The sequence below is a fragment of the Pseudoalteromonas sp. S327 genome (assembly GCF_005886415.1).
Classification (GTDB): Bacteria; Pseudomonadota; Gammaproteobacteria; order Enterobacterales; family Alteromonadaceae; genus Pseudoalteromonas; species Pseudoalteromonas atlantica.
The window spans coordinates 1-57,276 of sequence record NZ_PNDP01000050.1 but is presented as its reverse complement, the minus strand read 5'-3'; the positions used below and the strand labels follow the sequence as shown (position 1 = coordinate 57,276).

Genomic DNA, 57,276 nt, shown 5'->3' with positions numbered 1-57,276 from the left:
AATTAACATGTTCCTATACGATTCAGTAGAATTTGAAGGTAAAGCATTAACAGAAGTAGGTTTACGTGCAGGCTACGAGTGGGCTGAAGGTGACTACGAGTACCAAGTATCTGCATTTGTTCGTAACTTATTTGATGAGCAACAAGCAATTGGTGCGGTAGACTTCAATAACAATACGGGTATTGTTAATGAAGAGCGCTACATTGGTGCAGAATTTAAAGTTAACTTCTTCTAAAGATAACCTTAAATTTTATTAATTTTTAAAAGCCTGCCTTGTGCAGGCTTTTATGTTTTTATAAAGCTGGTAAAGTAGCGTTAATTAACTTTGATGAGATAGAAAAATGGCTGGATTTTGGAACTACCGTGTAATTTTTTGTGAAGCAACGAAAGATGAAGCAGCGCAATATCAAATACACGAAGTAGAATATAACTTAAATGGCAAAGTAACTAATTGGTCAGAAACAGGCGCAGCACCTTTTGGTACAACGCTAGATGAGTTAGCAGCTGATGCCGATCGTTTAAAAACGGCGCTAGAAAAACCAGTACTTAAGGTTGTGCGCAAAGCCCGAGGCTACGAATTGGTTGATGTTGAAACCGGTGAAGAAGCATTTGCTGAGCCACCTGCTGGCTTAACAGCATAATTATTATAAAGGCGCCTAGGCGCCTTTTTTAACGTCAAAATTTAAGGAATGAGGATGAGCTTAAACGCAGTATTGTTTGATATGGATGGCACGCTAGTTGACTCTGAAAGCATGCACTTTGAGTGCTGGAGCCAGCTGCTTGCACCCTACAATGTAAGTTATAACGAAGTGGAGTTTTGTCAGCGCTTTTCAGGGCGGCCAACGCTAGAAGCAGCAATTGATATTAAAAATGAGCATAATTTAGCCGTCAGTGCACAGTTTTTAGCAGATGAAAAATATCGATTATTTGGTGAATACGTAAAAACTAATTTACCGCCTGTTATGCCTTTTACTGAGCAAACCTTACACGCTGTTAAAAACAGTGGGCTAAAAATGGCGTTAGTAACCGGTAGTGCTCGCAGCGAAGCCATGCCTATTTTAAAAGGGCTAGGTTTTTATGAGTTATTTGATACTGTAGTGACAAAAGACGATGTAACAAATCCAAAGCCAGCAGGCGATCCTTACCTTTTAGCGCTTGAGCACATACATGTAGCCCCAGAGCATGCAATTGCTGTAGAAGACACCTTTACGGGCGTTTGTGCTGCAACTAATGCACAGGTTAGAGTCGTTGCGATTGCAAATCATCACACAGTTGACCATGACTTTAGTAAGGCGACGTACAAAATGGCTGACCTAGGTGAGTTTTGGCAGTGGGTCGAATCTCAACTATAGTTAAAGCCTTATTTTATTTGCAGGGATGCAGTAATGGCTCAGCTAAAGTACTTACTTTTCATTGTCAGCTTAATTGGCTCACAGTTTGCCTTTGCGGCGCAGCCTCAGGTGTTATTGGCAAAAGTATATGATGAATCTAAACATGGCAATATTAGTGAATACCTCGTCAGTGAAAAATTTGATGGTGTAAGAGCAATATGGACGGGCGATAAATTTATTACCCGTAAAGGAAATGCGATTAACGCCCCGAGTTGGTTTACGGCGCCATTACCAAATGTTTGGTTAGATGGGGAGTTGTGGATAGCGCGCACTCAATTTTCTTTGGTCAGTGGGATTGTAAGAACTAAACGCCCCAGTAATTCAGATTGGCACGCTATACGCTATCAAATATTTGATATGCCAGACTCAACCCTTCCTTTTAGTGCGCGTTATAAAAACTACCAAGCCTTGGTAAAACAAATCAATAAGCAGCATATAACTGCAGTTAAGCAACACCGCTTTACTAGCACAGCCCAATTAACAGCGTACTTTAAAGATTTAACTAAGCAAGGGGCTGAAGGGGTGATGCTGCATTTAGCCAATGCTAAACATAAAAGCGGGCGCAGTAATACATTATTAAAGTTAAAGCCCTACCTTGATGCTGAAGCGGTTGTTATTGCACATTTACCGGGTAAAGGAAAATACACCGGTATGTTAGGTGCATTAAAAGTAAAAACACCTCATGGGAAAATATTTAAAATAGGCACGGGCTTTAGTAACAAACAGCGCCAAACACCTCCGGCTATAGGTAGCACGGTAACGTATCGGTACCACGGGTTAACACAGCATGGCTTACCACGTTTTGCGAGCTTTTTAAGGGTGAGGGAGGGTCATTAGCGTTTATAATTTTGGCAAAGTATGCTAAATTGCGCGGCCTTTTTCTAATGTATGGTGAAGTATGTTTGTAGGTTTTGATTACGGTAGTTCTAATTGTGCCATGGGTGTTATGGAGCAAGAGGAAGTACAGTTAGTGCCACTTGAGCAAGGAAAACATTATTTACCTTCTACTCTTTATACACACCATAGCGCATTAGTTGTCGACTTTGTGGCAAAGCATGTAAATGGCACTGCCCACGAGCATGACTTTTTAACGCAGCGCCAAGCTTTATTAAATACACTCCCGCGTATTAAGTCAGATCTTGATTTAGAACCTACAGATGAAACGCTTTTTATTGGCCGTGAAGCCATTAGTGAATATGTGGAGTTTCCTGAAGAAGGCTACTTTGTAAAATCACCTAAATCGTTTTTTGGTGCCACAGGCTTAAAGCAAGGGCAAATTAATTTTTTTGAAGATATTGCTACCGCAATGATTTTAAAAATAAAGCAACGCGCGGAGCTTTCACTTAAAACCCCACTTACGCAAACGGTTATTGGTCGTCCAGTTAACTTTCAGGCTGTTGGCGGTGAGCAGTCAAATCAGCAAGCCGTAGGTATTTTAGAGCGCGCAGCTAAGCGTGCGGGCTTTAAAGATGTGGAGTTTTTATACGAACCGCTTGCAGCAGGGATTGATTACGAAAGTAGTTTAGTGGAAGACCAAAAAGTGCTGGTTATTGATATTGGCGGTGGTACCAGCGATTGCTCGTTTGTACAAATGGGGCCAAGCTTTAGAGGTAACAGTGAGCGCGATAATGACTTTTTAGCCCACAGCGGTAAGCGAATTGGCGGGAATGACTTAGATATAGCGCTTAGTTTTCATGGTTTAATGCCATTGCTTGGTTTAGGCAGTACCTTTAAATCGGGCCTACCTTTACCAAACCAACCTTTTTGGCAAGCCTGTAAAATTAATGATGTAAATTTACAAAGTCAGTTTTATAGTGAAAGCCACTATCGAGAACTCACTGCCCAATTACGCGATGTCAGTGCACCTGCGCTTTTCAAACGCTTAATTCATTTACAGCAAAATAAACAGGGCCATCAGTTAGTACAGCAAGGTGAGGCGGCTAAAATAGCGCTTTCATCGGCAGATGCTTTTGATTGCGATCTTCGCTTTTTAGATAATGACCTTAGTAAAAACCTATCGGTTAGCGATTTAGCGGTTGCAGTAGAAAGTAGTATTAGCCAAATAGTAACGTTAGCAAAACAAGCAATTACCGATGCAGGAACCACCCCAGACGTTATTTATTTAACAGGGGGGAGTGCGCAGTCACCACTTATTAAAGCCGCGTTAAGTGAGCATTTAGGTGATATTAAAATGCTGAATGGCGATCACTTTGGTAGTGTAACGGCTGGCCTAACAAAATGGGCCAGCATGCTTTATAAGTAGCTTAAAAGGTTTAAAGACTGATTTGTCGGGTTGCGAGGTATTTTTCGTAATCTGGCAAAGTACGTTCAAGCTCAGTGTCCATTAAGGGCGAGCTTAATAACATGTCGGCGCTGACTTCATTACAGGCCACGGGAATATTCCAAACAGCAGCTAAACGCAGTAGTGCTTTAACATCAGGGTCGTGTGGTTGCGATGCCAACGGATCCCAAAAAAACACCAATACATGAATTTCGTGCTCGGCAATTTTAGCTCCTAGCTGTTGATCGCCCCCCATAGGACCACTTAATAGCTGAATAACCTCTAGCCCGGTGGTTTTTTCGATTAAATGGCCTGTGGTGCCAGTACCGTATAAGGTGTGTCTGCTTAAGGCTTCTTTGTGTTTTTCGCACCATAATTTCAGCGCGGCTTTTTTACCATCATGCGCAACTAAGGCAATATTTTTATTAGCGGGTAGCGATTGTTTTCTTTGTTCCATGCTGCATCTTATTTTGTTGAGTAACTAAGGCTTTGGTTAAGTAATACCAATTTAGTGTAATTAGTATAATAAATTAATGGCCAGTGCAATAAATACCATGCCGGTCACTCGGTCTATCCAAAGCTGGCTATGTGGGTATTTTTTGAAAAATTGCGCTATTTTGTCGCCAAAATAAATATATGTACAGTCAATTGGGAAAGCAAAAATGGGGTAGAGCAGCCCAAACAATGCTAATTGAAACGTTGCCGATGATAAGCTTGGGTCTACAAACTGCGGTATAAAAGCAATAAAAAATAACGCTACTTTAGGGTTTAATACCTCGGTCATCATGGCTTGAAACATGACATTTGGCTTTTTACTGGTGCTTACATGGGGCTTATCATCACTAGCGCAATCCACGGTATTTTGCTGCGAAAAAGTGCTTTTAATCATCACAAACCCTAAATAGCACAAATACGCCGCGCCTAAGTACTGTACTGCGCTATAAGCGGTGGGCGAGGCTTTTAACACTGCGCTTAATCCAATAACAGCAAAAAATGTGTGTATTACTCCACCTAAAGCAAAGCCAAATGCGCTTTGCATACCTGCCGCTCTGCCATTGGCAAATGTTTGCGCCATTAAAAATGCGTTTGATGGCCCAGGGGCCACCGCCATTAAAAAGCTCGCTAGTAAAAAGGATGCTAAAAAATCAGGGTTGATCATGTATTAACCGGATGCAATGTATGGGCTTTTTTACTCATTAAAATTAGCCAAAGTGGTGCCAGTAACAATAAATGAAAAGCAATTAGCCAAGGTGTGCTAAGGCCTAAATATTGCGTTAAAAACACAAGCACACTAGCGCCACTCATTTGCATAGCACCAATTAAGGCAGAGGCTGTACCGGCTTGTTTTGGAAAGCGCGATAACGCCATACCAGCCGCAGAGCCTAAGCTCAGGGCAAAACCAAGTGCTGCAATTAAAATAGGTAGCATAAGCGCAATGGCCGATTCTATATGGCTAAGCGCAATCATTAATATGCCAGAGGCCACCAATACTGTAACCCCAACGCGCAGGGCTTTTTGGCTATTACGTTTAATATAAATGGGGGTAATAAAGCTGGCTACAATACTTAATACGGCATTGAGCGTAAACCAAAAAGTAAAGTCGGCAACGGTGCCCCCTAAGTGTGTAATGATCCACCCAGGAGCCAAGGTGACATACACAAGAATCGCCGACATGGCGACCATACACAGTAAGCTATTAAATAAAAATATCGGTGTTTTTAATATTGGCACAAACCGGCGTAAGTCCAATATATGCCCTTGGTAGTGACTATCAGCAGGGCGGGTTTCTCTAAATAAGGTGAGCGTAATGACCAGGCCCGCTAATGCAAACAAGGTTAAAAACATAAAGTTCATGCGCCAGCCAAATTGCACGGTAAGCCAAGCACCTAAAATAGGCGCAAGCGCAGGAATAAAACACACAATTCCATTTAAATAGGTAATCATTTGCCCGCTGCGTTCGCTGCCGTATTTATCACGTACAATGGCAAAAGCAACCACAAACGTAGCACATGCACCTAACCCTTGCAGAGCGCGTGCAAACATTAATACAGCAAAAGAGGGCGCCATGTAGGCAAGCAAGGCAGAGCCTGCATACAAGCTAACACCTACAACCGCTACCGGCTTTCGGCCAAACTTATCAGCAAGCGGCCCTGCAATTAATTGCCCTAAACCCACAGTAAGCATAAAAATAGCCACTGTTTGCTGAACCTGTTGTTCGGTTACGTTAAATTGCGTGGCAATAGTTGGAAAAGCGGGAAGATAAATATCAATTGCCATAGGGCAAAATATTACGAGTAACGCTAAGATGAGTAATAAAATTAAGTTAGGTTTAGCGGGCTGTGTTTGCATTAGGTCTCCTTTTGCTGGCTATTTTAGGTGCCCGCATATAAAAAAGAAAGGGCTTATGAGTGAGCCACGCTTTATTGTGATAAATATTTCATGACATTAGGATTAACAGCACAGTGAATTGCGCTTTTTTTAACTGGTCTGATGTGTTAATTTGAATTTATAAACACAAAATGGGAAATAACAATGAGTAATAAATCAGCCCTTTTAAAAACCTGGCTTAAATTTAAACGCTTACCTTTTGGCAATTGGTTGTTTAGCAAAGCGGTATGCATAAAAGCCCCGTATTTTGGCTCAATGAAACCTTACGTACTCGATTTAAGAGAAGGGCACTGTAGCGCTGTCGTAAAAAACCGCCGTAGTGTGCATAACCATATTGGGACTATTCATGCTATTGCACAATGTAACTTAGCTGAGCTGTGTGCTGGTGTAATGGTAGATGCCACCGTGCCTTATAAAACGCATCGCTGGATCCCAAAAGGAATGACGGTACACTATTTAGCAAAGGTTGATACCGATGTAACTGCTATTGCAGAAATCGAGTTGCCTCGCCAATGGGTAGATAAAGAAGATTTAGTAGTGCCAGTTAAGCTTTACAATACCCGCAATGAACTGGTGTTCACTGCAGATATTACGATGTACATAACCGAGAAAAAGTAATGAGCGCTTAATTAGATTTGGCTTTATCAGCGGCTTGCTTATTAACAAACGACAAGTCGCTATCAGCATCATCAAGCAAAGTTTTTACTTCTTTAGCCGGCTTTAAATCTTCGCTAATAAGTTCCGGTTCTTCTTTTTCAAAGCGCTGTTTTAAGCTGCCTTCAATAATGGCTCCCGCATCAATACTTAGTGTGTCGTGAAAAACATCGCCATGTACGTGAGCGCTGCTTTGAATATTCACTTCACTTGCGTTTAGTGAGCCAATAATTTTGCCTTTTACAATGACACTTTTAGCTTCAACCACACCTTCAACAATGCCGGTAGATCCAATTACCAAGTGCTCTGCCTTTATATCGCCATCAATTCGGCCATCTAGCTGCACTTCGCCCTGGCTTGTAAGTGTGCCAGTTAAGCGCACATCTTCAGAAATAATAGAGGGGGTATGATTTACTCTTTTTAACGTAGTTTGACTACTTGGTTGCTTTTTTTTACCGAACACGAGAAAGCGCCTTTGTTATTTTTAGAGGATTGACATGTTTGCCATCGAGTAACACTTCATAGTGTAAGTGGGTGCTGGTACTTCTGCCAGTACTGCCCATTAATCCAATTACCTCATTTTTAGCAATTGTTTGGCCTTTTTTCACTTTAATTTTATTTAAGTGGCCAAAACGGGTGACCAAGCCATTTTTGTGCTCTAGCTCGATAAAGTTACCATAGCCGCCATTTTTACCAGCGCGCAACACACGTGCATCAGCAGGGGCAAAAATTTCGGTTTTATGCCAGCCGGCTAAATCAACACCTTTGTGAAAAGCGCGGCGGTTGTTCATCGGATCTTTACGTAACCCAAAGTTGCTCGAAATATAGTATTTAGCCGCAGGCAAGGGCAGTGAGTTAGGCAGCTCTGTTAAAAAGTTTTCAAGGTTGTTAAGTAATAATAGCTTATCAACAATGGCTAAAAACTGCCCTGGTATTTTAGTTTCGTCAAATACATCTAACGGGCCACCTTGCGCACTGGTTTGTGCGCTCAGTGCTAAATGTTGTTCAAGGGCTGATTCTAAGCCTGCGCCTTTTAACATCGCTAAAATTGCATCATGGCGTTTATTAATTTGCGCATCAATAAGCGCAAAATTATGCTCGTAGTATTTATTTAAGCGCTCGTAACGTGCGGCAAAAGTGATTGGCGTTAGAAGGCTAGCGTGTTTGTTTTTCGGCTCTTCATCTACAAGTGGTTCATGAAACTCGCCTTTGTCTTGATTAACAGGCGACTCAAGTTGTTCTTCTAGTTTTATTGTCTCTTTACTAATAGATGCGGGAAGGGATTCAATCATACCTTGCAAAAGTGCTTGCTTTTGCTCTAGTACTGCAAGTTGTTCTAATTGCTTAGCGTGCAGTGCTTTTTGTTCTTGGACCTGCTTTTGCCACACTTGCTGTTTGTCAATTTGGCTTTGTTCTATGTCGGTAATTTTATTTGTTTGGCTATAAACACGAAAACTTGAAATACCGACCCAAGTAATAGTGCCTAAAATAAGCAGTACTGTAAAAAGCTGAAACCAAGGCGCCAAAACAACATGCTTAACTTCGCCATTTTGACGAATAAGCAACTGACGGGCTGGGAAAAATTTTTGGTAAAAAGACTTAATAAATACTGACATGGCACATAAACACTCGCTATTAACCGAATTAATGTATCAATTTCAGTCTAAAAAGCCAGAAAAAATTTGTAACTGTTCAAAAATTAATAAAAAAGGGCTGCTATTTAGTAGCAGCCCTTTATTTAAAATAGTCACAAATTAGCTAGCTTGTTGCTCGTCGTTATCTTTTATTGATGCTACGTTGTCGGCTTTTTTAGCTTTAGCTGTACCTTTTGTTGTGGGCTCTTTTGCGCCTTTTAACACCGCCATAAAGTTATCTTTACTCTTTGCAATTTCAAGCGCAAGCGATTCAACCTGTTGCTCGCTCAGTGGCACATCTACTTTTTCCAGCATTACTTCAAGCGATTCTGCTATATCGAGCATTTTGTCATAGGCATCCGCTTCTTTTTTAGTAGTAAACGTCATTCGCTCAACTCCGTTTCGTTCTACAACATATTTAACAACAACAGCCATGATCTCTCCTGCTTGATTGCGTGGTAATGTGGTTACTGACCCATAGGTCACTGTTTTTATATACAGTAAATGTTTGTGTGTAAAATTGCAAGCATTCGGTGCATTTTTAGCTTGTCATCAATTTGACAAAAAAGCGTAACTTTACTTTAGTTAAGCAATCACTTGTTGTACCAGCTGCATTTTAGGTTTTCGGATTTAGGTGATTATGCACTGGAAATAATATAAGTGATGCGCGTTGCACCTTATTTAGCATTATTTCCTCAAATAAAAATTAAGCACATGTTTAAAGCCAAATTAGCCGTTTAACTATAACGCTTTGGTATAAACAAAAATAAGGAATAACAAATGAAAAATCTATTAACGCTACTTATTATTAGCTTTTTAAGCTTTAGCGCGTTTACCCACGCTAACCCTGTTGAAGATAAGCCTATGGTTGAAATGCCGCAAGCGCCGGTTATTAATATTAATAGTGCCGATTCAGAAATGCTGGCCAAGTTGCCTGGTATTGGTAAGAAAAAAGCGCAGGCTATTGTTGATTACAGGGTTGAAAATGGCGAATTTGCCCAGCTGAGCGATTTAGCTAACGTAAAAGGAATAGGTAAAAAGCTTGTAGCTAAACTAGAAGGAAAAGTGTCTTTATAATAGTCAGGGCGCTAAGCGCCCTGTGAATACTGCTCAAGTGCTTTGGCTAAATATTTTTTAGCGAAGTTTATTTCAATCGGGGTGGTTAAAAGCGGGTAACACAGGCCACCTAAAATTAAAAAGGGAATGAGTTCCCACCCTTTAAAAACAGTAAATAATAAAAACAATGGGCTGAGCAATATCAGCTTTACTATTCTTAATAACACTCTATCGGTAGCAGGTAGCATACTTAGCGCAATAGCAACAACGGCTTGTCGCTGCCTCACTTTAAGGTGCTTTAGTTCAGGCAGCTGACTGGTAAAAAACGTAAACATATTAAATAGTCTTTTTAGTAAGTAAGCGAGTGGTAACAATTACAAAAAGCGTGATAGTAAATAACGCAAATAGTATTTCCATCCATGCTGGCATACTTAATCCCGCAAACTGCCAATCGATATTACCGCAATCCCCTGTGGCTTGAAAAAAGCTTGGGATCCATTCATGCAATGGCATAAATGAAGGAAAGTTTGGCTCAAACTCACAGCTAAACGCAAAGGGATCGGTGGTTGTTTGCATTTCAATGTGCTCACGCGCAATAAAGTAACCCCACACACTTGATACACCCCACACTAAATAAGCGATAGCGCGTACTAATTTACTTTGTGGTTTAGTTGCGCCAATAATGCCTGCCCCTAATAAGCCTAATACCGCAGTTCGCTGGTAAATACACATAATGCATGGAGCAAGGCCCATCTGGTATTGAAAAAACAGTGCGGTGACTTCTAATAAAAATACAATGCCTGTAAATAGTAGCCATGGAGTACGTTGAGTAGGGAGTTGTGCTAGCCAGTTCATAAAAAATCCGCATTGAAATAAGACGTTGAATTATGTACTAGGATAAAGTAACGAGCAACAAAAAGGGTAAAAAAGCTACCGAAGTCGCTTTTTTTAAGATGAAATTAATAAGCGGTTATGGCCAATCCTATTTAGGGAAAGGTTAAGCTTTTTTTGCTAAGTGAACATGTAATATAAGATTGGTTCGCTAAAAAGGCTTGTTTAAACGTCACAGTGAACAGGCTCTGCTGTATGCAATATTTTGAATGTACTTGTTGCCGCACACGGGAATTATTGTAGTAATGTAATGGTGAAGCAAAAACAGCAATGGTATTAATGTACCTACTATGAATAGGGTTAATTTATTTAGCGAATTAGGCCTAATTTAAGCATGTTGAATTTTATTATTTACTATTGCGAAATTTTCAGCGGTTGGTTGGCACTTATATCAACGAGTTTACTTGTTAGTTATATTTCATCTGGTACAATCTGTCAGTTATTCGTATAAAACGATGAGTTGTGATTAATTCGAGTGGGAATTGAATGAGAATTTTTAAAGCTAAAAGCCCAGCAGGATTTGCTGAAGAGTATATAGTTGAATCTATCTGGAACGGCGATTTCCCTCCAGGTTCAATTCTACCTGCAGAGCGTGAGCTTTCTGAGTTAATTGGTGTAACCAGAACAACCTTACGTGAAGTACTGCAACGTTTAGCACGCGATGGCTGGCTAACTATTCAGCACGGCAAGCCAACCAGAGTGAATAACTTTTGGGAAACATCGGGTTTAAACATACTCGAAACGCTGGCGCGCTTAGATGAAGACAAAATGCCAGAGCTGACCGATCAGTTATTATCTGCACGTACTAATATTAGTGCTATTTATACCCGTGCAGCGATAAAGCTTAACCCTGAGCGTGTTATTGAGATTTTATCAAAAAGCGATGAACTTGAAGACACTGCGCAAGCTTTTGCAGATTACGATTACAAAGTACACCACGAATTAGCTGTCGCTGGTAATAACCGCATATACGTACTTATACTTAACGGTTTTAGAGGGTTTTACTTTAAAATTGGTTGTCATTATTTCTCAGACGCAGGCACTCGCCAGTTAGCACGTCAATTTTATAAAGATCTAACAGTATTGGCTGAAAACCGTGAGCATGATGGCGCGATTTCAATGATGCGTAAGTTTGGCCATCAAACCGGTGAAATCTGGCAAAATATTAAAGGCGATATGCCTTCCGATATCATGGATTAACCCATTTTTAAAACCTGCAAAATGCAGGTTTTTTATAGGCGTAATAAAGTTTTAATATCTGTTCGGTATTTTCGATTGTGCACATCGCTAAATACGATTGTTCTTTTTTCCTTATTAAATTTAAAATGCCACGTAATTATGTGTTGGCGCTATTGTTTTTTTATTTTTAGCGCCCATATAAGTATCAGCATTGCGTATGCAATCGACAACAAACTCAAAATATTTGGAGAATAAAATGGGTGTATTAGTAGGCCGCCAGGCACCAGACTTTACCGCTGCAGCTGTACTAGGTAATGGTGAAATTGTAGATAGCTATAACCTTCATGAAACAATCAAAGGTAAAAAAGCAGTAATCTTCTTTTACCCACTAGATTTCACGTTTGTATGTCCTTCAGAACTTATCGCATTTGATAAGCGTTACGAAGAATTCCAAAAGCGTGGCGTAGAAGTAATTGGTGTTTCTATCGATTCACAATTCTCACACAACGCATGGCGTAACACTGCTGTAGCAGACGGCGGTATTGGTAAAGTTCAATACGCACTAGTTGCAGACGTTAAGCACGAAATTTGTAAAGCATACGACGTTGAGCACCCTGAAGCGGGCGTTGCATTTCGTGGCTCTTTCCTAATTGATGAAGAAGGTAACGTACGTCACCAAGTAGTGAACGACTTACCACTTGGTCGTAACATCGACGAAATGATCCGCATGGTTGACGCGCTAGCATTTCATAGCGAAAACGGCGAAGTATGTCCTGCTGGTTGGGAAGAAGGTAAAAAAGGTATGGACGCAAGCCCTGAAGGTGTTGCTAAGTTCCTATCTGAAAACGAAGGCGAGCTATAATTTAGCCCCTACGTTTTAATAAAAAAAACCGCCATATGGCGGTTTTTTTGTTTTTAGCATAGCCCATTTAATAATGGGCTATATTAAATTAAAACGAGAAGGTTACTTTAGTGTAGAAGTAACGTCCACGAGGGTTGTGTACACCCGATGCATAACCGTAAAGGTCGGCATCGCCATCACCAATGGCAAATGGTGGCTCTTCGTCAAATACGTTATTTACACCAAGCGATACTTTAGTTGCATCACTTACACGGTAAGATGTTTGTAAATCTACCAGTGCTTGCGAGTCAACCATACGCGATGTATTGCTATCAAAGTCTAAATTACCGTCAAAGTCTATATCTGGGGTATCTTCAAACTCGCCTACGTAGCTAATATTTACGTTGGTATTAAATTGGCCAATTTCCCAGTTAGTAGAGAAAATCCAGCGGTGCTCTGGGTAATTGTATTCACCCGTGTAGTCGCGGCCGTCTTTTTCAAACTTGTTTTGGTACGCCCATTCTAAGTTAAATTTAAGTAAGCCTAAATCATCCAGCGAATGGTTGTAATTTGCTGATAAATCAACACCTGACACTTCTTGCGAAGAGACGTTTTCAAAGGTGCTGTATATTTTTTGAATGGTGCCTAAGCTATTGCCACCACTAGGTGCTAAGCGTACACACACCGTGCTATCTTGGTTATTACACTCAGAGTTATAAATTGGGCCAAATTCTTGTTCATCAATTTTATTATCTTGGGTAATACTCCACACATCTACGCTTAAACCAAACTCAGCAGAAGGTGCCCAAATAAAACCAACGTTCCATGATTCTGACTCTTCGGCTTCTAAATCAGGGTTACCAGCAAATTCAATGTTGTAATCTAGCGCGTCACAATCAAGGCCAGTTGCTTCACAGCGATAAGTATCTACAAAAAACTGACTTTCTTGTGATGGACCTAAACCTACTTGTGCAAGCGATGGCGCTCTAAACCCTTGTGCCCACGAACCACGAATGGTTATTTCGTCGGTAGGTGCCCAGCGTAAAGCGACTTTAGGGTTTGTTGTATTACCAAAGTCGCTGTAATCATCGTAACGGCCAGCGAGTTGTAGCTCTAGGTTTTCAGCAAGTGGGATTGAAAATTCCACATAGGCTGCGTATTGGTCGCGCTCTGCTGCAGCAGACACAGACTCAGTACCAAAAATTAAACCGCGCTGAAATTGGTCATCCGGTGTATCGGTTACATCTTCTTCACGGTATTCAATACCCGCGGCCATCATAACCACGTCATCACCAAAGCTAAATGCTTCACCAGAGATGTTAGCGTCGAATGAGGTCATATGAGACTCACCGCGGCGTACTAAGCTTGTGGTAATTCTGTCAATAACTTCTGGGCTGTTATAGGTGCCACCAAATGGGTTGTAGTTACCGGCATCAATCTCTTGTTGTAAAAAGTCGGTGCGAACCCAACCTTGCGAGCGATCGCCTGTTTGAAGTGATTTACTACGGCCTTTTTGAACCGCAGCTTCCCAGCTCCATTCGTTAATTTCGCCTCTTAGGCCAGCTACAAAGCGAAGCGTGTCTGATTCAATATCCCATTGGCGAGCGCCCGCATCAACCGTACGGTAACGGCCAATTTGAATATCTTCACCAAACGGGTTGTTAGGGTGGCTAGCAGGTACTGTTAAACCTGCATCTTCATCAAGTGGAGTAGGGGCACCGGCTGCAACTGAGGTATTATGCTGCACTGCCATTTCTAAAAAGCCGGTAATACCATTATCAAAATTGTATTCAAATTGAGAAATAGCACCTACGCGCTCAGACTCAGGGGCGATGTAGCCAAATGGGCCGTAATCAAATAAACAACTGCCGCTTGATGTGGCGTTTTCTGCAGGGCAATCTGGGTCAATTGTTTTTACACCATCAACATAAAAGTAGCCTGGAAAGCCACGAGAAGAGCGAAAGTCTTCGCCGCCATAAGGCGATTGGTTAGCGGTGCCTAAGCTGCCCATTTCATCTGACGAAAGCGAGGTGTTTTTAAAGTAATCAATAATAATTGAGGCGCTGCTTTTTTCGCTAGTTGTACCCCATACTAAACTTGCTGTTGTTTCTTCGTAATTAGGGCCATCGGTACCACCGTAGCCTAAGTTTAGTTCAACGCCATCTATGTCTTTTTTCAAAATAACGTTGACTACGCCCGCTACTGCATCAGAGCCATAAATTGCTGATGCGCCATCTTTTAAAATATCAATGCGTTCAATTGCCGATACCGGAATACTATTAATATCGACAAATGAGTTTGTTATACCTTCGGCAAAGGCACTAATAGCCACACGGCGGCCGTTGATTAGTACCAATGTAGCATCAGCACCTAAACCACGTAGGCTGACCGCGGCAGATCCATTTGCAGTTGAATCTTGGTTGTTGCCGCGTGTTGAGAAAGTACCGCTGCCTGCCACAGGCATTCTTTCGAGGAGTTGTTGAAGGTTATCGTAACCCATGTTTTCGATATCTGCTCTGCCAATAGATTGTACTGGCGAAGGCCCTTCGATATCGGTGCGTTTTATGCGCGAACCTGTTACTTCAATGCGTTCTACTTTTTTTGCTTCTTCAGCAGCATAAGCTGTTGTTGTAAACCCTGCTGAAAGTGCGATTGTAGCACCTGCAATTATGCTAGGTGTAAATGCAATTGATTGCTTCATCCTTAAGTCCTTGTTGATATGTTATAAATTTAGTTGCTTAACAAGCGCTGACATTAATATCATGTAACTTAAGTGTTATCAATCTACACCCTTTGCGATTTTAGTATGAGTTTTTGTAGAGTATTGAGGGGAAAATATTCAATAATAGAAATAACAAAAAGGGATAGACAAGGCTAAATTACTCGCTTTGTACCATAAAATTTGCGCACTAAAATGGACAGGCATCTAAAGAAATTAAAAAAATAAATAAAGTGTAATAATTTATTTATATCATGCACAGGGATGAATTAAATAAAGCTGAGGGGAATTTGATCAGGTTGTTTTATATTTAACCGGTGAGAAATTAAAAAAAACGCCTAAATAAATTAGGCGTTGTGTTTATACTTTATGTTTCATGAGGCGTTCTTTCTCACGCGACCAATCTTTATTTTTGCCGTCTTCACGTTTGTCATGCATTTTTTTACCTTTTGCTAAGTGAAATTCAAGTTTCACCCAACATTTTTTCCAATACATGGCAGTGGCAACAAGTGAGTAGCCATCTCGTTCAGTGGCACCGACTAATCTATCAAGCTCTTTGCGGCTTAATAACAGTTTACGGTATCGCATTGGATCGCAAATAACATGAGTCGAGGCGCTATTTAAAGGCTGAATTTGACTGCCTAATAAAAAAGCTTCGCCATTTTTAAGATGAATATAAGTTTCTGAAATGTTTACCTTACCAGCTCGGATACTTTTTACTTCCCAGCCCTGTAGTTCAACACCTGCTTCAAACTTGTCGTGTAAAAAATACTCATGACGCGCTTTTTTGTTAAGCGCGATGGTATTACTGTTCGATTTTGATGATTTGTTCTTAGCCATAGTGCCCTATAATATACGTATTAAGAGATGTTTTACATCGATTTTTTATATGTGCCTTTAAAATAATCTGGTGAACTTAAGACCATGAAAATTTGGGGAAACGCGCAAAGCTTGCTAAAATTCGCCCACACAGTTGGGAGTGAGTATGCCACAAATAGAAAAAAGTGCGCTGGTTATGTACAGCACTAAAGAGATGTTTGACCTAGTTAATGATGTAGAAGCTTATCCGCAGTTTTTACCTAATTGCTCAGACTCTAAAATCGTTTCGCAGCACAATAATAACATGACCGCGAGTTTAGAAATATCCAAGGCGGGTATAAAAAAGTGGTTTACCACTGAAAACACCTTTATTGACGAGCAAACCGTGCAATTAAGGCTGGTTGATGGCCCATTTAAAACTCTTAAAGGGCGTTGGCATTTTCAAGCGTTAGATAAAAAAGCCTGTAAAGTTGAGCTTAAGCTTGAATTTGAATTCTCTAGCAAGCTTATAGAATTGGCGTTTGGTAAAATATTTAATGATGTAGCTAAAAATATGGTTAGTGCATTCACGCAACGTGCAAAAGATGTATACGGAGCAAGATAATGATTAGCGTTGAGATAGTTTTTGCATTACCGACTAAAGCAACCACATTAACGGTGGAAGTAGCGCAAGGAACCACAGCCGAACAAGCTGTTATTCAATCGGGGATCATTGAAAAGTGCCCTGAAATAGACCCAACTGCGCTTACTTTAGGTGTATGGAATAGAACAGTAAAAGCGCATTACGAATTAAAAGATGGCGACAGAATAGAAATTTATCGTCCACTAATTGCAGACCCTAAAGATGCTCGAAGAAAGCGTGCTGAAAAAGCAAAAGAGGAAGGTCGAGCAAATAAAGTTACCGGTGGGCGTCCTTTATAAAGGTCATTAATGTAGTTATTAAAAAAGGTGAGCCATGCTCACCTTTTTTAATAACTAAAGCGTTTACTGCTCTAGCGGAGTATCAAAGTTTTCTGGTTGATCATAATCACCCGAAACAGCAACTAGTTGATCATTTTCAAATTTAACCAGCAACTCTTTATGCTGCTCATTATCGCGGCCTTTGTTAAAGCTGTATACATAACGCCAGGTACTATTATCAAACGCATCTTCTGCTATTGGACGACCTAATACATAAATAACTTGCTCTCGTGTCATGTTTACACGAAGCTTATCTACATCTGATTGCTCTAAAAAGTTACCTTGTGGGATATTGATTCTATATACCCAGCTAGAACAACCGGCTAAAGAGCTGAATGTGAGAGCAACGATAAGCCAAAGAGAAAAAGTTTTTAACGACTGCATTGTTAGTTGTGATCCTTATTTTTTATAATCTGCATGATACCGATTAGTCACTGAAGGTAAAACCCTTTTAAGAAATTGTTTTTAGTTACGAGGGTTAGGGCAACGTTTTGACCACAAACACACAAAAAAGTTTAAGTATAAATATAAGCAAAGCACACAAAGTACCCTCAACGTGGTATTTGTATATAGTGCAAACGCGTTTAGGCCACTGGTATACAGGTATAACAACCAATGTTGATAAGCGCTTAGCCACGCATCAAGCGGGTAAAGGCGCAAAAAACTTAAAAGGCAAAGGCCCTTTAGTTTTAATTCATCAACAAAAGGTGGGCTCAAAAAGCGAAGCCAGCAAGTTAGAGTGGCAAATTAAAAAATTAAGTAGGGCCCAAAAAGAGCATTACGTACAACAGCTAATGACTAAGTGAAGCTGTGGCATTTTTTAATGCTTTTAATTTATTACGATAGCGGGCTTTGTCATAGTTAAACTCGGCGTTTATACCCGCTAAACGCATATAATGTGTTGCCTGCTTTATATTGCCGGTAAAATAATATGCTCGCGCAAGGCCAAAGTGGCTTTCGTGTAACTTAGCGTCAATTTTATAAGCGCTTTTAAAATGCTTAATCGCTTGAGAGTAATTTTTAAGTACCAGTTCACTATTACCCAATGATATATGGTAATACGGGTTAGCTTGGCGCTTTTTATTGAGCTGTTTTAGCATTTGCTGACCTTGTTTAGCGCGGTTACTTAAGGTGTACAGCACAGCGAGATTACCTATGGCAGTATGGTTATTTTTATCAAGCAATAAAGCATAGTTATATGCCTGTTCAGCTTCTTTTAAATAATTAAGCTGCCTAAATACAATACCTAAATTTCCCCAGCCACCACTGTATAATGGGGCGGCTTCAACGGCGGCACTAAAGTAGCTATAAGCTAAATTATAATTTTTATTTACTAACGCTTGAGCGCCTTTATTGTTATAAAACATAGCCGTAACAAACTCTTTGCTTATTGGGCTGGTTTTAAAGCGTTGTTTTCTTATATTCGGGTCGAAGTCTATGGTTAACTGTTTATCACGTTGATAAACCATTGTGGCTGGTATTGTTTGCATAAGCGCATTGTCAATTGATAAATTAATATGCCCTGTCAGTAAATTAACCCCTTTATTCATTGCCCAATATTCAGGAATATGAACCTTTTGAAAGCGCGCTTTTATACCTAAATAATCGGCTAAGCTATACGCTAATATCGATAACGACAGGCAATTAGCATTTAAATTAGCGTAGGTTTGCGATGCACTCAATGTGGCGCCACTTTGATAGGTTAATGAGTTATCGCCGTTTTTTAATAAAAAACTTAAAATACTGTTCGCTAAGTAATGCGCGCTTCGCTTACTGGTTAAGTGGGCATCAAGTTGGGAAGTGATTGTTTTGTCGAGCTTAAATATGTCTTGCTCGGTTTCGACGTTAATACGGTTAAATGTTGGATGGTTTGCTAGGGCAAGCGGCGGCGGTTCACGCACCGTGGTGTTACATGCACTTAAATATAAGCAACTACTTAGTAATAATGCGTTAAAACAAGATATGTTCATAAACCACCTCCAACATATTACATCTATAAGTGTAGATGCAATATGCGCAGGTGGTTTATTAAAGTGTTACAAAACGTGTTTAGTGGTGTTTTTCAAAGGTGGCTACGAGTGCATCAAGGGCTTGAGCGCTATTTGCTAAATCTCGAATTGCTTGCTCGGTGTTTATTTGCTCATTCATAGCACGGTCACTAATTTCACTTATTTGCTCAATATTACGTCCTACATCAGCAACCACGTTACTTTGCTGCTCAGTTGCGGTGGCAATTAAAGTAGCCATGTCGTTTATTTGATTTGCTGTTTCGCTTATCGCATCAAGCAATTCAACAGAGCTTTGCATTGCGCCCACGCTTTGTTGGGCTTTTTGCTTAGATTGACTAATATCGTTTACTACATCTTCAGAAATAGTGGTTAGCTCTTCAATCATTGACTGAATTTCGGTGGTTGATTGCGAGGTACGATTAGCAAGCGCGCGTACTTCATCGGCCACCACTGCAAAGCCTCTACCATGCTCACCAGCCCGTGCCGATTCGATGGCTGCGTTTAAGGCCAGTAAATTAGTTTGCTCTGAAATGCCGCGAATAGAGTCAACAATACTCGCTATATCAATTGTTTTTTTAGAAAGCAGTGTTACTTGTTCGGTAATGCCGTCAATGTCAGCGGCAAGCGCTGAAATTGTAGCTTGGCTTTGCAGTACTTGCTGATGGCTTTGGCTGGTGTTTTCTTGACTGCTTTGCGTTAACTTGGCTGCATTAGCCGCACTTTGTGCTATTTCTTGTACAGTTGCGCCCATTTCGTTAATGGCTGCAGCTACCGAAATGGTTTGCTCTTTTTGATTATCAATAGACTGCGAGTTGTTTTTTGCTTGTTCAAATACATGATTAGAACTTTGGCGTATTTCTGTACTTTCGTTGGCGACTTGCTTGATGGCAGTTTCAATTTTATGAATAAACTGGTTAAAGCCATGGCTTAAATTGTTTAGCTCTGGCTGATTAGACTCTGGCAAACGGTACGCTAAATTAGCATCGCCTGATCCTAAACGAGAGAACAGCTCGGCCATATCCGAAAGCGGTGACGCTAAAGAGCGTGCTAACAAGTAACTTAGCATGCTAGCAACGAGGGCTATCACTAGCGTAAATGTAAATATTTGCCACTCCAATGTACCTACAGTCGCAAATACCTCACTTTTAGGTACTTGGGCTAATACGTATAAGTCGGTATTGGCTATTGGCATGGCTGCTAAAAATGTGGCTTCGTTATTAAGTGATAATTCTGTAATTGCAAAACCAGAAGGGTTATACAAAGTACTATGAACATTACTGCCATAAAGTGTGTCTATGTTTACTTTAGCCACTTTATTTGCATCTTTATGTAACTGAATTAAGCCGCTTTTATCTGCAATAAACACAAAGCCAGTTTGCTCAATTTTAAATTGTTGTAATAGCTTTTGCATGTCGGTGATGCTTTTTGCAAGCCCCGCTAATCCAAGCCCATTTGTTTGTTGATGATTTACAAACATTTTTACATCAGTCGGGGATTCTTGATAAATACTTATTGAGTACGGATTATTTGAGTTGGTAAAGCCAAAAAACCACCCATCAGCCGCGTCGTTTTTAAGCACGCGTAAAAATCCGTGTTGGTTCCAATATTGTGCTGTATCACGGTTAGCCCACGACGCCGTTGCTAAATCAAACTGCTTTGCTACGCGGTTTAATTCTTTAAGCAGTAGTGTGTCGTCTTGGTTATTTGAGCGCGCCCACTCTAAGATAAATTCATTTGATGATAGTTGCTGTGCAGCACCTAGTAGTTCGTTTATTTCGCCACCAATTTGATTACTAATACTGTGTAATTTGCTGGGTAGCTCAGATTCAATCATACGTCGTTCTATAATATCTTCAGAGCTATATAAAGACGTTAAACCAATTAATGCAGCGACACAGATTGCAATGGTACTGCCTAAAATGGTGATTTTTTGAGTGATAGTTAGGTTTTTTATCGTCATATTATTTAACTTTACAACTAGGTAGATAGCCATGTTAGCACATTATTAATTAAGCGCTAATTATTGCAATATATCTAAAAGGGTATACTCGCTTTTTATTATTACTAGCACGAAAAAGCCCACAGCGTATGCATGTGGGCTTGGTTTCTAACAAGCGAAACTAGTTATACAATTTTCTTCATAGCTGACATGTAGCCGCGTAGTCTAGCGCCAACAATTTCAACAGGGTGCTCACGTAGTGCAGTGTTAATTTGAATCAATGTTTGGTTATCTACTTGGTTACTTTGCTCATTTAAGCCTTTACCAATAACATCGGTGTCGATGTTTTTCATAAAATCGGCCAATAATGGTAAACACGCATGATTGTATAAGTAACAGCCGTATTCTGCAGTATCAGAAATAGTACGGTTCATTTCGAATAACTTTTTACGTGCTATTGTGTTGGCAATTAACGGTGTTTCGTGTAAAGACTCATAATAAGCCGACTCGTCAATAATGCCTGCTGCAGTCATGGTTTCAAATGCAAGCTCAACGCCCGCTTTAACCATAGCAACCATTAAAATACCGTTATCGAAAAACTCTTGCTCAGAGATTTCTACATCACCAGCAGGGGTTTTTTCAAAGTTAGTTTCGGCAGTTTCTGCACGCCATTTTAGTAAGTTTGCATCGTCGTTTGCCCAATCTTTCATCATTACGCGTGAGAAAGTACCGTCGATAATGTCATCTTGGTGCTTGTTATAAAGCGGGCGCATAATAACTTTAAGTTCTTCGCTTAGTTCAAACGCTTTTACTTTTGCAGGGTTTGATAAACGGTCAAGCATGTTAGTAACGCCGCCGTATTTAAGGGCTTCGGTAATTACTTCCCAGCCGTATTGAATTAGTTTTGATGCGTAACCCGCATCAATGCCTTTTTCAATCATTTTATCAAAACATAAAATTGAACCGGTTTGTAACATGCCACAAAGAATTGTTTGCTCGCCCATTAAGTCTGATTTAACTTCAGCGATAAACGATGACTTAAGTACACCGGCACGATGACCTCCGGTACCCGCAGCGTAGGCTTTAGCTTGTGCTAAACCGTGACCTTGTGGGTCGTTTTCTGGGTGAACAGCAATAAGAGTAGGTACACCAAAGCCGCGTTTGTATTCTTCGCGAACTTCAGAGCCAGGACACTTAGGAGCAACCATGATTACCGTAATGTCTTCACGAATTTGCATGCCTTCTTCAACAATATTAAAACCGTGCGAGTAAGCAAGTGTAGAGCCTTGTTTCATTAAAGGCATAATGGCAGTTACAACGGCCGTATGTTGCTTATCAGGTGTTAGGTTTAATACTACGTCAGCGGTCGGAATTAGCTCTTCGTAAGTGCCTACAGTAAAACCGTTTTCAGATGCATTTAGGTATGACTGACGACGCTCATCAATTGCTGATTGACGTAACGTGTACGATACATCTAGGCCTGAGTCACGTAAGTTTAAACCTTGGTTAAGACCTTGTGCGCCACAGCCAACAATAACCAGCTTTTTACCTTTAAGTGCATCAACACCATCGGTAAATTCACTTGGGTCCATAAATTCACATTGCGCTAATTGAGCTAACTGCTCGCGTAAAGATAAGGTATTAAAATAATTCGCCATGTTAGTGTCCTATAATTCGTGTTTGTTAGATGCAAAGCGTATTTGCTTTGCTTAAACACACCATAAAAAAAAACTTTGCTTGCGTAAAATGATATATTTGCACTAAAGTATTTCAAAAAATGAAACATAGAGGCATGTAATGGATCATAAGCATTTAAATTACTTTTTAGCGTTAGCTAAAACGCTCCATTTTGCCAGGGCGAGCGAGCTGTGCCATATAAGTGCACCTACATTAAGTCGCAATATTAAGCAGCTTGAAGATGAGGTCGGCGTTGCTTTATTTATACGCGATAACCGAAGTGTAAAATTAACTAAAGAAGGGGAGTCGTTTATTGATTACGCCACCTCTACACTGGCTAATTGGCAGCGCTTTAAAGCGAATGTGAAAGACCCAACCCAGCATATTTACGGTAATGTGAGTATTTATTGCTCAGTCACCGCCTCGTATAGTTTTTTGCATCAAATATTAGAACAACTCCGCGCGCAGCATCAGCATATAGAAATAACGCTAAATACCGGCGATCCGGCGTTGGCAATAAACCGAGTACTGGATGCCCATGAATCAATGGCTATTGCTGCACGGCCAAGTAAACTGCCTGCCCAAATTGCTTTTGTTAATATAGGCCACTCTCCACTGGTTCTTATTGGCCCTAAAATTCAATGCCCGATCAGCGAAAAAATAGCGAAAAACGCCCCACATATTGATTGGTCAGAACTGGAGTTTATTGTACCTGAGCAAGGTTTTTCTAGGCAGCGGTTAGAGCAGTGGTGGCGGAAAAATAATGTGCATGGAAAAATTTATGCACAAGTAGCAGGGCACGAAGCAATGGTGTCTATGGTGAGCCTAGGATTAGGTGTCGCCATGGTTCCAAAAATAGTGCTAGATAATAGTCCGCTACAAGACAAGGTACACGTACTGCCCAGTGAAAATCACCAGCCAGAAGGGTTTGATATTGGTTTGGCGGTGTTAAAAAAAGAGCTTAACGACCCTGCAATCAGTGCATTATGGAATATTGCACAAACTTTAGGCGCAAATGTTATATAAGCTTTTAACGATTAATATAATTCAGTAAATAGTATGATTAACAGTTGCGTATGAGTTTACTATTACTTAACATGAAAGCTTAATAATAAAAAATAATGACGCACGAGAGTTTATAATAATTATGGATCATGCTGTATCGCTCGCTCATTCTGCTCAATGTTTAAAAAAAGCAATTCCTCTGATGGTAAAATACCGAATGCCGGTAACGCCTATCAATTACGCTATTTGGTATTGCTATGTGCAAGGCAGTAAGCCAGCATTAAATGCTGAGCTTGATCACGTCATTTCTGAGCAACAAACATGTACTCAAAATAAAGCAAAAGAAATTTTTGATAAGCATTTAAGCGAAGATGACTTAGTGTTTTTTCAAGAAATGGCAGATCGCTTCCATGGCACTATGGAGCAAGTACAGCATGATATAAGCGTTACCCTCGATCATTCTAAAAGCTTTACCACGTCGTTGGTAGATTCTCAAAATGAGTTGGCAGGTTTAGCTAATGTAAATTCGTTTAACGAAATACTCGGTTGTGTTGAACGCTTAACCGACGAGTCGGTGGCTATGCAAGACTATGCGCGAGAATTTCAAACTAAGCTTGCGGTAGCCTATAACGAAATTAAAGATTTAAAAGAAGCACTTAACCTTTCTCAAGAAGCAGCTGATACAGACCCCCTGACAGGCTTTTTTAATAGAAGAAAGTTTGATGATGATATTCAGCAGTTTTGTCAAACCTATTCAGAGCAAGCTGACGAGAGCGTATTGGCGGTACTAATCATGTTTGATATTGATCACTTTAAACGTTTTAACGACGATTTTGGTCATCAAAAAGGCGATGAAGTACTTAAATTAGTAGCCAAAAAAGTTTCGCAAAATATTTCCGATAGCCTGAATGTTTACCGCTATGGTGGTGAGGAGTTTTGTATTACCGGGTATTTTGACAGCATCAACGAGATTATGGTGTTTGCTGATAAAATTCGTTTAGATATTGCCTCATTAACTATCCGTAAAAAAGACGATGTAAATTCTAAACGTGCAATTTCTGCAAGTTTTGGGCTCGCTATTTTACGTCCATTCACGAAAGGTTCGGTACTTATTGAGCGCGCCGACTGTGCTTTATATATAGCTAAAACACATGGTCGCAACCGTATTGAAATAGCCCCTGATATTTAAATGTGATACGCATGTATAAAAATTGTGAATGATTGTAACTAGGTGGCGCACATTTGTGCTTACCTTGCTAGTATGGGTCACTTACTTATTTTACTCATTTAGATTAGGTTAATGCGGCTCAATACTTTTATTTACATTTTTTGCTTTGTGGTGTGTCTTATTTGCGTGCCTAGCACAGCTTCGCAGGCCTATAACGAACAAGAGTATGCACAGCAACATATTACTGTTAAGAAGTGGCATGTAAATCTAAGTGTCGGCGCGGGTGTTATTACCAACCCTCTGCATGGCGGAAAAAACGTCCCGCTCCCTGTGATCCCGCAAATTGCTTTTTATGGTGAGCGTTGGTTTTTCGATAATGGTCGCCTTGGCTTCACACTTAAAGAAAATCAAAAGCATCATTTTAATATCGTTTCAGAACTGAACGCAGAGTCACGCTTTTTTATTGATTGGCATCCTAATAACCTCTTTGTTTTACCAGCAACAGCAGGTGCTTCTGCATTAGCGCAAAATAATCCCCAGCCTAAAAAAATAAATATCGATAATATTGATAATCGCCATTTAGCCCTAGATGCCGGGGGAAGCTATCATTATGTGCAGCAAAACCATGTGCTATCGATACAGTTATTACAAGATATAAGTAATGTTTATAACGGTACTCGAGGCGCTATACAATGGCAGTACCACAGTGAAGTAGGGCGTTTAAAGTTAAAACCAACGCTTGGGGTTAACTATAAATCAGCTGAATTAAACAGCTACTATTATGGTTTAAAAGCACACGAAACCTCATTAGGTAAAATTGACGTTGGTAGTAGCTGGCAACCTTATGCTAAAATCGACGCCAGTTGGCCATTGAGTGAGGCTAACAGTCTTCGTTTTCATGTAGCATATTACGACTATTCAGCTATGGATGGCAGTCCGCTTTTTGAACGTAACTATTCAATGACTGCTTTTATAGGATTCGATCATACTTTTTAATATGAAGTATTTAATGTTGATTGTGCTTACAGTTTTTCTGTTTAGCCCTCCCGTTGTAGCGCAAAATGCGTCTTTAAAGGTCTCTCCCAAAGTGTGTGTTGTGTCTGAGCAGCAAGCGTTTTGCGATCTCGATTTAAAGTTTAATTGGCAGCAACCATCGCCAAGCGATGTATGCCTGTACCAACAAAACAAACTGATTAAATGCTGGCAACAGCAGGCTGTTGGTGAGTTTGAGTATAAAGCGCGTGTTCAGGTAGAGACCATATACTCCTTAATCAATCCTCATACCGGTGTGTTAATTGCTAAAACACACGTTGAAGTGCAAAGTGCTGATGCTAAAAAAAGTAGGCGCAGGCTTCGCTCTCCATGGAGCTATTTTTAATTTAGGAGCAACTCATGCCAAAAATTTTACTTGTTGAAGATGACCTAGGTTTACAACAACTAACAAAAGATTATCTTGAACATAATGGCTTAGAAGTAGACGTATTAAGCCGTGGTGATGAAGTATTTAGTTATCTTGAGAATAACGCTGCTGATTTAATGATTTTAGATATTATGTTGCCAGGTAAAGATGGCTTTAGCGTATGTCGACAAGTACGTGATAAGTTTTCGTTGCCAATTTTAATGCTTACTGCAAAAGGTGAAGACTTTGATCAGGTGATTGGCTTAGAGCTTGGCGCAGATGATTATGTGGTAAAACCTGCAGAACCGCGTGTTTTACTGGCGCGTGTAAATGCATTACTGCGTCGCGGGCAACCCGTGGTTAAGGCCGCAGAAGAGATTCAGTTTGGTGATTTAGTCATTGATAAAACCAGCCGAATTGTTAAATTAAACGAAAACGAAATAGTACTTACATCCCATGAGTTTGAGCTTTTATGGCTACTTGCCTCAAATGCAGGCGAAGTACTAAGCCGTGAACATGTTCATCAACATATGATTGGCCGTCAATACGATGGGCTTGACCGTACCGTTGATGTACGCGTGTCACGAATTCGCAAAAAGCTAGGTGATAACAGCGATAAACCTTACCGTATAAAAACCGTGTGGGGGCAAGGTTACTTGTTTGTATCAGACGCCTGGGAAAAATAATATATGAAGGTAAATAAGGAATAATGGGCAAACTATTTATAAGTTTATATGTTTATATCATTGTTTCTTTATTTATTGTTAGTGGTGTTATAGAACAAATTTGGCCTTACGAAGAGACGCAGCAGCAAGTGCTGTTAGATGATGAGTTTGGCCAAGCACTTTGGTTATTATCGCAAACCGATGATGGTCTAGATAAGCTAAAACACAGCTTTGAAAGCCAAGTTATTGCCCGCAAAGATCTTATTTTACCCCTTAAGCAGCAAGCCTCATTAGATAAAAACCATTACCTGTATCTGTATGATAAAAAGCAGCGCATAGTGTGGTATGTTGAGCTTGGTGATAACAAACTACTTCAAATTGGTCCTGTAGGCGTTATCAAAGCACCTGAAAGCTCTGTTATTCCGTATTTAATGTTACTGGCTATTGTAGGGTTACCTGTGGGGCTGTGGAGCTTTTTACTATGGCGTGATTTTTCTAAATTAAGCCATGCGTGCGAAGCGGTAGATGGCTCGCAAGACTTTAACTTAAGCAGTCCTTCTAAATCGTTTTTTTTACCCGTTACTGATACTCTAAAAGTAATGCAGCAGCGCATAGAGCATCTTCTTAGTGCGCAACAAGAACTTACCTCCTCTGTATCTCATGAATTTAGAACGCCCCTTGCACGATTAAAATTTGGTATAGCCATGTTAGAAGAAACACTGCAATCGGAAAAAGGGCAACATTACCTAACTAATATGCAGGCAGATATAAGCGAACTTGAAGCGCTTGTGTGTGAAATGCTTGAATATGCTCGGCTTGATTCGCAGCAACCAAGCTTAGCTAGAAGCGACGTTGATTTGGCTGCCTTAACACAATCGGTCATTAATAAGCTAAATTTTGCAAGCGGCATAGAGTTTAATGCGGTGTTACCACAGGCTTTAGTGTACAAGTGTGATGCGCACTTTATTGCGCGTGTAATGCAAAACCTAGTGGGCAATGCGTTAAAGTACGCTGTTAGTCGTGTTGATGTCACACTCAAAGCGCAGGGTGATGCAATTTACTTTATTGTGGAAGATGACGGAGAAGGTATTTTAAAAAGCGACAGAGAAAGCGTATTTAAACCTTTTACTCGTTTAGATAAAAGCCGTGATAAAAGCACAGGGGGCTTTGGTTTAGGCTTAGCAATAGTGGCAAAAATTGTATCGTGGCATAAAGGGCACTATTCAATCACTGACTCATCGCTTGGTGGCGCTAAGTTTATAGTTACCTTACCTAATACCTATCCACAATAATATTTAATCATTTTGTGGGGCCAAATGTGTCGCTACCTACGTTAAAAATTCTCATTTACGATTGCATGGATGCAGAAGGTAGAGCAATGCAGGAGCAAATGCCGAGAACAACTAAATAGCGCATTTTTTGCTTAGCTATCAACACGTTTTTCCATCCTCAAAATAGATCTCTTTATTATGCGGATTGGTATAAAAGCAATTCACCTAAAAACGCCAGACATAAAAAAAGCGCCTAAGGCGCTTTTTGTGGTTAAAAACCAAAATCAACAAGTAGCAAAATAGTAGACCCGGCTACGTGGAAAAAGTTCTCAATTATTTTTTATTTTTTTTAAGTAGGGGCATCAGCATTTGCTCAAGCCCGTTTAATTTAACCTCGTACATCATTGCAAGCTGCGCTCCGAGTTTACTTTCTGGAAACCCTTGCTGTTTAAACCACACGAGGTAGGGCTCTGGCAAAAGCAATAAGGGTCTGCCTGCGTATTTTCCAAAGGGCATAATTGTATTAATAGCGAGCTTGAGTTCGGCTGTATCCATAATAAGTCAGTAATTGATAAAACGTATAATAGTAATACTACTGCTTATTAATAATAAACGCATTAAATAGTGGCTGGGTAAGCGGGCAAGTAAACAGAAATAAAATAGGCTGTGACGGGCAAGAAACAGCCTATTGAACGAGGGAGTAGGCCCTCTGATTGAATAAATTTGTGTTGATAAATAAATGCTTACCTTGCATTAATTAGCTGGAGTCTAATTATGTGACACAGGTGCGAAGGCGTTTATTTAAACAACACCGGTAGTTTATCTGTTTTTTTTACAGATAGAGAGAAGTAATGTAAAGGAATGTAAATAAAATGAGTTTTTAAACTAAAACTAATAAAAAAGCCTTATTAAAAATAAGGCGTTTTCATTTGGTTGTTTTTATTATTTAGTATAAAAGTGCTATTTTTCGAATAACTCTTGCTTTACGTGCTCGGCAAAACCACTTCCTGCTTCTAAATAAAAGTTATAGGTCGAGTTTACGCCCATTTGTTCAAGCTCTTTTTGTTGATCAGGGTAATTGGCGATAGCTGTTACTTGGCCGTTATAGCCTGAGGCTTGTAATTGCTCTAGTGCAAAAATATTTTGCATATGCTTTGGCATAGCTAACATGACCATTTCAACATGAGAGTGGTTAACGCGCTGCCAAAAGTCAGGGTCGGTGGCATCGGCAAGGAGTACCTTTCGATTGCGTTTAATATGTTTTTCTACCACCTCTGGTTTTATATCAATGCCCGCCACTACATTAGGGTGAGTCGCATTTATTGTTTCGTAAGCACCTGTACCTATGCGGCCCATACCAAATATAACGATTTTAGTGTCGTTTAAATTAACGGGTAACTCTTCAGCTAAGCGGGTTTTGCTTTCGAATTTTAATAGCCAGCGCTCAATTTTTACGTATAACTCGTTTGAGCGTTTATTAAGAGGCGATGCAATAACAAAGGTAATAGACACCGCAATAGCCATTACCGCCAGCCACTCTGAGGTGATCATGCCTGTAGAGGCTGCCACAGCACACACAATAAGGCCAAACTCACTAAAATTAGCAAGGCTAAATGCAGTGAGTAACGAGGTCCGTGCTCTGAGTTTAAAGGTATTCGTAAACACATAATAAAGTAAGGTTTTAACTGGCAGAACAAATATAAGGATTAGCGCTACAATTAATGAATTCGCTGTAAGCTCTGCGTTTAAACCAATACTTAAGAAAAAACCGACCAGCAAAATATCTTTTAAATTAAGCAGCGACTTTGAAAGCTCTCCCGCCTTTTTATGTGGCGCAAACATCATCCCCATAATGAGCGCGCCTAAATCGCCCTTTAAACCTGCAAAATCAAAAGCGTTATAACCGGCTACCAACGCAAAGAAAAAGCCAAATAACGGCAATAGCTCACCATGTTTAGAGCGGTTAAGCACTGCATACATAAGCGGGCGTACTAAAGGGAGTGCAATAATTAAAGCAAGAGCCCACATATTAGGTACTTTGCCGGTGCTAATGGCTAAAAATATAACCGCAAAAATATCCTGCATAACTAAAATGCCAATGGCTATTTTTCCGTGTAGGCTTGCCATTTCACCGCGCTCTTCAAGTACTTTTACCGCAAATACAGTGCTTGAAAAGCTTAGCGCAAACCCAACTAATAAGGCACTTTGCCAGCTTAAATCAACAAACATAGGCACAGCAAAAATACCTAGCAGTAACATAAAGCCACTAAATAATGCACTGCTAAAAATAATGTGTAGGGTAGCGGGTGCCCATACTTGGGGCTTGATTAAGCTGTTTACTTTAAGTTTTAAGCCAATACTAAATAAAAGAAGTGTTACACCCAGTGCCGCAATGGTATCGAGTAGTTCGGTGCTTTTATAGCCAGATAAATTTAATGCAAAACCGGCAAGTAAAAAGCCAATAAGGGGAGGAAGTTTTAATTGATAAACACCAAAGCCACAAACAAACGCGGCGGCAAAATAGATTAGTTCCATAATTCTTAATATCACTTCATTTGGGATTGCAGTGTAGCGAAAATTTTATACCATTGAAAATAAAAATAGCCCTAAAAATGAGCGCGTTTAATCAATTACTTGCCCAGCTACGTATAAAAAATGCACATTAAACACGTATTTAATCGTAAATAGCATGTAAATAACATTTTTTCACTGACATTGGCTTTTAAATATGGTTAAGATGCTTTAACGAAGGAGTTTAAGCTTGAGCAACAAACTGAGCCGCTCAGCTTAAGGAGATAGATATGTTTAAAAAGATTTTAGCGTCGGTAGGTATTGGCGCTGCAAAAGTAGATACAATTTTAGAAACTGAGCATCTTCAGCCAGGGCAACTTTTTAACGCTAATATCGTTATAACTGCAGGCGATGTGGCTCAAGAAATTGCTGGCCTTGATTTGTTTTTAATGACTCGCGTTAAAGTTGATGGCGAAGAAGGTGAGTACTTTACTAATCACGTAATTGATCAGTGGCGTATAACCGATATAGGCACTGTTGAGCCAGGTGAAGTTAAAAGTATTCCATTTGAAGCGCGCCTTCATCCAGAAACGCCAATTACTGAAATTAATGCCGGCTACAACCAATCACATGTATGGATTGAAACAGGCCTTGATATTGATTTAGCACTAGACCCAACAGATAAAGACCATTTGCATATTTACCCTAACGAAGCTGTTAAAACCTGTATGCAAGCAATGGATAAATTAGGGTTTAGTTTATTAAAAGCTGATGTTGAAAAAGGGCATTTACGTGCGCCTACTTTTCAGTCGGTATCGGGGTGTTATCAAGAGTTAGAATACAAGCCTAATAGCCGCAGCTTATTTGGTATTCAAGAGATTGAATTATCGTTTGTACCAGAAGCACACAAAACGCATGTTTTAATTGAGCTGGATAGAGCATTTAGAGGCGATGGTTATGTTGATTTAACCATAGAGCACGACCATGTGAATTTATCGCAGTTGTGCGACCAATTAGAGCGTTTGTTTGCCTAAGTGATGCGTAATTTAACTAAACCCAGCTTAGGCTGGGTTTTTTATTTTAGGATTTTATATGTCGTTTAAATGTGCGCATTTTGATGCGCTTGATACGCGTACTTTATTTACGATAATGCGCGGCCGTGTTGATGTATTTGTAGTAGAGCAAACATGCCCTTACCCTGAACTAGATGAGGTAGACATTAACCCTAGTACTCAGCATTTATATGCAATTGCAGATAATAGTTTATTAGCTTATGCCCGCTGCTATGAAAAAAACGAGCAGTACAGTGCAATAGGCCGTGTACTGGTTTGCAAAAGTGAACGAGGTAAAGGGCGGGCTACTGAGCTTGTAAATGCGGCCATAGCGTGTTGTAAAAAGCAGTGGCCACAGCGTCATATTTATATAGGCGCACAAACCTATTTATTAGCATTTTATCGCTCTTTTGGCTTTACAGAAGTGGGGGAGCAATACCTAGAAGATGGCATCCCTCATCAAGATATGGTGTTAAATACTCTAAGCTAATTTATTACGAGTAAATTTAAGCTATTAAAAAGCCCACTTAACGCGTGGGCTTTACTTAATTTAGAACTTAACCTGAACTCGGGTTAGTTAAAAATAACGTTTTAACTTAACACCGAATGTAAAAACACAGCACCAATAGCTATAGGGCACACAAACTTAGTGTATACAGGCCATACTTTCCAAAATAGTGTGTTATGAACCTCAGGGTTACCTTGCTGTATTGCTTTTAGTAGTGAGCCACGGTACCAAATCCAGCCAACAAAAATACAACACATCAAGCCAAGTAAAGGCTGAGCAACTTTAGTTGTTAGGGTGATCACTAAACCAAATAAGCTTCCTAAGTTACATACTATGGTAATGCTCACTGCGCTTATTAGCGCGCCAATTAGCCATGTTGCCTGCAGGCGGCTCATTGCAAAGCGCTCCACAGTATAGGATACCGGCGCCTCTAACATTGAAATAGAGGAGGTAAGTGCGGCTATACTCATTAAGGCAAAAAATGCAAAACCTATAAATAAACCCACAGAGCCCATACCATCAAACAATGCAGGTAGCACTTGAAACACCAGTGTGTCTTCAGAGAGAAGTTTGCCTGTAGATGAAAAAATTTCTACGCCTTGAGCTTGTGCGACATACATGGCAGGTATAATTAAAAGGCCCGCTACAAACGCGATAAACACATCTATTAAGGTTACATAAGCGCCTAGCGTGACTAGGTTTTCTTTTTTACTTATGTAAGAGCCATAAATAATCATCACACTGGTGCCTAATGACAAAGAGAAAAACGCTTGGCCGAGTGCACTTACGAGTAAATTTGCATCAAATATAGATGAAAAATCAGGCACTAAATAGGCTTTAAGCCCTTGCATAGCACCTTCTTGGGTCATAACGTAGGCAATTAAGGCAAATAAAATACCTAAAAGCGCAGGCATCAGACGCTTAGACCATTTTTCTATGCCGTTTTCTACGCCACGGCTAATAATAGCCACGGTGAGTATGATAAATATCACTGTAAAAATGATGTTTCGTGAAAGTGACTGCTCACTTAACCACGTTGAAGCTTGGTTTGCACCAGCTAATGTAGTGATAGGTTCGATTGTCGCGCTGAGCATCCAGCCTGCCACAATGGCATAAAAACTTAAAATAAAGCCCGCACATAAAATCCCGCCAAAACCCACGATAAAAGCAAAGCGCTTTTGCCACGCGTGTGATGTTATTTTTGTTAAAGAAGACACCGCATTAGCTTGTCCGTGGCGGCCAATTATAAGCTCAGCCATAAGTGCGGGGTATGCTAAAAAGAACGCGAGTACCAAATAAGCGACTAAAAAAGCTGCACCACCATTGCTAGCTGTTTGGGTAGGAAAACCCCAAATATTACCTAAACCTACTGCAGAGCCTGCGGCGGCCATTATAAATCCAAAGCGAGAGCTAAACTCACCTCTAACTGCGCTCATATTGTTGTACTTCTCTATTTTTTGACGGCGCTGACAATCTACTGGAATTGCAAATAAATAAAAAGTACTTATTTGCCCAATTGTGACAATAATTATCGTCTGGTGTGTCTATCACGCGATGCATTTAATTAATGTTATCAACAGGTTTAGAATAAGGAGTTGATTTTGTGTAAATAATATTTTACGAATCGTGATGCTGGCCAATTTTAAGGGTAAAACACGCCCCTTGAAGCCGCGCACTTTTACTAACGCTTACACTGCCGTGATGCCAATCTGCCACTTTTGCAACAATGGCTAAGCCTAAGCCATAACTTTTATCAGCACGGTTACGGTGGCTTTCTTCTCTAAAAAATGGGCTAAAAACGTTATTAAAGTTCTCTGGTGCGATGCCTGGGCCATCATCTTCAACCGTAATATATAAATAATGCTCATCGCGCTTTGCACTGACATAAATAGTGTCTTTTGCAAAGTCACAGGCATTGCCAATTAAATTACTAATAGCCCGAGCAAGCCAATGTAAGTCAGCAAAAACCATATCGTCACTACTGTTTAGTTGTATTTTAAGTTGGCTGGTTTCAATTTTAGGCGAAAGCTGTGTAAGTAAATCCTCAAGGTAGTGCGATAAATTAGTTTGCGAGTAGGTGAGCTGGTTGGCATTTTGCTCAAGGGTTGCAAAGGCTAAATAGCTTTTAAGCATCGATTCCATATGATCGAGATCGTTTTCCATACGCACAAGGTATTGTTTAACTTTAGGCATATCTGTGCTGTCGAGCGCAGCATCTAAGCCAAAGCGTAAACATGCGATAGGGGTTCTAATATCGTGCGATAAGCTCGATGCCATTAATTTGTTCTCCGCCACGAGCTTTTCTATTTGGCTAGCCATGCGGTTAAATGTAAGCTCAACATCTCTTATGTAGGTAAAGTGAGAGACCTTTATTCTCGCTTGCACATCTCCTGCGGCAAATTTTTTAGCCGCATCGTTTAATACTGTTAAGCGTTTAGCAAGTGGGGCAATAATAAAGCCCATAAAAATGCAGAGCCCAGCATAAAACAACAAAGTTAAAATAATATCGTTGCGCTGATCTGTTTCAAAGCCTTTATCTAGGCGCATGGAAAGATGATAAGGCGACAATACTTCGCTACTGTAGAGCATATAAAAACCTTGCTGGTCTTCTAAAATAAGGCCGCTTTGGGTATGCATTTGTAGTATTAAAGACGGCGGCAGGGCAAGAGATTCATTGTTTTTGTAATCAAGCTTTACATTAAAGTCGTTTGCCAATTGCTTTACATAAGCTGCGCGCTCTGAGGTCGCTACACTACTCAAATGTTTACTAAAGCCGTTGATCATTTGGCTTTGTAGGCTAAATTCATCATGCGGTGTTTGAGTTTGTTGGCTAAATGCATCGATTAGCCAGCCCAATACAACAATAGAAAGCAGCGCACTACCGAGTAGTGAAATGTAAAATTTTTTCATTTAAACCGCCACGGTTACTATTCCCACGCAGTGGCAACAAGTAAATAACCACGCCCCCAAATTGTTTTAATTTTTTCTGGGTTTTGCGGGTCATCATGAAACTTTTTGCGCAGCGCAGATATTAGTACATCAACACTTCTATCAAGCCCATCGTATTCACGGCCTTTGGTTGCCTTAAACACAGCATCACGCGAGACTACTTGGCCTGCATTACTGGCTAAATAGTGCAGTAGGAGGTACTCAGCACTAGAAATAGCCATATCTTGATTATTAAGCGTTACGCTGCGTGATTGAGTATCAATACTGAGTGCGCCTACAGTAATCACACTCTCGTTAGTGGTTACTTTAGTCGGTTCGCTGGTAAGGCGCAGTGCTGCTTTTATACGGGCCAGTAATGCACGAGGGCGCACAGGTTTCATGATGTAATCACTCGCACCTACTTCTAAACCAATTACTTCATCCATTTCATCATCGCGGGCGGTTAGCATAATAATGGGCGCGGTGTAAAAGCTACGTAGCTCTCTGCACACACTTATACCGTCTTGGCCTGGCAACATAATGTCGAGCAGCACAATGTTAGGGTTTAAGTTTTTTACCTGGCTTATTACTTCATCGCCGCGGTGACAAACATGGGTGGTATAGCCTTGCTCGGTTAAGTACTCTGCAACCCATTGGGCTAAAGAGGTGTCATCTTCAACTAATAAAATAGTGCCGTAATTATCCATAAAGCTTCCTTAGTGTTAGAGGGTTGCCGTGTGTGGATTGAAACTCGCCCTTAAATAACCCTAAGGGCTGCATAAGTTTGGGATTTGTGCTGCGTTAGTGCCTATTTAGGTGAACAACCACACTTTATAAGCGCTGACTTACTTAATTACCAAACACATTGCTGTAAAATCAATCACGAAAGGTCACACCTCTAATTAGAACAAGCGCCAGCGGCGTTTTTTTTGTCTATTTTGATAAACCCACTGCAGTTTAACCTCTGTTGTGGCAATAACTTGGGCTGTATTACTATCAAACAATTCAAAAGAAATACTTTGCTGGGAGTCGAAGGTATATTCAAATACGCCTTGTTGCTGCTTTAACCAGCATTGCATTATATATTTTGATGTTGCGTCCCTTAGGCAGTAATTACCAATAGTTGGTTGCTGCCAGCTAAGCGTTACATCAGTGTAGCAATTACGGCCCTCACGTAGTGCAACACAAGTGTCGGGCAGCGCAATTAATGGGGCTGTTTTATCTGTGGTTTTAGCAGATGAAATAGCAGGGAAGATCAATAATAAACAGATCCATCTAAAATACATAACGTAGGCCTACCTTGGCTTTATGTTGATACCCTTGAGAAATAATGGGGCTGTCGTCTATTTCTTTTGAAAACCACGTTGTTAACCAGCCAGACAAAAACACCCAATCTTGAGAAATAGGGTACTCAGCATGAAACTCAAACATAATACTGGTACTGCCATTAGGGGTGTAAATAGGGCGATTAGCGGTGGCTTCGTCTGCATCTATACCAAAGTAATAGTTAGTAAAACTGCCCGAATAAGCGCTAATACCCACCCCAGATCTAAACTCCCAATTACGCCATGGCAAAATATGGCTAAAAAAGGTGTTAAACACCCAGCCATTATGTGTACCTGTAATATCATGTAAAAACTCAAACGAAATTTGCGAGTTTTCAAAGCGGCGCGTTAATCTTAGCCCAGCATCAAAATCGTAATTACGCGATTTTATACCCGCAAGCTCTTCTATTACACCGTGGTTGTAAAAACCTAAACCTTTGTCATCAAAGCCAGCCTGAGTATTGGTGCCTAATATATCCAAGCCCCAATCAAATTTATCTATAAGGCTGTAACCCACAACTAAGCCGCCGCTTAATTGGTTATGATCAAAGTCGAGATAAAAGTTTTCGTAGGAAATAGCCAGGCTTAAATCGAGTTCAATGCCATCGTCGTAGGAATCAAGGCCAATTAGGTAAGAGTCTTCTACATAATAACCAGCCCCAGCGCTCCAATCCCACGCAAAGCCTTGGGTGGGCTCTAGCGTGTTATCAGCATAGTATCGATTGCTTGCCTGGCTTTGAAAGCTCAAAAAACTGGCGCAAAGCAATACGCTATTAATAAAAGTATGCTGTAAGAAAGCGTTTTTCATCCCTGGGGACCTAATTATTATTTGTTATTAAGCGTATTATATTGGTAAGTGAATCCTTGAATCTGTAAAAAATGTAGTTTTTTACGCTATTGCACTTTTATTTTGTCAATTAAAATACTGCTTAAGTAATATTGCATCATAGGCGTTAAGGCACTCACCTCTGTACGCGTACATGGGCCTTGTAGTTTAGTTAAGCTGCTTAATTTAGTAATGGTTTTAAAGGGCGGTACAGTTACTTCCTTACCTGCGCGCGCTATACGGGCTTGCTCGGTATTTTGTTGATGTACAAATGTTGCCACTTCTAACTCATTAGTAATTTTTTGCTCTTGGGCAAAGCTAAACAATAAAGGCTCACGGTGGAAGCTTGCGCTGTCTATTGATGATTTTGCAAACCATACCACATCGCCAGAGGCGCGGTGCGTAATGCGCATGCTCACTTGCGCTAGTATGGTGGCGCATTGTTGAGTAGGGTATTGCTGCGCTACTTTGGCAAATAAAGGGTAAGGGTTTTCAGGTTGAGTTAACGCATATTTTGTATCGTCAGTAAATGCTAAATCTAACTGATGAATAGCTAACGTGTAGTCACTGTTTTTGCTATCAGTCACTTCTAAGCCTTTATCGTTCAAGGCTTGGGTTATTTGCTTTAATAGCGTGTCAGTTACGCTTGCTTTATCGGTTGTAATACGCACTGTTTGGCCGCGTGTTACTTTGTGCGCCGGTAACTGTACAGACTTAACTTTTGGCGATGCGTGCTCTGTTTTATACTCAAGCTGGTAAGTTTCGCTCTTTAATGTTGGCTTTAACGGTAAAGCCAAAGGCTCGGCCGGCTGTTTGGTAATTGCACAACCTGCTGATAATAATATAAAAAGTGATACAACTATAAAACGCATAAATACTTAACACCCACTTAAAAAGCCAATAATCGCAACATTGTACGTTAGTCCTATCAAAACTTCATGATATTATGCACATAGATGTAGTTAAAAAAGAATAAATTTATAACGAATGAAGTATCTCACTAATTTTATGTACGTTTGGGTCGCTATTTGTCTATCTATACCGCTTCAGGCAATAGCTAAAGCAGACTCAAGCTGGGATGGATTCGTAAAACAGTATGGACGCTACGCAGAAAAAAAACTCAACAGTAAAGGTATTCCTGGCGCTGCGCTTTCGATAGTGAGTATTGGTAACGCTGATTATATCCACACTATGGGCCGCACTAAGGCAAGAAGTGGCACACAGGTTAACCGCCACACCCGCTTTAGGTTGGCTTCTGTGTCAAAAACATTTGCAGGGTCGTTAACTGCAAAGCTTGCAAGTGAAGGGTTAATAGATTTATTTAAACCGGTAAGTGAGTATATACCTGCTTTTAAAGGCACGGTTTATAAAGACAATTTAAAAGTGTTTCACTTATTAAGCCACTCCAGCGGGTTGGTCCCTAATGCGTATGACAATTTAATCGAATCAAGAATGAATTACCCCGATATTGTCGAAAAGCTATTAACAGTAAAGCCCATTTGCGAACCAGGCCAATGCTACGGCTATCAAAATGTGATGTTTAGTTTAATTGATGATGTTATTTACAGCGGTACCAATAAAAAATATGACCAGTGGTTGCAAGAGGGAATTTTTACACCATTAAAAATGAGCGATACCAGCTTAGGCTACGATGCAATGGTGCAGGATAAAAATTATGCGCTGCCGCACGTTAGAGGCAAAAAACGTTGGTACACAGCCAAGCTGAAAAAAAACTATTATAAAGTCGGCCCGGCTGCGGGCGTAAATGCAAGTGCCACCGATATGGCAAAATGGTTAAATGCGCAATTAGGGCAAAACCTAGATGTACTCTCTTTAGATGCACTTGCTACACAAACACGTCCTTATACACTTACAAAAAAAGAGCGTTATAGACGAGTATGGAAAAAGGAATTAGAACAAGCTTATTATGGATTAGGCTGGCGTGTTTATAACTATAACGATGAAACGCTTTATTATCATAGTGGCTGGGTGCAAGGCTATCGCAGTGATTTGGTGGTTTTACCGCATTTAAATGTGGGTTTTAGCTTGATTGTTAACGCGGAAACAGGCGTGATAAATGAATTAACTACTGAATTTTTAGACCGTTTATTAAAATACAAACGCACTAAATAAACATACCTAAGATTGCTTAAAAGAGCCGTGCTTTTAAATTTATTTTTTACCGGTAAAAAGCATAAATAAGTACATATAATAAAAAAACCAGCTTAATGCTGGTTTTTTTATAAAAAGGCTCACTGCACAATTAACTTATGCGCGTGGTAATTGAATCTTTTTTTCTGCACTTTGACGATACAATACAACAGTGTGACCTATTGTTTGTAGCTTAGTAGCGCCGGTTTCACGAACGATTGCATCAAAAATAAGTGCTTTTGTTTCACGATCGTCAGTAGGTACTTTTACTTTAATCAATTCGTGAATTTCTAATGCACTTTGAATTTCGACTACTACCCCCTCGGTTAAACCGTTAGAACCTAGTAAAACTACAGGCTTAAGGCTATGTGCCTGACCTTTTAAAAACTGCTTTTGTTTGTTTGATAATGTCATGTTTATACAAATTTTGCTGAATATGGCTTGAATTAAGGGTATTCTAACGCCATCTAAAGAATATTACTAATTAGTTGCGTGTTAATTTATGACAAATAAAAAACATTCAGCCAGTTCAAAGCGATGGCTGAAAGAACATTTTGATGATCAATATGTTCAGCAAGCGCAAAAAAAAGGCTGGCGTTCTCGAGCTGTTTTCAAATTAGATGAGATCCAAAATAAAGATAAACTGCTTCGCCCTGGTATGACCGTTGTTGATTTAGGTGCTGCACCCGGCAGCTGGTCACAATACTTAGCCGAGAAAGTATCTGATAAAGGTCAGGTTGTTGCGTGTGACATATTACCTATGGACTCACTTGCGGGGGTTGACTTTTTACAAGGCGATTTTCGTGAAGAAGCCGTACTTGATGCATTGTTAAAACGCATTGATGGTAAAAATGTTGATGTGGTACTCTCTGACATGGCACCAAATATGAGCGGTAATAACTCGGTAGATCAAGCGGGTAGCATGTATTTGGTAGAATTAGCACTTGATATGTGTCATCAAGTATTAAAGAAAAATGGTGCATTTGTTGTTAAAGTGTTTCAAGGTGAAGGCTTTGATCAATACTTGCAAGACGTTCGTAATAGTTTTAAAGCAGTGAAAATACGCAAACCTGATGCCTCACGTGCCCGTTCTCGGGAAGTATATATAGTAGCGACCGGCTACAAACTGTAGTACAGTTGCTTGGCGTTTAGTTGAATTTAAATTAATTGGATACAAGAGGTTAACCCCTTGAGCGATATGGCGAAAAATCTAATACTCTGGCTGGTTATTGCAGTTGTGCTAATGTCAGTATTTCAGAGCTTTAATGGCGGCGATCAAGTTGATCGTCAAACAAGTTACACTCAATTTGTAAAAGACGTGCGTAGCGGCTCTTTACAAGAAGTTATTATTGACCGTGGAACAGGTAATATTACAGGTACTAAAAGCAGTGGTGAGCGTTTTCAAACCACAATGCCAATGTACGATGAAGACTTAATTAATGATTTACTTAAAAATGATGTAAATGTGAAAGGCGTTCAGCCTGAAGAACAATCGTTTTTAGCAAGTATTTTTATCTCTTGGTTCCCAATGTTGCTGCTTATAGGTGTATGGATATTCTTCATGCGTCAAATGCAAGGCGGTGGCGGTAAAGGCGCAATGTCGTTTGGTAAAAGCAAAGCGCGCCTGATGAGCGAAGACCAAGTTAAAACAACTTTTGCTGATGTAGCAGGTTGTGATGAAGCAAAAGACGACGTAACAGAGTTAGTAGACTTTTTACGTGACCCTTCTAAGTTCCAAAAACTTGGTGGTAGTATTCCTAAGGGCGTACTAATGGTAGGTCCTCCTGGTACAGGTAAAACATTACTTGCAAAAGCCGTAGCCGGTGAAGCAAAAGTACCGTTTTTCACCATTTCAGGCTCTGACTTTGTTGAAATGTTTGTTGGTGTGGGCGCATCGCGTGTACGTGACATGTTTGAGCAAGCTAAAAAGGCTGCACCCTGTATTATCTTTATAGATGAGATTGATGCTGTAGGTCGTAAGCGTGGCGCTGGCATGGGTGGTGGACACGACGAACGTGAACAAACACTAAACCAAATGCTAGTAGAGATGGATGGTTTTGAAGGTAACGAAGGTATTATCGTTATAGCGGCAACTAACCGCCCTGACGTACTAGACCCTGCATTACTTCGTCCTGGTCGTTTTGACCGTCAAGTAGTAGTTGGCTTACCTGATATTCGTGGCCGTGAGCAAATTCTTAAAGTACATATGCGTAAAGTGCCATTAGGCGATAACGTAGAAGCGGCAGTAATTGCACGTGGTACGCCTGGTTTCTCTGGTGCTGATTTAGCAAACCTTGTAAACGAAGCCGCACTTTATGCCGCACGTGGTAATAAACGTGTTGTAAGTATGGCTGAGTTTGATGCTGCTAAAGACAAAATCATGATGGGTGCAGAGCGCAAGACCATGGTGATGAGTGAGCAAGAGAAAGAAATGACGGCTTACCATGAAGCGGGCCATGCTATTGTTGGTCGTATGGTGCCAGAGCACGACCCAGTTTATAAAGTGTCGATTATTCCACGTGGACGTGCCCTTGGTGTAACTATGTACTTACCTGAACAGGACCGTGTTAGTCATTCTAAAGAGCTTTTAGAGTCAATGATTTCAAGCCTTTACGGTGGCCGAATTGCTGAAGCACTTATTTATGGCGAAGACAAAGTAACAACGGGTGCGAGTAACGACATTGAGCGTGCAACAGATATTGCACGTAAAATGGTAACGCAGTGGGGCTTGAGTGAAAAACTAGGTCCGTTACTTTACGCTGAAGATCAAAACGAGATGTACATGGGTGGCGGCGGTGGTCGCGCAATGAGCATGTCTGATGAAACAGCTAAAGTAATTGATGCCGAAGTACGCTTATTCTCAGACCGTAATTATCAAAGAGCAGAAGATATATTAAAAGAAAATATTGATATTCTTCATGCGATGAAAGATGCATTAATGAAATACGAAACAATTGATGCTAAACAAATTGATGATTTAATGGCGCGTCAGCCTGTGCGTGAACCACGTGATGCACATGACCGTTTAGACGATAAGCCAACTAAAACAGTCGCACCTCAAGAAAAGCCGGTTGATGAAAGCCAAAAACCGGATGATTCATCGAAAAAAGATGAAACAAACCTTGATGATAAAGCTGAATAATCGTTAAAATAATACTTTAAAAGCCCCGTACTTCGGGGCTTTTTTGTATCAAATAACTAAAAGGTTGGCGATGACTAACATAATAAACCTTCCCCGTGGGCGTAAACTTAATTTAGAAAAACCATGTGTGATGGGTATTTTAAATGTGACCCCAGATTCATTTTCTGATGGTGGAAAGTTTTTAGATACAGCGCACGCGGTGCAACAGGCAATGCAGTTGCTAGACGAGGGTGCAACTATCATTGATATTGGCGGGGAGTCTACACGCCCAGGCGCGCCAGATGTTAATTTAGACGATGAACTTAATCGTGTGATACCTGCAATAAAAGCCATTAGAGCTAAAAGTGACTGCGTTATATCGGTAGATACCAGTAAAGCACAGGTCATGGAGCAGGCGATTTTAGCAGGTGCTGATATAGTTAACGACGTACGTGCATTACAAGAGCCCCACGCACTTAGCACACTCGCTAAGTATCCCGATGTAGCAATTTGTTTAATGCATATGCAAGGGCAGCCACGGACAATGCAAAGTGAACCCACTTATACTGACTTGCCAGCGCAAATTAACCTCTTTTTTGAGCAGCGCATAAGCGCATGCGAAACAGCGGGTATTAAGGTGGAGCAACTTATCCTCGACCCAGGTTTTGGCTTTGGCAAAACCCTAGAGCATAATTTTGAAATACTTGCTAAATTTAATGCATTTAATCAATTTGAACTACCGCTTTTAGCAGGTCTTTCACGCAAGTCGATGATAGGTAATTTGCTAAACAGAAAAACAGATGAGCGATTAGCTGGCAGCTTAGCCGGTGCGCTAATTGCCGCGCAAAATGGCGCAAAAATTATTCGTGTACACGATGTAAAAGAAACAGCAGATGTGCTTGGTGTACTCCAAGCTTGCGAAAAAGGAGCTTTATAATGAGCGAAAGAAAATATTTTGGTACCGATGGGGTACGTGGTTTAGTGGGCACAGCTCCAATTAACCCTGAATTTGCAATGAAATTAGGCTGGGCCGCAGGTCGAGTTTTGTCTCTAAGTGGAACAAAAAAAGTAATTATAGGTAAAGATACCCGTATTTCAGGTTACATGCTAGAAACCGCGCTTGAAGCTGGTTTAATTGCCGCAGGAATAGATGTCGTACTACTTGGGCCAATGCCAACGCCCGCTGTTGCATATTTAGCGCAAACGTTTAGAGCCGAAGCAGGTATTGTAATTAGTGCATCGCATAACCCTTATTACGATAACGGGATTAAGTTTTTTAATGGCCAAGGCTTAAAGTTGGATGACGACGTTGAGCTACAAATTGAAGCGATGCTTGATGAACCAATGACCTGTGTTGCCTCAGATAAGCTTGGTAAAGCCTCGCGCTTAGTAAGTGCTGATGGGCGCTATATTGAATTTTGTAAAAGCCAATTTCCACAAGGCTTATCACTTGAAGGTTTAAAAGTTGTACTAGATTGTGCCAATGGGGCAACCTACCATATTGCACCGTCGGTAATGCGTGAGCTAGGCGCTGAAGTGATTACTCATGCATGTGAGCCTAATGGGGTGAATATAAACCATGAATGTGGTGCTACACACGTTGATACGTTAAAGCGCAAAGTGCTAGAGCACAAAGCTGATGTGGGTATTGCTTACGATGGCGATGGTGATCGCGTAATGATGGTTGATCACAACGGTCGCGTATTTGACGGTGATGACTTAGTTTACATTATTGCCTGCCAAGCGGCTGAAGATCATATGCTAGGTGGTGGTGTGGTTGGCACGGTTATGTCGAACATGGGGCTTGAAAATGCATTAAAAGCAAAAGGAATTGAATTTGCGCGCAGTAAAGTTGGCGACCGTTATGTAATGGAAATGCTGCAGCAAAAAGGGTGGAGAATTGGCGGTGAAAGCTCAGGCCATGTATTAAACCTCGATTTAATCACCACGGGCGATGGTATCATTTCAAGCCTTCAGGTATTGGCTGCAATGGTGGCTCAAAATCGCACATTACAAGATTTAGGGGCTGGTTTTACAAAGTACCCAATGAAAATGATTAATGTACGTTACACACCTGGCACAGACCCTACACAAGCACCAGAAGTACAAGATGCGGTTGCGCAAGTAGAGCAAGCTTTAGGCGAAAAAGGCCGTGTTTTACTTCGTAAATCAGGCACTGAACCGGTAGTACGTGTTATGGTTGAAGCCGAACAAGAAAAAATAGTCATAGACAGCGCGCAAAAAATTGCAGCTGTTGTCGAATCTATGAGCAAATAAACTGATTGAGAACAATAACCTCTTGTAACTTAGGGCGAGAAAAGTTAATATCTCGCCCGCTTTCTAATCTGGAGTGGAAAATGGCAATACGTAAGGCAATGGTCGCAGGCAACTGGAAAATGAATGGCTCTTTAGAGCTTGTCACTCAACTGTCTGATGCCATTAACAGTGTTAAATCAAATGAGATAGACATTGTTTTATTTCCTCCATTTCCATTAGTATCAGCACTGGTTGACAGTGGGGTTACCACGGGTACTCAAACGCTAAGTGAAAATACCCCAGGCGCCTTTACCGGTGAAGTGGATGCTCAGCTTATTAAAGATTTAGGTGCTAAGTATGTACTCGTAGGTCATTCAGAGCGACGCAGTATTTACAAAGAAAGCAATGCAACCGTAGCCGCAAAATTTGCCCGTGCACAGCAAGTAGGACTAACACCTATCTTGTGTATCGGCGAAAGCGAGAGCGAACAAGAAAACGGTCAAACCGAACACGTGGTTGCTGCACAAATTGATGCAGTAATTGAGAAATTAGGTGTAGCAGCACTGAAAGATTCTGTGATAGCATACGAGCCCGTTTGGGCCATAGGCACAGGTAAGACTGCATCGCCAGAACAGGCACAAGCTGTTCATAAATTTATCCGTGACAAAATTGCATCATTAGATAGCGATTTAGCACAAGGGCTTACCATCTTGTATGGTGGTAGCGTTAACGAAAAAAATAGCGAATTATTATTTGCACAACCAGATATAGACGGCGGCCTTATTGGCGGTGCTAGTCTAAAAGCAGATTCGTTCACTGCAATCTGTAACAGTGCAAAAGGGACCGTATAAGATGTACGAAATTTTATTAGTAGTTTATTTAGTTGTTGCTTTAGCTTTAGTTGGTATGGTTTTAATCCAGCAAGGTAAAGGCGCAGACATGGGTTCTTCATTTGGCGCCGGTGCTTCGGGCACAGTTTTTGGCTCATCAGGTGCAGGTAACTTCATGACCAAAACAACAACAAGCTTAGCAACAGTGTTTTTTGTTTTAAGTATTGTGTTAGGTAACTTAACTGCCGGTCAAATTAAAAAGACCGATGAGTGGGAAAACCTTGAAGCTGCACCTGCAGTAGAAACTGTAGCGCCAGCAGAAGAAGACGTACCTGTTACTCAACAGCAGAGCTCTGACGTACCAAACTAATTCAGCGTAAAGCTAACGTTAAACGACTTATACTCCTCAAGTAAGTCAATAAGTTTAACACCTAAGCGAAAGCTTAAAAAAATGCGGATGTGGTGGAATTGGTAGACACGCTACCTTGAGGGGGTAGTGCTTTCGGGCGTGGGGGTTCAAGTCCCCCCATCCGCACCAAATTATAAAACCAGTAGCAGCAATGTTACTGGTTTTTTTATGGGAAATTTTCAACTTACTCACTTATTAATCGCTTATTCCTTTTAAGGTTTATTAGCTTACAATGCTTTGTAGGCACATAATTTAAAAAGCATAATTCACTGTAGTATTGTTTAATGAACTAGCCTGCGTACATTGCTTCTCATTGGCTCCCTCATCAGATAATAAAGCGCTGCTATCACTATATTTATAAGTAACTTACACCTAATCAAAAGTAACGCCATAGCTATCTTTATCACGCACTATAGATACAAAGCTATTTATACGAACTTCAGCACTCGTGTAACTAGATGCAAGTGCGGCACATATTGCTACTGCTACAGATAGCTTTTTCATATGAATTTCCTATTTTCTATTTGTTATTTAGATGTTGATTTTATGGGGGTTATAGAAGTGATTTTAGTTTTTATCTAATAATTTTAGTAAGTTAGTTAAAAAAACTTTACCGACCGTGTTTTTCTTTTGGTTACAAATGTTAAATCATAGAAGTAATTATCTAAAGCAGTATGATTTCATTAGATATTTTTTATTTCGGTACTAAATGATGATTAAAGAGTGGAATACTATTTTATTAATATAAGCTTACTGCGCATATAAAAGCCTAAAAGCATTTGTCGTTATGCTACATCTTTAAGCTTAATTATTTACTTTATTAAGATTGGCTTGACACCATAACAAGGCCTGCTGCTTGTTTTTAACAGAAATTTTTTGATAAATTTTATGCAAATGTACACGAACTGTTGCTTCGCTAATAAATAAGTTGTCAGCAATGGCGCTTGAGTGTAGCCCTGAGAATAACAAGTTTAACACTTTTATTTCTTTGCTAGTTAAGTTGCTAGATTGCACCGCTGACTGCTTCTCAGTGGCTAGCATTTGCTTCATCCAACAATCAGAAATATCTCGTGGAAACCAGAGCTTCCCTTTTTCAATTGCCTCAAGGCCTTTTTGAAAATATTTTTCATCGGTATTTTCGTAAAATAACCCTTTTAGATTAGGCCACTCTTTCAAAGAAAGTGCATTGCAATTTTTAGGGACATCAAAAATAACTAACCCTTGTTGCTTATTCTGCGCCATAAATTGCGTAATTAAATCATGGGTAGTAATTATGTTAAGTGCTTGGTAGTTAACCAGTAAAATATTGTATTTCGCAGCTACGCAAAATAGCGAGGTGTAATCAGGGTTATTAAAACATTTAAGACTTTTATTACTAGTATTGTCTGATTCCATAACGATTCAATCCATAAGGTTGATAATTATACTATATTGTTATTTATTGCCGATTTCAATGAAGTTTAAAGCCGTTATTTGAAGCAACTATTACTATAAAGAAAATTAGTTCACCTATATCTATTACACTGTTTTGCTATGTATTTGAATAGGTTGCTTAAAAGTGAGGCCTTATGGCCTGCCGTTATTATCCAACAATAATCAAAAATTATAATTAATTTGTACCTGTATGTTTATTAAATGAAAATTTTTATACATTTCTTCACAAATATGTAATATAATACCCCTCCAGAGGAAAGATGCTATTAGGCGTCTTTTTTTATGCCCAAAACTTATTGCCCAAGCCAATAAGTTCGCATAACTAAATTATACGGTATCCTTTGGAGAATATTTTGAAACTACGCAAACTCTCACAGTTAAGCCTCGCAATTGTCGCTGCACTAACTACCTCAGTAAATGCTGAAGAAGCTAAAACAACAGCAAAACAAGACGCGTTTGAAAAAATCGAAGTTACAGCTCGTAAACGTACAGAGAGCTTGTTTGAATCTCCAACCGCTATCACATCAATTGGTGCTAACCTAATTGATAAAGCCAATATGAGTAACCTAGAAGATATTGGTAAATACGTTCCAAACTTAAATATCACTCGCTACGGTGTAGGTAATGCGGCGCATGCCTCTGTGTTTATTCGTGGTATTGGTCTACAAGATCACATAATTACAACCGACCCGGGGGTAGGTGTTTATTTAGATGGTGTTTACTTAGGCCGTCAAATGGGGTCAAACTTATCCTTACCAAATGTAGAGCGTGTTGAAGTTCTACGTGGACCACAAGGTACATTATATGGTCGTAATACCTTAGGTGGCGCAGTAAATGTAATTACTAAGCAACCAGGTGATGAAGGGATTGTTTCAACTACAGCTAAAATTGGTAGCCGCGGACGTATTGCTGGCGATGTATACTTTAATAACTCGCTAACAGATGAAGTAAGTATGTCTGCAAGTGCATCATACAAAACGCGCGATGGTGTGGGTGAAGCTGTCAATTTAGCTAACCCAGAAAAAGAAATTGGTGAAGAAGAAGAATTTAGCGGTCGCGTAGCCCTTAAATGGCAAGCCAATAGCGATTTAGCGTTTACTTTTTCACTTGACGGTGTTGATAATGAGTCGGGTCAATCGCCTTACACTATTGAGCTAACTGAGCCGCTTGATGCAAATGATGTATTTAATGGTGACTTTCCTTTATTAACACAGGATATGATCCCATCTGACCCAGATGATTTAGGCACTACTGTTGCTGGTATTGAATCTACGTCTTACTCAGGGTGGGGTACGTCATTTACTGCTGATTGGGCAATTGATGATACGTACACGGCTAAATTTATTTCAAGTTACCGTACTTCTGAATACGAAGGTGGACTTGATGATGATGCCTCACCACTTAATTTATCTGAGTTCCCAGAAGAGGGTGGTGCAGACCAATACTCGTTTGAAATTCAACTAAATGCGACTTACGACAATATGGACTTTGTATCAGGTCTTTACTTCTTTAATGAAGATGGCTTTACACGTTCAGGTCCATTTGTATTTAGCCCATTTAATACTCCTAATGGCTTATTAAACGATGGTGTTACACCTTCATTTGGTGGTTATGGCGATTTTGAAATTAACCAAGAAACAAATTCATACGCTGTATATTTTAATACAAGTTACGATTTAACAGATGATTTAAGTATTGGCGGTGGCCTTCGATACTCAAAAGATGAGAAAGATGCCGATGCGATTTTCCCAACATTTGCTGAACGTAAATACGTAAGTGCAGAGTTTGACGCTGTAACATGGGATGTAAACGCATCATATCAAATCAGCAATAACATGAATGTATATGGTCAAATTCAAAAAGGTTACCAAACAGGCGGTTTCCCTCCACGTCCATTTGGTGGCCCCGATCAGTTTGTATCGTTTGATGAAACTAAAGCAATTAACTACGAAATGGGCTTAAAGGGCCAAGTACATGAAAATGTATCTATGATGTTAGCTGTATTTGTAACAGATTACACTGACCTTGCTTTACCATTTTCTGACCCTACTGCAGGCGGTGGTTTTGTAACGATTGTTGAAAATGCAGGTGAATCTAAAGCGCAAGGTATTGAGCTTGAAACTACCGTTGCCATTACAGACGATTTCACAATTCGCAGCTCTGTAGGTTACTTAGATTCTGAAATTACAGAAGTAGATGCAGGCGTACAAGGTATTGGTAAAGGTGATTCACCGGCATTAACACCACGTTGGACTGTAATGATTGCCCCTTCTTACTTTATGGATTTAGACAGCGGTGCAACCGTTGCATTTAACGCTAACTACTCTTACAGAAGCGAAATGCAAGGCCAGTCGGTTTACAATGAAAGCGAGACTATTGATTCGCGTGAATTAGTTGGTTTTAATATTTCTTACACTAACCCTTATGGCGATATGGAAGTAACCTTATACGGTGAAAACGTATTAAACGAGGTTTACGATGTAGGTCGTTTACAGCAGTCAGGTTTTGTTGGTGTAATGCGCAGTAATGACCGTAGCGAGTTTGGTTTAAAATTCAAAAAAGACTTTGAGCTTTAATAACCCGCAATGAGTTAATTAAAAGGTAAGCTTAGGCTTACCTTTTTTTTTCACCTGTAAAAAGCAAAACTTAGATCGACAGCGAATCTTTTTGTAACAAGCGCTATACAATCGTGTAGTGCAATTGCTATTGATATATTTAGTGTGGTGCGAAGGCTAATCGCTAAGTATTAAAAAGCGCCACAGGCATCAACTAGTCTTATTTTTAGGCAATAAAAAAGCCCTCAGAGAGGGCTTTTAAACAATCAACATAGGTTTAAATAAAAACCTCTGCCATTCTTATTTGTTAGATTCATTGTATTCACGCGTTAGTCTTGCGTGCTCACTTAAATCTGTCAGGCCAAGCTTTTCGTAGCTTTTTTCCATCATCTCAAGTGCAGGCTCTAAATAGCTGCTTTGCGAGTAATGCTCAACAACGTACTTACCACGATTAGCGGCCGCTAGGTAAGCTTCACGTTCGTAGTAGTAATTAGCCACTTTTAGCTCGTAACGCGCCATGCGGTTTAAAAGCCACACTAAGCGACGTTTAGCCTCTGGTGCGTAATCACTCTTTGGAAAGCGTTTTACAAGCGTTGATAAATCGGTAAATGCAACACGTGTACGGTTTGCATCGCGGTCAGCTCTGTCTATGCCAAAATACTCTTGGAAGGCATTTTTATCTGCTTTAATGTTAACCAAGCCACGCATGTAGTACATGTAATCTAAATCTTTGTGGTTCGGGTTTAAACGAATAAAGCGGTCAATGGTCGCTAATGCTTGCTCTGTATTACCTGATTGGTAATGGGCATACACTAAATCCATTTGTACTTGCTTTGAGAAAGGGCCAAATGGGTAGCGTGAATCAATAGCGGTTAACAGCTCAATTGCTCGGGCGTATAAACCTGAGTCGAGCGTTTGTTTTGCATCTTCATACAAAGCGTGTGCAGATTTGTTAGGAACGCGTTGGATATCTTCTTGGTCAGGCGCAGAAGAACAGGCCCCTAAAGTAAGTACAGAAGCTGAAAAAACAATGGCGAATGCACGTTTCCCTATTTTATTTATCATTTTATTTGTTACCTTCGATGTCTTCGGCTAGGCCACGGCGGTAAAACCGAGTAAACTATGCGTATTATATTATGCTTTTATTAAAAGCGATTCTAACCCAGTCAGGCACAGCTTGCACTGGTAAATTGGGTAAAGTTACTAATGTCAGAACAAATTTCACTTCAAGCCGAGGTTCCTACCGAGTTAGGTGGTAAACGTCTAGACCAAGTATTAGCGCAATTGTTCCCTGATTATTCACGTTCACGTATAAAAACATGGATATTGGATGATAAAATCACCGTTGACGGTGAAATCTATAACACACCTCGAGAAAAACTACTCGGTGGTGAAGTTGTAAATGTTGAAACCAGCATTGAAGCACCACGCGAATACGAAGCACAAGATATCAAATTAAACATTGTTTATGAAGATGATGATATTTTGGTTATCAACAAACCTATGGGCCTAGTCGTTCACCCAGGTGCAGGTAACCCAGATGGCACAGTGCTAAATGCATTGCTGCATCATTTTCCGGATATTATTAACGTACCGCGTGCAGGTATTGTGCACCGTCTAGATAAAGACACCACAGGCTTAATGGTGGTGGCTAAAACTATTCAGGCGCAAACACACTTAGTTAAAGCACTGCAAAAGCGCGAAAACTTCACACGTGAATACGAAGCTTTATGTAATGGTACTATGACCGCAGGTGGCATGGTTGAAAAGCCGATTGGCCGTCATCCAACGCAGCGTACACACATGGCAGTTCACGAAATGGGTAAGCCTGCCATTACACATTACCGTGTTGCTGAAAAATTCCGTGCTCATACACGTTTACGCCTTCGCCTAGAAACCGGCCGTACACACCAAATTCGTGTTCATATGGCGTATATAAACCACCCGTTAATTGGTGATAGAGCCTACGGCGGCCGTCCGCGCCCACCTAAAGGTGCTACGCCAGAGCTGTTTGAAATGTTACGTACATTTAATCGCCAAGCCTTACACGCAGTAAAATTGAGTATTGCGCACCCTATTACGGGCGAAATGATGACCTGGCAAGCGCCTATTCCTGATGACATGGTGGCAATGACTCAGGTGCTTAGAGAAGATACGAAAGCTAACCCTAACATAGAGTATTAATGGCTTTTTTGTCAGCCCCTTGGCCTAATTTAACCTCGGTAGGTACGCTTAGTACCACCCGAGAGGGCGGCGTGTCAAAGCGGCCTTTTAATAGCTTAAATTTAGGCCTACATGTTGATGATGATCCAGAGCACGTGCTAAAAAACCGTGCTTTGGTTGAGCAATCCCTGCCAAACCCGCCACTGTGGCTTAATCAAGTGCATAGCGCCAATGTGCTCTGTGTTGATGCAGATTTTAATTTTCAAACATTACACAGTGCTGATGCGTTGTATACCAAAGTTAAAAATCAGCCTCTTGCTATTATGAGTGCAGATTGCCTGCCTATTCTGTTTGCAAGTCATGATGGCCATGAAGTTGCAGCAGTGCATGGTGGTTGGCGCGGCCTTGAAAAAGGGATCATAAAAAATACGCTTGCCTGTTTTAGCGCGCCTAGTAAGCAAATATATGCGTGGCTTGGGCCTGCTATTGGTGCTGAGCAATTTGAAGTGGGCGCCGAGGTTGCTACGCGATTTATTGCAAAATCCCCGTTGTTTAAAGAGGCGTTTAAATTACAAAGCAATAATAAATACTTGTGCGATATTTACCTAATCGCTCGCATTGAGCTTGAGCAATTAGGCGTTATTAATATTAGCGGAGGCGATTATTGTACTGTTTCTCAGCCATCATTGTTTTTCTCTTATCGGCGAGAAGGTAAAACAGGACGTATGGCAAGTTTGATCTGGCGCAAATAAAACACTATTTCCCCACAATATTCTTCTTAACACCTTGAACAATTCTATTAACATACCCATTTATTAAGCAATTAGTTTATTAAATAGGTAAACCCTCATGCGTTTAGATAGATTCACAAGTAAATTTCAATCTGCGCTTTCAGATGCTCAGTCGCTAGCATTAGGGCGCGATCATCAATTTATTGAACCCGTACATTTAATGTATGCGCTTTTACAGCAAAATGGCTCTAGCGTGCGCGCCTTGCTTGCACAAGCAGGCGTGAGTGCAGATGAGCTCAACACCAAGCTTTCTCAAGAAATAGAAAAGCTGTTTAAAGTCGAAGGAGTAGGGGGCGACGTACAGCTTTCTAATAATATGGCTTCGCTTATTAACTTATGTGATAAGTACGCGCAAAAGCGTAAAGATAAGTATATTTCGAGCGAATTATTTGTATTAGCTGCCTGTGACGACAAAGGCCCTTTAGGTGATATTTTTAGAGCGCTTAATATCACTGCAACTAAAATAGAAAGTGCCATAAAAGCAATTCGCGGTGGCCAAAAGGTCGATGACCCTAACGCCGAAGAAACCCGACAAGCACTTGAAAAATACACCATTGATTTAACCGAGCGCGCAGAGCAAGGTAAGCTCGACCCCGTTATTGGGCGAGATGACGAAATCCGTCGCACGATTCAAGTTTTGCAGCGCCGTACTAAAAATAACCCCGTGCTTATTGGTGAGCCAGGGGTAGGTAAAACGGCCATTGCAGAGGGGTTAGCGCAGCGCATTATAAATGGCGAAGTGCCAGAGGGCCTAAAAAGCAAGCGTGTTTTATCGCTAGATTTAGGCGCGCTGGTGGCGGGTGCTAAATACCGTGGTGAATTTGAAGAGCGTTTAAAATCGGTGCTCAACGAGCTGGCTAAAGAAGAAGGCCAAGTGATTTTATTTATTGATGAAATTCACACCATGGTGGGCGCAGGTAAAACCGATGGCGCTATGGATGCTGGCAATATGTTAAAGCCAGCGCTTGCTAGAGGGGAGCTACACTGTGTGGGCGCCACTACGCTTGATGAATACCGCCAATACATAGAAAAAGATGCCGCACTTGAGCGTCGTTTTCAAAAAGTATTGGTTGAAGAGCCCTCAGTTGAAGACACCATTGCTATTTTACGCGGCTTAAAAGAGCGCTACGAGTTGCATCACTCTGTGGATATTACCGACCCGGCAATTGTCGCCGCTGCGCATTTATCGCACCGTTATATTAGTGACCGACAATTACCAGATAAAGCCATTGATTTAATTGACGAGGCTGGCTCGTCAATTCGTTTGCAAATAGATTCTAAGCCTGAGTCTTTAGATAAGCTTGAGCGCCGTATTATTCAATTAAAACTTGAAGATAACGCTTTAGCTAAAGAAAAAGACGATGCAAGCCAAAAGCGGCGCAGCGAAATGCAGCAGCTCATCACCGACTTAGAAGCGCAATACCGAGAGCTTGATGAAGTATGGAATGCAGAAAAAGCCTCGTTACAAGGCACGCAAGTAATTAAAGCTGAGCTTGAACAAGCGCGCCTTGATTTAGAGGTTGCCCGCCGAGCGAGCGATTTACAGCGTATGTCGGAGCTGCAATACGGAAGAATTCCAGAGCTTGAGCGAAAACTTGATTTAGCCTCGCAAGCTGAAATGCAAGAAATGAGCTTACTAAAAAACCAAGTAGGCGAAGACGAAATTGCAGAAATACTTTCTCGTTGGACTGGGATCCCAGTATCGCGAATGCTGCAAGGTGAGCGAGAAAAACTGTTAAAAATGGAAGAGCAACTTCACAGTAAAGTGATAGGGCAGGACGAAGCAGTTGTTGCGGTCGCGAATGCGATACGACGCTCTCGTGCGGGGCTTGCCGATCCTAATCGACCAATAGGGTCATTTTTATTTTTAGGACCAACTGGGGTGGGTAAAACAGAGCTTACTAAAGCGCTTGCAGGTTTTATGTTTGATACAGAAGATGCCATGGTGCGTATCGACATGTCAGAGTTTATGGAAAAACACGCGGTAGCACGTTTAGTGGGCGCGCCTCCCGGTTATGTTGGTTACGAAGAAGGCGGTTATTTAACCGAAGCCGTTCGCCGTAAGCCTTATTCTGTAATTTTGCTTGATGAAATAGAAAAAGCGCACCCCGATGTATTTAATATTTTATTGCAAGTACTCGATGATGGCCGCCTTACTGATGGGCAAGGGCGTACGGTTGATTTTAAAAATACGGTTATTATTATGACCTCAAATTTAGGCTCAGATATTATTCAAGAGCAAGCGGGTACAAACGACTACGCAACGCTTAAGAGCAAAGTTATGAATGTGCTCGTTAACGAATTTAGGCCAGAATTTATAAACCGTATTGATGAAACCGTCGTATTTCATCCACTTGCCAATGAGCATATTAAAGAAATTGCCGATATTCAGCTTGTTAAATTGCGTGAGCGTTTAACAGAAATGGGCTACTTATTAGAGATCAGTGATGCGGCGCTTGAAAAAATTGCCTCTAGCGGGTTCGACCCTGTTTACGGTGCTCGGCCATTAAAACGAGCTATTCAGCAAACAATTGAAAACCCACTGGCTCAGCAGCTATTAGGGGGAGAGTATAACCCTGGCGATATTGTCGTGATAGATGCAAACCAGCAAGGCCTGATTTTTTCAAAACGCTAATACAGACGCACAATAAGCCGCCAAGCAGGCGGCTTATTGTCTTGCTTTATACTTTAAATGTATAAAGTAGGTTGTTTACTTTTTGAGAGCCGGCAACTAATTCTGCGGCATCTTTAGCAACGTCAAAACTTAAAGCTAAGTTTTCGTTACTCACTTCTTTTATATTATCTACATTATTAGCAATATCATGACTCACCATCTGCTGCTCCTCTGCAGCCGTCGATATGCTGTTTGTTAGCAATGCTATTTCACTAATTTGATTGAATATACTATCGAGCTCTTGGTGTGTTTGCTCGGTTGTTTGTACGCAGCCCTCAGCTTGTAGTTTTGTACTTTGCATTACCTTTGACCAATTAACCAATGTATCTTGTATATCTTTAATCGAGCTGTGAATTTGCCCCGTAGCACTTTGTGTACGAGAAGAAAGAGCACGTACTTCATCAGCAACTACGGCAAAACCACGGCCATGCTCGGCTGCTCTTGCGGCTTCTATTGCTGCATTAAGCGCTAGTAAATTGGTTTGCTCAGCAATACCTTCTATCTCATTCATTACTTGGCCTATTTTATCTGCTTCCTGCGCGAGGTTATTAGCCGTATTGGCTGCATGATCTACGTGAGTTGCCAGCTCAGATACCATTTTTTTGTTATCAGCAATATGTTGTTTTATATCCGCGCAGCTGTGCTGAGTAGAATTAACTTTGTCGGCGGTAGTTGTTGTACTATTCGAAATCTCACCAATAGTGGCGGTCATTTGCGCCATAGCAGTGGCGATTTGTGTAAGCTGTGTGCTTTGCGCCTCAATGCCTTTTTCGGTGAGCGTCGATTTATCATCTAGGTTTTCAGCAATGTTATTAAAGGCATAGGTAGCATCTTTTACGCGCCCCAATACAGTTCTGAGCTTAGCAAGTAACATTTGCTCTTTATAGTCACTCACACTTAGCGGTGAGTTATCGCAAAAAACATAGCGCGAGATAGAGTCAGAATGCTGTTTATAGGTGTTTAATTTAGCAGGGGTTGCCACAAGCTCTTGATAATTTAAGGCCAAAATAAGCACGCAAATTAATGCGTTGATAACCGCTGCTATGGTTGAAAAGGCAAACCCACTCATTATTAGCCAGCTAAATACAATGGCTAACGTAAGCATTTGGCGCAAGTGTGTGCGTTCGTTAAAATTAAAAGCGGCTTTACCGCTATTTAATTTTTCGTATAGTTTATGGGCTGTTAAAACATGTTTTTTATCTGGTTTTGTACGTACAGATTGATAGCCAACTAACTGATCACCTTCAAAGATAGGGGTTACAAATGCATCAACCCAGTAATAGCGCCCATCTTTACATCGATTTTTTACTATGGCGCGCCATGAGTGGCCGCTTTTTAGCGTACTCCACATTTCTTTAAATGCTGCTTTGGGCATATCTGGGTGGCGCACAATATTATGATTTTTACCAACGAGTTCTTGGGCACTAAAGCCTGCTACATCGCAAAATGCCTTATTTGCATACGTAATGACTCCTCGTAAATCGGTCGTGGATACCAATTGCTGAGTATCACTAAAGTGAACCTCTTCATTTATTAAGCTTTGATTATGACGCATGTTAGTTTTAACCATCCTTTTTAATTAACTTGTCATTGTATTGGGTAAACAAAAAGAGGTGAAGTAAAGGCGCTGCGCTAAATAAAATTGTCATCAAAATTGCGACTTTTTATGATCTATATCAAATACTGCGTTTAAAATGTTAAAGCTTATGAAGTGTAATCTATTAATTCAAGGTCTTTATGTTTTGGGGCATGTTGATTTTTGGTGGCTGAATTTACAGCAGTATGTTTGGTTTTTA

At 40.5% G+C, this 57,276-nt stretch carries 58 protein-coding genes and 1 tRNA gene (1 of these 59 only partly in view); 32 read left to right on the top strand and 27 right to left on the bottom strand.

The window, feature by feature from the left end; genetic code table 11:
• The 5 genes from CWB60_RS15465 to yegD form a co-directional block, all read left to right on the top strand.
• Positions 1-235 carry the end of a TonB-dependent receptor gene (locus CWB60_RS15465; protein WP_024034236.1) on the top strand. It extends 2,030 nt beyond the left edge of the window, so the window shows 235 of its 2,265 coding nt (coding positions 2,031-2,265); its start codon lies off the left edge, out of view; it ends in the stop codon at positions 233-235.
• Between the two features lie 106 nt (positions 236-341).
• Positions 342-641 (top strand): hypothetical protein, encoded by a 300-nt coding sequence (locus CWB60_RS15460; RefSeq protein ID WP_004587389.1) that lies wholly within the window; start codon positions 342-344, stop codon positions 639-641.
• A gap of 54 nt (positions 642-695) precedes the next feature.
• Entirely contained in the window at positions 696-1,352 is a 657-nt protein-coding gene (locus CWB60_RS15455; RefSeq protein ID WP_024034235.1) for an HAD family hydrolase, read from the top strand.
• A 33-nt stretch (positions 1,353-1,385) separates the two neighbouring features.
• Entirely contained in the window at positions 1,386-2,228 is an 843-nt protein-coding gene (locus CWB60_RS15450; protein WP_138577524.1) for a DNA ligase, read from the top strand.
• Between the two features lie 61 nt (positions 2,229-2,289).
• The gene (gene yegD / locus CWB60_RS15445; protein WP_138577522.1) at positions 2,290-3,654 is read left to right on the top strand and encodes a molecular chaperone; all 1,365 of its coding nucleotides are present in this window, start codon (positions 2,290-2,292) and stop codon (positions 3,652-3,654) included.
• Positions 3,655-3,664: 10 nt separating this feature from the next.
• On the opposite strand, the gene CWB60_RS15440 is transcribed toward yegD, so the two are convergent.
• Genes CWB60_RS15440 through CWB60_RS15430 form a run of 3 tightly spaced genes read right to left on the bottom strand, consistent with a single transcriptional unit; the run spans position 3,665 to position 6,021 of the window.
• Positions 3,665-4,129 (bottom strand): methylglyoxal synthase, encoded by a 465-nt coding sequence (locus CWB60_RS15440; protein ID WP_138577520.1) that lies wholly within the window; start codon positions 4,127-4,129, stop codon positions 3,665-3,667.
• Positions 4,130-4,189: 60 nt separating this feature from the next.
• Complete coding sequence (locus CWB60_RS15435) at positions 4,190-4,831, bottom strand: LysE family translocator (RefSeq protein WP_138577518.1); 642 nt, start codon at positions 4,829-4,831, stop codon at positions 4,190-4,192.
• Positions 4,828-6,021, bottom strand: a complete 1,194-nt coding sequence (locus CWB60_RS15430) for a multidrug effflux MFS transporter (protein WP_055252998.1) — start codon at positions 6,019-6,021, stop codon at positions 4,828-4,830. Before CWB60_RS15430 ends, CWB60_RS15435 begins: the two co-directional genes overlap by 4 nt.
• A gap of 183 nt (positions 6,022-6,204) precedes the next feature.
• Between CWB60_RS15430 and CWB60_RS15425 the strand changes: the two genes are divergently transcribed.
• Positions 6,205-6,678 carry a hotdog fold domain-containing protein gene (locus CWB60_RS15425; RefSeq protein ID WP_138577516.1) on the top strand — a complete coding sequence of 158 codons (474 nt, stop codon included), beginning with the start codon at positions 6,205-6,207 and terminating at the stop codon, positions 6,676-6,678.
• Between the two features lie 7 nt (positions 6,679-6,685).
• Here CWB60_RS15425 and CWB60_RS15420 read toward each other — a convergent pair whose 3' ends face one another.
• The 3 genes from CWB60_RS15420 to CWB60_RS15410 form a co-directional block, all read right to left on the bottom strand.
• Positions 6,686-7,177, bottom strand: coding sequence for a bactofilin family protein (locus CWB60_RS15420; RefSeq protein ID WP_004587381.1), 492 nt, complete (start codon positions 7,175-7,177; stop codon positions 6,686-6,688).
• Entirely contained in the window at positions 7,167-8,330 is a 1,164-nt protein-coding gene (locus CWB60_RS15415) for a M23 family metallopeptidase (RefSeq protein ID WP_121637157.1), read from the bottom strand. The genes CWB60_RS15420 and CWB60_RS15415 overlap by 11 nt, the downstream gene beginning before the upstream one ends.
• 138 nt (positions 8,331-8,468) lie before the next feature.
• On the bottom strand, positions 8,469-8,783 hold the full coding sequence (locus CWB60_RS15410; RefSeq protein ID WP_138577514.1) for a YebG family protein: 315 nt from the start codon (positions 8,781-8,783) through the stop codon (positions 8,469-8,471).
• A gap of 345 nt (positions 8,784-9,128) precedes the next feature.
• Between CWB60_RS15410 and CWB60_RS15405 the strand changes: the two genes are divergently transcribed.
• Positions 9,129-9,425: a ComEA family DNA-binding protein gene (locus CWB60_RS15405; RefSeq protein WP_004587378.1), complete on the top strand. Its 297-nt coding sequence runs from the start codon at positions 9,129-9,131 to the stop codon at positions 9,423-9,425.
• Positions 9,426-9,436: 11 nt separating this feature from the next.
• Here CWB60_RS15405 and CWB60_RS15400 read toward each other — a convergent pair whose 3' ends face one another.
• Positions 9,437-9,739, bottom strand: a complete 303-nt coding sequence (locus CWB60_RS15400; protein WP_004587377.1) for a DUF6170 family protein — start codon at positions 9,737-9,739, stop codon at positions 9,437-9,439.
• A 1-nt stretch (position 9,740) separates the two neighbouring features.
• On the bottom strand, positions 9,741-10,259 hold the full coding sequence (gene dsbB, locus CWB60_RS15395; RefSeq protein WP_004587376.1) for a disulfide bond formation protein DsbB: 519 nt from the start codon (positions 10,257-10,259) through the stop codon (positions 9,741-9,743).
• Positions 10,260-10,781: 522 nt separating this feature from the next.
• Here dsbB and fadR point away from each other — a divergent pair.
• Together fadR and CWB60_RS15385 are read left to right on the top strand one after the other, a co-directional pair.
• Positions 10,782-11,495, top strand: coding sequence for a fatty acid metabolism transcriptional regulator FadR (gene fadR / locus CWB60_RS15390; protein WP_004587375.1), 714 nt, complete (start codon positions 10,782-10,784; stop codon positions 11,493-11,495).
• A gap of 235 nt (positions 11,496-11,730) precedes the next feature.
• Positions 11,731-12,336: a peroxiredoxin gene (locus CWB60_RS15385; protein ID WP_004587374.1), complete on the top strand. Its 606-nt coding sequence runs from the start codon at positions 11,731-11,733 to the stop codon at positions 12,334-12,336.
• An 88-nt stretch (positions 12,337-12,424) separates the two neighbouring features.
• On the opposite strand, the gene CWB60_RS15380 is transcribed toward CWB60_RS15385, so the two are convergent.
• Positions 12,425-15,016 carry a TonB-dependent receptor gene (locus CWB60_RS15380; RefSeq protein WP_024031815.1) on the bottom strand — a complete coding sequence of 864 codons (2,592 nt, stop codon included), beginning with the start codon at positions 15,014-15,016 and terminating at the stop codon, positions 12,425-12,427.
• A 378-nt stretch (positions 15,017-15,394) separates the two neighbouring features.
• On the bottom strand, positions 15,395-15,874 hold the full coding sequence (gene smpB, locus CWB60_RS15375; RefSeq protein ID WP_004587371.1) for an SsrA-binding protein SmpB: 480 nt from the start codon (positions 15,872-15,874) through the stop codon (positions 15,395-15,397).
• Positions 15,875-16,019: 145 nt separating this feature from the next.
• Between smpB and CWB60_RS15370 the strand changes: the two genes are divergently transcribed.
• Both CWB60_RS15370 and CWB60_RS15365 read left to right on the top strand, forming a co-directional pair.
• Positions 16,020-16,457: a type II toxin-antitoxin system RatA family toxin gene (locus CWB60_RS15370; RefSeq protein WP_055253005.1), complete on the top strand. Its 438-nt coding sequence runs from the start codon at positions 16,020-16,022 to the stop codon at positions 16,455-16,457.
• Entirely contained in the window at positions 16,457-16,774 is a 318-nt protein-coding gene (locus CWB60_RS15365; RefSeq protein WP_029773434.1) for an RnfH family protein, read from the top strand. The genes CWB60_RS15370 and CWB60_RS15365 overlap by 1 nt, the downstream gene beginning before the upstream one ends.
• A 63-nt stretch (positions 16,775-16,837) precedes the next feature.
• Here CWB60_RS15365 and CWB60_RS15360 read toward each other — a convergent pair whose 3' ends face one another.
• Positions 16,838-17,197, bottom strand: coding sequence for an outer membrane protein assembly factor BamE (locus CWB60_RS15360; protein ID WP_004587368.1), 360 nt, complete (start codon positions 17,195-17,197; stop codon positions 16,838-16,840).
• Positions 17,198-17,304: 107 nt separating this feature from the next.
• On the opposite strand from CWB60_RS15360, the gene CWB60_RS15355 reads away from it, so the two are divergent.
• A complete protein-coding gene (locus CWB60_RS15355) occupies positions 17,305-17,619 on the top strand; it encodes a GIY-YIG nuclease family protein (RefSeq protein WP_004587367.1) in 315 nt (104 codons plus the stop codon).
• Here CWB60_RS15355 and CWB60_RS15350 read toward each other — a convergent pair.
• The 3 genes from CWB60_RS15350 to ilvC form a co-directional block, all read right to left on the bottom strand.
• On the bottom strand, positions 17,605-18,783 hold the full coding sequence (locus CWB60_RS15350; RefSeq protein ID WP_121637161.1) for a tetratricopeptide repeat protein: 1,179 nt from the start codon (positions 18,781-18,783) through the stop codon (positions 17,605-17,607). The genes CWB60_RS15355 and CWB60_RS15350 overlap by 15 nt on opposite strands.
• 79 nt (positions 18,784-18,862) lie before the next feature.
• Positions 18,863-20,782: a methyl-accepting chemotaxis protein gene (locus tag CWB60_RS15345; RefSeq protein ID WP_138577512.1), complete on the bottom strand. Its 1,920-nt coding sequence runs from the start codon at positions 20,780-20,782 to the stop codon at positions 18,863-18,865.
• A 164-nt stretch (positions 20,783-20,946) separates the two neighbouring features.
• A complete protein-coding gene (gene ilvC, locus CWB60_RS15340; protein WP_138577510.1) occupies positions 20,947-22,419 on the bottom strand; it encodes a ketol-acid reductoisomerase in 1,473 nt (490 codons plus the stop codon).
• Positions 22,420-22,558: 139 nt separating this feature from the next.
• Between ilvC and ilvY the strand changes: the two genes are divergently transcribed.
• The 6 genes from ilvY (at position 22,559) to CWB60_RS15310 (ending at position 27,967) form a co-directional block, all read left to right on the top strand.
• Complete coding sequence (gene ilvY, locus CWB60_RS15335; RefSeq protein ID WP_138577508.1) at positions 22,559-23,464, top strand: HTH-type transcriptional activator IlvY; 906 nt, start codon at positions 22,559-22,561, stop codon at positions 23,462-23,464.
• A gap of 121 nt (positions 23,465-23,585) precedes the next feature.
• A complete protein-coding gene (locus CWB60_RS15330; protein WP_171036158.1) occupies positions 23,586-24,632 on the top strand; it encodes a GGDEF domain-containing protein in 1,047 nt (348 codons plus the stop codon).
• 165 nt (positions 24,633-24,797) lie between these two features.
• Positions 24,798-25,607, top strand: coding sequence for a MipA/OmpV family protein (locus tag CWB60_RS15325; protein ID WP_138577506.1), 810 nt, complete (start codon positions 24,798-24,800; stop codon positions 25,605-25,607).
• Position 25,608: 1 nt separating this feature from the next.
• A complete protein-coding gene (locus CWB60_RS15320; RefSeq protein WP_171036157.1) occupies positions 25,609-25,989 on the top strand; it encodes a DUF3019 domain-containing protein in 381 nt (126 codons plus the stop codon).
• Positions 25,990-26,003: 14 nt separating this feature from the next.
• On the top strand, positions 26,004-26,696 hold the full coding sequence (locus tag CWB60_RS15315; protein WP_024031826.1) for a response regulator: 693 nt from the start codon (positions 26,004-26,006) through the stop codon (positions 26,694-26,696).
• A gap of 23 nt (positions 26,697-26,719) precedes the next feature.
• Positions 26,720-27,967 (top strand): ATP-binding protein, encoded by a 1,248-nt coding sequence (locus tag CWB60_RS15310; RefSeq protein WP_064386818.1) that lies wholly within the window; start codon positions 26,720-26,722, stop codon positions 27,965-27,967.
• A gap of 312 nt (positions 27,968-28,279) precedes the next feature.
• On the opposite strand, the gene CWB60_RS15305 is transcribed toward CWB60_RS15310, so the two are convergent.
• Together CWB60_RS15305 and CWB60_RS15300 are read right to left on the bottom strand one after the other, a co-directional pair.
• A complete protein-coding gene (locus CWB60_RS15305; RefSeq protein ID WP_138577502.1) occupies positions 28,280-28,501 on the bottom strand; it encodes a DUF3820 family protein in 222 nt (73 codons plus the stop codon).
• Positions 28,502-28,906: 405 nt separating this feature from the next.
• Positions 28,907-30,481, bottom strand: a complete 1,575-nt coding sequence (locus tag CWB60_RS15300; protein WP_054982159.1) for a cation:proton antiporter domain-containing protein — start codon at positions 30,479-30,481, stop codon at positions 28,907-28,909.
• 266 nt (positions 30,482-30,747) lie between these two features.
• On the opposite strand from CWB60_RS15300, the gene CWB60_RS15295 reads away from it, so the two are divergent.
• Positions 30,748-31,491 (top strand): sporulation protein, encoded by a 744-nt coding sequence (locus tag CWB60_RS15295; RefSeq protein ID WP_004587355.1) that lies wholly within the window; start codon positions 30,748-30,750, stop codon positions 31,489-31,491.
• Between the two features lie 58 nt (positions 31,492-31,549).
• Positions 31,550-31,999 (top strand): GNAT family N-acetyltransferase, encoded by a 450-nt coding sequence (locus CWB60_RS15290; RefSeq protein ID WP_004587354.1) that lies wholly within the window; start codon positions 31,550-31,552, stop codon positions 31,997-31,999.
• Between the two features lie 101 nt (positions 32,000-32,100).
• Here the strand turns inward: CWB60_RS15290 and CWB60_RS15285 are convergent, their stop codons facing one another.
• From CWB60_RS15285 to CWB60_RS15260, 6 genes are all read right to left on the bottom strand, one after another.
• The gene (locus CWB60_RS15285) at positions 32,101-33,453 is read right to left on the bottom strand and encodes a sodium-dependent transporter (protein WP_096739947.1); all 1,353 of its coding nucleotides are present in this window, start codon (positions 33,451-33,453) and stop codon (positions 32,101-32,103) included.
• A 181-nt stretch (positions 33,454-33,634) separates the two neighbouring features.
• The gene (locus CWB60_RS15280; protein ID WP_121637168.1) at positions 33,635-34,927 is read right to left on the bottom strand and encodes a HAMP domain-containing sensor histidine kinase; all 1,293 of its coding nucleotides are present in this window, start codon (positions 34,925-34,927) and stop codon (positions 33,635-33,637) included.
• Positions 34,928-34,944: 17 nt separating this feature from the next.
• A complete protein-coding gene (locus tag CWB60_RS15275; RefSeq protein WP_054982162.1) occupies positions 34,945-35,652 on the bottom strand; it encodes a response regulator in 708 nt (235 codons plus the stop codon).
• A gap of 195 nt (positions 35,653-35,847) precedes the next feature.
• Positions 35,848-36,231, bottom strand: coding sequence for a DUF3019 domain-containing protein (locus CWB60_RS15270; RefSeq protein WP_138577500.1), 384 nt, complete (start codon positions 36,229-36,231; stop codon positions 35,848-35,850).
• Entirely contained in the window at positions 36,221-37,078 is an 858-nt protein-coding gene (locus CWB60_RS15265; protein ID WP_004587349.1) for a MipA/OmpV family protein, read from the bottom strand. The genes CWB60_RS15270 and CWB60_RS15265 overlap by 11 nt, the downstream gene beginning before the upstream one ends.
• An 86-nt stretch (positions 37,079-37,164) precedes the next feature.
• Positions 37,165-37,968: a hypothetical protein gene (locus CWB60_RS15260; RefSeq protein ID WP_029773447.1), complete on the bottom strand. Its 804-nt coding sequence runs from the start codon at positions 37,966-37,968 to the stop codon at positions 37,165-37,167.
• Between the two features lie 115 nt (positions 37,969-38,083).
• Here CWB60_RS15260 and CWB60_RS15255 point away from each other — a divergent pair, with 115 nt between their 5' ends.
• A complete protein-coding gene (locus CWB60_RS15255) occupies positions 38,084-39,229 on the top strand; it encodes a serine hydrolase domain-containing protein (RefSeq protein WP_138577498.1) in 1,146 nt (381 codons plus the stop codon).
• Between the two features lie 135 nt (positions 39,230-39,364).
• Here the strand turns inward: CWB60_RS15255 and yhbY are convergent, their stop codons facing one another.
• The gene (gene yhbY / locus CWB60_RS15250) at positions 39,365-39,661 is read right to left on the bottom strand and encodes a ribosome assembly RNA-binding protein YhbY (protein ID WP_004587346.1); all 297 of its coding nucleotides are present in this window, start codon (positions 39,659-39,661) and stop codon (positions 39,365-39,367) included.
• Between the two features lie 88 nt (positions 39,662-39,749).
• On the opposite strand from yhbY, the gene rlmE reads away from it, so the two are divergent.
• From rlmE to CWB60_RS15215, 7 genes are all read left to right on the top strand, one after another.
• Positions 39,750-40,379 (top strand): 23S rRNA (uridine(2552)-2'-O)-methyltransferase RlmE, encoded by a 630-nt coding sequence (gene rlmE, locus CWB60_RS15245; RefSeq protein WP_004587345.1) that lies wholly within the window; start codon positions 39,750-39,752, stop codon positions 40,377-40,379.
• A gap of 66 nt (positions 40,380-40,445) precedes the next feature.
• Positions 40,446-42,389, top strand: a complete 1,944-nt coding sequence (gene ftsH, locus CWB60_RS15240) for an ATP-dependent zinc metalloprotease FtsH (RefSeq protein WP_004587344.1) — start codon at positions 40,446-40,448, stop codon at positions 42,387-42,389.
• 70 nt (positions 42,390-42,459) lie between these two features.
• Positions 42,460-43,305, top strand: coding sequence for a dihydropteroate synthase (gene folP, locus CWB60_RS15235; RefSeq protein ID WP_138577496.1), 846 nt, complete (start codon positions 42,460-42,462; stop codon positions 43,303-43,305).
• The gene (gene glmM / locus CWB60_RS15230) at positions 43,305-44,645 is read left to right on the top strand and encodes a phosphoglucosamine mutase (protein ID WP_004587342.1); all 1,341 of its coding nucleotides are present in this window, start codon (positions 43,305-43,307) and stop codon (positions 44,643-44,645) included. The genes folP and glmM overlap by 1 nt, the downstream gene beginning before the upstream one ends.
• Before the next feature lie 80 nt (positions 44,646-44,725).
• On the top strand, positions 44,726-45,475 hold the full coding sequence (gene tpiA / locus CWB60_RS15225; protein ID WP_055253015.1) for a triose-phosphate isomerase: 750 nt from the start codon (positions 44,726-44,728) through the stop codon (positions 45,473-45,475).
• A gap of 1 nt (position 45,476) precedes the next feature.
• Positions 45,477-45,824, top strand: a complete 348-nt coding sequence (gene secG, locus CWB60_RS15220; protein ID WP_004587340.1) for a preprotein translocase subunit SecG — start codon at positions 45,477-45,479, stop codon at positions 45,822-45,824.
• Between the two features lie 83 nt (positions 45,825-45,907).
• A tRNA-Leu gene (locus CWB60_RS15215) sits at positions 45,908-45,992 on the top strand.
• 243 nt (positions 45,993-46,235) lie between these two features.
• Here the strand turns inward: CWB60_RS15215 and CWB60_RS21085 are convergent.
• Together CWB60_RS21085 and CWB60_RS15210 are read right to left on the bottom strand one after the other, a co-directional pair.
• The gene (locus tag CWB60_RS21085) at positions 46,236-46,367 is read right to left on the bottom strand and encodes a hypothetical protein (RefSeq protein ID WP_283234869.1); all 132 of its coding nucleotides are present in this window, start codon (positions 46,365-46,367) and stop codon (positions 46,236-46,238) included.
• A gap of 300 nt (positions 46,368-46,667) precedes the next feature.
• Positions 46,668-47,258 carry a LuxR C-terminal-related transcriptional regulator gene (locus tag CWB60_RS15210; protein ID WP_096739941.1) on the bottom strand — a complete coding sequence of 197 codons (591 nt, stop codon included), beginning with the start codon at positions 47,256-47,258 and terminating at the stop codon, positions 46,668-46,670.
• A gap of 392 nt (positions 47,259-47,650) precedes the next feature.
• Here CWB60_RS15210 and CWB60_RS15205 point away from each other — a divergent pair, with 392 nt between their 5' ends.
• Entirely contained in the window at positions 47,651-49,873 is a 2,223-nt protein-coding gene (locus CWB60_RS15205; RefSeq protein WP_024031851.1) for a TonB-dependent receptor, read from the top strand.
• Positions 49,874-50,152: 279 nt separating this feature from the next.
• On the opposite strand, the gene CWB60_RS15200 is transcribed toward CWB60_RS15205, so the two are convergent.
• Positions 50,153-50,917: an outer membrane protein assembly factor BamD gene (locus CWB60_RS15200; RefSeq protein WP_024031852.1), complete on the bottom strand. Its 765-nt coding sequence runs from the start codon at positions 50,915-50,917 to the stop codon at positions 50,153-50,155.
• Between the two features lie 141 nt (positions 50,918-51,058).
• Between CWB60_RS15200 and rluD the strand changes: the two genes are divergently transcribed.
• The 3 genes from rluD to clpB all read left to right on the top strand — a co-directional run bounded on the left by rluD (position 51,059) and on the right by clpB (position 55,441).
• Complete coding sequence (gene rluD / locus CWB60_RS15195) at positions 51,059-52,036, top strand: 23S rRNA pseudouridine(1911/1915/1917) synthase RluD (RefSeq protein ID WP_004587336.1); 978 nt, start codon at positions 51,059-51,061, stop codon at positions 52,034-52,036.
• Positions 52,036-52,767 (top strand): peptidoglycan editing factor PgeF, encoded by a 732-nt coding sequence (gene pgeF / locus CWB60_RS15190; protein ID WP_138577494.1) that lies wholly within the window; start codon positions 52,036-52,038, stop codon positions 52,765-52,767. The genes rluD and pgeF overlap by 1 nt, the downstream gene beginning before the upstream one ends.
• A 97-nt stretch (positions 52,768-52,864) precedes the next feature.
• Complete coding sequence (clpB, locus tag CWB60_RS15185; protein ID WP_138577492.1) at positions 52,865-55,441, top strand: ATP-dependent chaperone ClpB; 2,577 nt, start codon at positions 52,865-52,867, stop codon at positions 55,439-55,441.
• 46 nt (positions 55,442-55,487) lie between these two features.
• On the opposite strand, the gene CWB60_RS15180 is transcribed toward clpB, so the two are convergent.
• The gene (locus CWB60_RS15180; protein ID WP_138577490.1) at positions 55,488-57,035 is read right to left on the bottom strand and encodes a methyl-accepting chemotaxis protein; all 1,548 of its coding nucleotides are present in this window, start codon (positions 57,033-57,035) and stop codon (positions 55,488-55,490) included.
• Positions 57,036-57,276: the final 241 nt, after the last annotated feature.

Excerpts from the sequence above, each read along its gene's own strand:
- CWB60_RS15460 (WP_004587389.1), top strand. The coding sequence starts at position 342 with ATGGCTGGATTTTGGAACTACCGTGTAATTTTTTGTGAAGCAACGAAA.
- CWB60_RS15455 (WP_024034235.1), top strand. The coding sequence starts at position 696 with ATGAGCTTAAACGCAGTATTGTTTGATATGGATGGCACGCTAGTTGAC.
- CWB60_RS15450 (WP_138577524.1), top strand. The coding sequence starts at position 1,386 with ATGGCTCAGCTAAAGTACTTACTTTTCATTGTCAGCTTAATTGGCTCA.
- yegD (WP_138577522.1), top strand. The coding sequence starts at position 2,290 with ATGTTTGTAGGTTTTGATTACGGTAGTTCTAATTGTGCCATGGGTGTT.
- CWB60_RS15440 (WP_138577520.1), bottom strand. The coding sequence starts at position 4,129 with ATGGAACAAAGAAAACAATCGCTACCCGCTAATAAAAATATTGCCTTA.
- CWB60_RS15435 (WP_138577518.1), bottom strand. The coding sequence starts at position 4,831 with ATGATCAACCCTGATTTTTTAGCATCCTTTTTACTAGCGAGCTTTTTA.
- CWB60_RS15430 (WP_055252998.1), bottom strand. The coding sequence starts at position 6,021 with ATGCAAACACAGCCCGCTAAACCTAACTTAATTTTATTACTCATCTTA.
- CWB60_RS15425 (WP_138577516.1), top strand. The coding sequence starts at position 6,205 with ATGAGTAATAAATCAGCCCTTTTAAAAACCTGGCTTAAATTTAAACGC.
- CWB60_RS15415 (WP_121637157.1), bottom strand. The coding sequence starts at position 8,330 with ATGTCAGTATTTATTAAGTCTTTTTACCAAAAATTTTTCCCAGCCCGT.
- CWB60_RS15410 (WP_138577514.1), bottom strand. The coding sequence starts at position 8,783 with ATGGCTGTTGTTGTTAAATATGTTGTAGAACGAAACGGAGTTGAGCGA.
- CWB60_RS15405 (WP_004587378.1), top strand. The coding sequence starts at position 9,129 with ATGAAAAATCTATTAACGCTACTTATTATTAGCTTTTTAAGCTTTAGC.
- CWB60_RS15400 (WP_004587377.1), bottom strand. The coding sequence starts at position 9,739 with ATGTTTACGTTTTTTACCAGTCAGCTGCCTGAACTAAAGCACCTTAAA.
- dsbB (WP_004587376.1), bottom strand. The coding sequence starts at position 10,259 with ATGAACTGGCTAGCACAACTCCCTACTCAACGTACTCCATGGCTACTA.
- fadR (WP_004587375.1), top strand. The coding sequence starts at position 10,782 with ATGAGAATTTTTAAAGCTAAAAGCCCAGCAGGATTTGCTGAAGAGTAT.
- CWB60_RS15385 (WP_004587374.1), top strand. The coding sequence starts at position 11,731 with ATGGGTGTATTAGTAGGCCGCCAGGCACCAGACTTTACCGCTGCAGCT.
- CWB60_RS15380 (WP_024031815.1), bottom strand. The coding sequence starts at position 15,016 with ATGAAGCAATCAATTGCATTTACACCTAGCATAATTGCAGGTGCTACA.
- smpB (WP_004587371.1), bottom strand. The coding sequence starts at position 15,874 with ATGGCTAAGAACAAATCATCAAAATCGAACAGTAATACCATCGCGCTT.
- CWB60_RS15370 (WP_055253005.1), top strand. The coding sequence starts at position 16,020 with ATGCCACAAATAGAAAAAAGTGCGCTGGTTATGTACAGCACTAAAGAG.
- CWB60_RS15365 (WP_029773434.1), top strand. The coding sequence starts at position 16,457 with ATGATTAGCGTTGAGATAGTTTTTGCATTACCGACTAAAGCAACCACA.
- CWB60_RS15360 (WP_004587368.1), bottom strand. The coding sequence starts at position 17,197 with ATGCAGTCGTTAAAAACTTTTTCTCTTTGGCTTATCGTTGCTCTCACA.
- CWB60_RS15350 (WP_121637161.1), bottom strand. The coding sequence starts at position 18,783 with ATGAACATATCTTGTTTTAACGCATTATTACTAAGTAGTTGCTTATAT.
- CWB60_RS15345 (WP_138577512.1), bottom strand. The coding sequence starts at position 20,782 with ATGACGATAAAAAACCTAACTATCACTCAAAAAATCACCATTTTAGGC.
- ilvC (WP_138577510.1), bottom strand. The coding sequence starts at position 22,419 with ATGGCGAATTATTTTAATACCTTATCTTTACGCGAGCAGTTAGCTCAA.
- ilvY (WP_138577508.1), top strand. The coding sequence starts at position 22,559 with ATGGATCATAAGCATTTAAATTACTTTTTAGCGTTAGCTAAAACGCTC.
- CWB60_RS15330 (WP_171036158.1), top strand. The coding sequence starts at position 23,586 with ATGGATCATGCTGTATCGCTCGCTCATTCTGCTCAATGTTTAAAAAAA.
- CWB60_RS15320 (WP_171036157.1), top strand. The coding sequence starts at position 25,609 with ATGAAGTATTTAATGTTGATTGTGCTTACAGTTTTTCTGTTTAGCCCT.
- CWB60_RS15315 (WP_024031826.1), top strand. The coding sequence starts at position 26,004 with ATGCCAAAAATTTTACTTGTTGAAGATGACCTAGGTTTACAACAACTA.
- CWB60_RS15310 (WP_064386818.1), top strand. The coding sequence starts at position 26,720 with ATGGGCAAACTATTTATAAGTTTATATGTTTATATCATTGTTTCTTTA.
- CWB60_RS15305 (WP_138577502.1), bottom strand. The coding sequence starts at position 28,501 with ATGGATACAGCCGAACTCAAGCTCGCTATTAATACAATTATGCCCTTT.
- CWB60_RS15300 (WP_054982159.1), bottom strand. The coding sequence starts at position 30,481 with ATGGAACTAATCTATTTTGCCGCCGCGTTTGTTTGTGGCTTTGGTGTT.
- CWB60_RS15295 (WP_004587355.1), top strand. The coding sequence starts at position 30,748 with ATGTTTAAAAAGATTTTAGCGTCGGTAGGTATTGGCGCTGCAAAAGTA.
- CWB60_RS15290 (WP_004587354.1), top strand. The coding sequence starts at position 31,550 with ATGTCGTTTAAATGTGCGCATTTTGATGCGCTTGATACGCGTACTTTA.
- CWB60_RS15285 (WP_096739947.1), bottom strand. The coding sequence starts at position 33,453 with ATGAGCGCAGTTAGAGGTGAGTTTAGCTCTCGCTTTGGATTTATAATG.
- CWB60_RS15280 (WP_121637168.1), bottom strand. The coding sequence starts at position 34,927 with ATGAAAAAATTTTACATTTCACTACTCGGTAGTGCGCTGCTTTCTATT.
- CWB60_RS15275 (WP_054982162.1), bottom strand. The coding sequence starts at position 35,652 with ATGGATAATTACGGCACTATTTTATTAGTTGAAGATGACACCTCTTTA.
- CWB60_RS15270 (WP_138577500.1), bottom strand. The coding sequence starts at position 36,231 with ATGTATTTTAGATGGATCTGTTTATTATTGATCTTCCCTGCTATTTCA.
- CWB60_RS15265 (WP_004587349.1), bottom strand. The coding sequence starts at position 37,078 with ATGAAAAACGCTTTCTTACAGCATACTTTTATTAATAGCGTATTGCTT.
- CWB60_RS15260 (WP_029773447.1), bottom strand. The coding sequence starts at position 37,968 with ATGCGTTTTATAGTTGTATCACTTTTTATATTATTATCAGCAGGTTGT.
- CWB60_RS15255 (WP_138577498.1), top strand. The coding sequence starts at position 38,084 with ATGAAGTATCTCACTAATTTTATGTACGTTTGGGTCGCTATTTGTCTA.
- yhbY (WP_004587346.1), bottom strand. The coding sequence starts at position 39,661 with ATGACATTATCAAACAAACAAAAGCAGTTTTTAAAAGGTCAGGCACAT.
- rlmE (WP_004587345.1), top strand. The coding sequence starts at position 39,750 with ATGACAAATAAAAAACATTCAGCCAGTTCAAAGCGATGGCTGAAAGAA.
- ftsH (WP_004587344.1), top strand. The coding sequence starts at position 40,446 with ATGGCGAAAAATCTAATACTCTGGCTGGTTATTGCAGTTGTGCTAATG.
- folP (WP_138577496.1), top strand. The coding sequence starts at position 42,460 with ATGACTAACATAATAAACCTTCCCCGTGGGCGTAAACTTAATTTAGAA.
- glmM (WP_004587342.1), top strand. The coding sequence starts at position 43,305 with ATGAGCGAAAGAAAATATTTTGGTACCGATGGGGTACGTGGTTTAGTG.
- tpiA (WP_055253015.1), top strand. The coding sequence starts at position 44,726 with ATGGCAATACGTAAGGCAATGGTCGCAGGCAACTGGAAAATGAATGGC.
- secG (WP_004587340.1), top strand. The coding sequence starts at position 45,477 with ATGTACGAAATTTTATTAGTAGTTTATTTAGTTGTTGCTTTAGCTTTA.
- CWB60_RS21085 (WP_283234869.1), bottom strand. The coding sequence starts at position 46,367 with ATGAAAAAGCTATCTGTAGCAGTAGCAATATGTGCCGCACTTGCATCT.
- CWB60_RS15210 (WP_096739941.1), bottom strand. The coding sequence starts at position 47,258 with ATGGAATCAGACAATACTAGTAATAAAAGTCTTAAATGTTTTAATAAC.
- CWB60_RS15200 (WP_024031852.1), bottom strand. The coding sequence starts at position 50,917 with ATGATAAATAAAATAGGGAAACGTGCATTCGCCATTGTTTTTTCAGCT.
- rluD (WP_004587336.1), top strand. The coding sequence starts at position 51,059 with ATGTCAGAACAAATTTCACTTCAAGCCGAGGTTCCTACCGAGTTAGGT.
- pgeF (WP_138577494.1), top strand. The coding sequence starts at position 52,036 with ATGGCTTTTTTGTCAGCCCCTTGGCCTAATTTAACCTCGGTAGGTACG.
- clpB (WP_138577492.1), top strand. The coding sequence starts at position 52,865 with ATGCGTTTAGATAGATTCACAAGTAAATTTCAATCTGCGCTTTCAGAT.
- CWB60_RS15180 (WP_138577490.1), bottom strand. The coding sequence starts at position 57,035 with ATGCGTCATAATCAAAGCTTAATAAATGAAGAGGTTCACTTTAGTGAT.